At 64.2% G+C, this 41,358-nt stretch carries 38 protein-coding genes and 1 pseudogene; 23 read left to right on the forward strand and 16 right to left on the reverse strand.

Features of this window, described 5'->3' with window-relative positions:
• The 4 genes from B7X49_RS14420 to B7X49_RS14435 form a co-directional block, all read right to left on the reverse strand.
• The coding region (locus tag B7X49_RS14420; protein ID WP_286704963.1) for an outer membrane protein at positions 1–852 on the reverse strand (852 nt) is incomplete at its 3' end.
• 150 nt (positions 853–1,002) lie between these two features.
• On the reverse strand, positions 1,003–1,659 hold the full coding sequence (locus tag B7X49_RS14425; protein WP_051657122.1) for a DUF2155 domain-containing protein: 657 nt from the start codon (positions 1,657–1,659) through the stop codon (positions 1,003–1,005).
• Complete coding sequence (mlaD, locus tag B7X49_RS14430) at positions 1,656–2,207, reverse strand: outer membrane lipid asymmetry maintenance protein MlaD (RefSeq protein ID WP_035227800.1); 552 nt, start codon at positions 2,205–2,207, stop codon at positions 1,656–1,658. The genes B7X49_RS14425 and mlaD overlap by 4 nt, the downstream gene beginning before the upstream one ends.
• 73 nt (positions 2,208–2,280) lie before the next feature.
• Positions 2,281–2,757 carry an NADH:ubiquinone oxidoreductase subunit NDUFA12 gene (locus tag B7X49_RS14435; protein ID WP_324503389.1) on the reverse strand — a complete coding sequence of 159 codons (477 nt, stop codon included), beginning with the start codon at positions 2,755–2,757 and terminating at the stop codon, positions 2,281–2,283.
• A 160-nt stretch (positions 2,758–2,917) separates the two neighbouring features.
• Between B7X49_RS14435 and B7X49_RS14440 the strand changes: the two genes are divergently transcribed.
• The 10 genes from B7X49_RS14440 (at position 2,918) to B7X49_RS14485 (ending at position 12,800) form a co-directional block, all read left to right on the forward strand.
• Complete coding sequence (locus B7X49_RS14440) at positions 2,918–4,039, forward strand: hypothetical protein (RefSeq protein ID WP_286839911.1); 1,122 nt, start codon at positions 2,918–2,920, stop codon at positions 4,037–4,039.
• On the forward strand, positions 3,985–4,407 hold the full coding sequence (locus B7X49_RS14445; protein ID WP_286839914.1) for a hypothetical protein: 423 nt from the start codon (positions 3,985–3,987) through the stop codon (positions 4,405–4,407). Before B7X49_RS14440 ends, B7X49_RS14445 begins: the two co-directional genes overlap by 55 nt.
• 2 nt (positions 4,408–4,409) lie before the next feature.
• Positions 4,410–4,871: a RidA family protein gene (locus tag B7X49_RS14450; protein ID WP_029310552.1), complete on the forward strand. Its 462-nt coding sequence runs from the start codon at positions 4,410–4,412 to the stop codon at positions 4,869–4,871.
• Between the two features lie 86 nt (positions 4,872–4,957).
• Entirely contained in the window at positions 4,958–6,235 is a 1,278-nt protein-coding gene (eno, locus tag B7X49_RS14455; RefSeq protein ID WP_286704965.1) for a phosphopyruvate hydratase, read from the forward strand.
• Positions 6,236–6,354: 119 nt separating this feature from the next.
• Entirely contained in the window at positions 6,355–7,227 is an 873-nt protein-coding gene (locus B7X49_RS14460; RefSeq protein WP_286704966.1) for an ABC transporter ATP-binding protein, read from the forward strand.
• Positions 7,224–8,651, forward strand: a complete 1,428-nt coding sequence (locus tag B7X49_RS14465; RefSeq protein ID WP_286704967.1) for a hypothetical protein — start codon at positions 7,224–7,226, stop codon at positions 8,649–8,651. Before B7X49_RS14460 ends, B7X49_RS14465 begins: the two co-directional genes overlap by 4 nt.
• A gap of 61 nt (positions 8,652–8,712) precedes the next feature.
• Positions 8,713–10,794: a hypothetical protein gene (locus B7X49_RS14470; protein ID WP_286704968.1), complete on the forward strand. Its 2,082-nt coding sequence runs from the start codon at positions 8,713–8,715 to the stop codon at positions 10,792–10,794.
• A 123-nt stretch (positions 10,795–10,917) separates the two neighbouring features.
• Positions 10,918–11,769, forward strand: coding sequence for a class I SAM-dependent methyltransferase (locus B7X49_RS14475; RefSeq protein ID WP_286839919.1), 852 nt, complete (start codon positions 10,918–10,920; stop codon positions 11,767–11,769).
• A 57-nt stretch (positions 11,770–11,826) separates the two neighbouring features.
• Positions 11,827–12,327, forward strand: coding sequence for a hypothetical protein (locus tag B7X49_RS14480; RefSeq protein ID WP_286703908.1), 501 nt, complete (start codon positions 11,827–11,829; stop codon positions 12,325–12,327).
• A 5-nt stretch (positions 12,328–12,332) separates the two neighbouring features.
• A complete protein-coding gene (locus tag B7X49_RS14485) occupies positions 12,333–12,800 on the forward strand; it encodes a glycosyltransferase (protein WP_286703907.1) in 468 nt (155 codons plus the stop codon).
• An 85-nt stretch (positions 12,801–12,885) separates the two neighbouring features.
• On the opposite strand, the gene parE is transcribed toward B7X49_RS14485, so the two are convergent.
• From parE to B7X49_RS14500, 3 genes and pseudogenes are all read right to left on the reverse strand, one after another.
• Complete coding sequence (parE, locus tag B7X49_RS14490; RefSeq protein ID WP_286703906.1) at positions 12,886–14,847, reverse strand: DNA topoisomerase IV subunit B; 1,962 nt, start codon at positions 14,845–14,847, stop codon at positions 12,886–12,888.
• Positions 14,848–14,907: 60 nt separating this feature from the next.
• The gene (locus B7X49_RS14495) at positions 14,908–15,543 is read right to left on the reverse strand and encodes a d(CMP) kinase (protein WP_286703905.1); all 636 of its coding nucleotides are present in this window, start codon (positions 15,541–15,543) and stop codon (positions 14,908–14,910) included.
• A pseudogene (locus B7X49_RS14500) lies at positions 15,540–16,798 on the reverse strand (3-phosphoshikimate 1-carboxyvinyltransferase). The gene B7X49_RS14495 and the pseudogene B7X49_RS14500 overlap by 4 nt, the downstream one beginning before the upstream one ends.
• Before the next feature lie 44 nt (positions 16,799–16,842).
• On the opposite strand from B7X49_RS14500, the gene B7X49_RS14505 reads away from it, so the two are divergent.
• The 11 genes from B7X49_RS14505 (at position 16,843) to B7X49_RS14555 (ending at position 28,712) form a co-directional block, all read left to right on the forward strand.
• Positions 16,843–17,229, forward strand: coding sequence for an FYDLN acid domain-containing protein (locus B7X49_RS14505; RefSeq protein WP_408735569.1), 387 nt, complete (start codon positions 16,843–16,845; stop codon positions 17,227–17,229).
• A gap of 550 nt (positions 17,230–17,779) precedes the next feature.
• Positions 17,780–19,009 (forward strand): CaiB/BaiF CoA-transferase family protein, encoded by a 1,230-nt coding sequence (locus B7X49_RS14510; protein WP_286703903.1) that lies wholly within the window; start codon positions 17,780–17,782, stop codon positions 19,007–19,009.
• Positions 19,010–19,021: 12 nt separating this feature from the next.
• A complete protein-coding gene (locus tag B7X49_RS14515) occupies positions 19,022–19,864 on the forward strand; it encodes an alpha/beta fold hydrolase (protein WP_286703902.1) in 843 nt (280 codons plus the stop codon).
• A complete protein-coding gene (locus B7X49_RS14520; RefSeq protein ID WP_035227794.1) occupies positions 19,861–20,712 on the forward strand; it encodes a YihY/virulence factor BrkB family protein in 852 nt (283 codons plus the stop codon). The genes B7X49_RS14515 and B7X49_RS14520 overlap by 4 nt, the downstream gene beginning before the upstream one ends.
• A gap of 203 nt (positions 20,713–20,915) precedes the next feature.
• Positions 20,916–23,222 carry a ribonuclease R gene (gene rnr / locus B7X49_RS14525; protein ID WP_286703901.1) on the forward strand — a complete coding sequence of 769 codons (2,307 nt, stop codon included), beginning with the start codon at positions 20,916–20,918 and terminating at the stop codon, positions 23,220–23,222.
• On the forward strand, positions 23,219–24,793 hold the full coding sequence (locus B7X49_RS14530; protein WP_286703900.1) for a S41 family peptidase: 1,575 nt from the start codon (positions 23,219–23,221) through the stop codon (positions 24,791–24,793). The genes rnr and B7X49_RS14530 overlap by 4 nt, the downstream gene beginning before the upstream one ends.
• A 45-nt stretch (positions 24,794–24,838) precedes the next feature.
• Positions 24,839–25,006: a 50S ribosomal protein L33 gene (gene rpmG, locus B7X49_RS14535; protein WP_029310534.1), complete on the forward strand. Its 168-nt coding sequence runs from the start codon at positions 24,839–24,841 to the stop codon at positions 25,004–25,006.
• A 34-nt stretch (positions 25,007–25,040) separates the two neighbouring features.
• The gene (locus B7X49_RS14540) at positions 25,041–26,114 is read left to right on the forward strand and encodes a putative zinc-binding metallopeptidase (protein ID WP_286703899.1); all 1,074 of its coding nucleotides are present in this window, start codon (positions 25,041–25,043) and stop codon (positions 26,112–26,114) included.
• A gap of 190 nt (positions 26,115–26,304) precedes the next feature.
• Entirely contained in the window at positions 26,305–26,502 is a 198-nt protein-coding gene (locus tag B7X49_RS14545; protein WP_029310532.1) for a DUF3311 domain-containing protein, read from the forward strand.
• The gene (locus tag B7X49_RS14550) at positions 26,499–27,953 is read left to right on the forward strand and encodes a sodium:solute symporter (protein ID WP_286839926.1); all 1,455 of its coding nucleotides are present in this window, start codon (positions 26,499–26,501) and stop codon (positions 27,951–27,953) included. Before B7X49_RS14545 ends, B7X49_RS14550 begins: the two co-directional genes overlap by 4 nt.
• Positions 27,954–28,016: 63 nt before the next feature.
• The gene (locus tag B7X49_RS14555) at positions 28,017–28,712 is read left to right on the forward strand and encodes a YoaK family protein (RefSeq protein WP_286703897.1); all 696 of its coding nucleotides are present in this window, start codon (positions 28,017–28,019) and stop codon (positions 28,710–28,712) included.
• 43 nt (positions 28,713–28,755) lie between these two features.
• On the opposite strand, the gene B7X49_RS14560 is transcribed toward B7X49_RS14555, so the two are convergent.
• Both B7X49_RS14560 and asnB read right to left on the reverse strand, forming a co-directional pair.
• Positions 28,756–30,285, reverse strand: a complete 1,530-nt coding sequence (locus B7X49_RS14560) for an oligosaccharide flippase family protein (RefSeq protein WP_286703896.1) — start codon at positions 30,283–30,285, stop codon at positions 28,756–28,758.
• Positions 30,286–30,289: 4 nt separating this feature from the next.
• Entirely contained in the window at positions 30,290–32,221 is a 1,932-nt protein-coding gene (asnB, locus tag B7X49_RS14565; protein WP_286703895.1) for an asparagine synthase (glutamine-hydrolyzing), read from the reverse strand.
• A 265-nt stretch (positions 32,222–32,486) separates the two neighbouring features.
• Between asnB and B7X49_RS14570 the strand changes: the two genes are divergently transcribed.
• Positions 32,487–32,744, forward strand: a complete 258-nt coding sequence (locus tag B7X49_RS14570) for a hypothetical protein (protein ID WP_217696437.1) — start codon at positions 32,487–32,489, stop codon at positions 32,742–32,744.
• Here the strand turns inward: B7X49_RS14570 and B7X49_RS14575 are convergent.
• The 5 genes from B7X49_RS14575 to B7X49_RS14595 all read right to left on the reverse strand — a co-directional run bounded on the left by B7X49_RS14575 (position 32,741) and on the right by B7X49_RS14595 (position 38,447).
• On the reverse strand, positions 32,741–33,841 hold the full coding sequence (locus tag B7X49_RS14575) for a glycosyltransferase family 4 protein (protein WP_286703894.1): 1,101 nt from the start codon (positions 33,839–33,841) through the stop codon (positions 32,741–32,743). The genes B7X49_RS14570 and B7X49_RS14575 overlap by 4 nt on opposite strands.
• Positions 33,838–34,950: a glycosyltransferase family 4 protein gene (locus B7X49_RS14580; RefSeq protein WP_286703893.1), complete on the reverse strand. Its 1,113-nt coding sequence runs from the start codon at positions 34,948–34,950 to the stop codon at positions 33,838–33,840. Before B7X49_RS14580 ends, B7X49_RS14575 begins: the two co-directional genes overlap by 4 nt.
• 162 nt (positions 34,951–35,112) lie before the next feature.
• A complete protein-coding gene (locus B7X49_RS14585) occupies positions 35,113–36,156 on the reverse strand; it encodes a GNAT family N-acetyltransferase (RefSeq protein WP_286703892.1) in 1,044 nt (347 codons plus the stop codon).
• A gap of 6 nt (positions 36,157–36,162) precedes the next feature.
• Complete coding sequence (locus tag B7X49_RS14590; RefSeq protein ID WP_286703891.1) at positions 36,163–37,425, reverse strand: glycosyltransferase family 4 protein; 1,263 nt, start codon at positions 37,423–37,425, stop codon at positions 36,163–36,165.
• A complete protein-coding gene (locus B7X49_RS14595) occupies positions 37,422–38,447 on the reverse strand; it encodes a hypothetical protein (RefSeq protein ID WP_286703890.1) in 1,026 nt (341 codons plus the stop codon). Before B7X49_RS14595 ends, B7X49_RS14590 begins: the two co-directional genes overlap by 4 nt.
• Before the next feature lie 33 nt (positions 38,448–38,480).
• On the opposite strand from B7X49_RS14595, the gene B7X49_RS14600 reads away from it, so the two are divergent.
• Positions 38,481–39,602, forward strand: a complete 1,122-nt coding sequence (locus B7X49_RS14600) for a GNAT family N-acetyltransferase (RefSeq protein ID WP_286703889.1) — start codon at positions 38,481–38,483, stop codon at positions 39,600–39,602.
• Here the strand turns inward: B7X49_RS14600 and B7X49_RS14605 are convergent, their stop codons facing one another.
• Together B7X49_RS14605 and B7X49_RS14610 are read right to left on the reverse strand one after the other, a co-directional pair.
• Positions 39,603–40,310 carry a PEP-CTERM sorting domain-containing protein gene (locus B7X49_RS14605; RefSeq protein ID WP_286703888.1) on the reverse strand — a complete coding sequence of 236 codons (708 nt, stop codon included), beginning with the start codon at positions 40,308–40,310 and terminating at the stop codon, positions 39,603–39,605.
• Between the two features lie 223 nt (positions 40,311–40,533).
• Complete coding sequence (locus B7X49_RS14610) at positions 40,534–41,196, reverse strand: PEP-CTERM sorting domain-containing protein (protein WP_286703887.1); 663 nt, start codon at positions 41,194–41,196, stop codon at positions 40,534–40,536.
• Positions 41,197–41,358 lie beyond the last annotated feature (162 nt).

Consider the following 41,358-nt stretch of genomic DNA (forward strand, 5'->3'; position numbering starts at 1 on the left):
CTGAGCGGCCTCGGCCACGATTTGTGTCGCACGCGGCGTCAGGTCGGCCTTGTTCCAGTTGAAGAACACCAGATAGGTCCGTGCCGGGGCCGGGGCCGGGGCTGCAACCGGGGTCGGCGCAGGAGCGGGCGGCGGCGGCGGTGCCGGCGGGAACAGCTCGTAACGGGCACCGAGCAGGATTTCGTGATTGCCCGAGTGACCAACGCCGATGAAGGTGTTCGGCACACCGGTGTCGTTATACTTACGCTGATGCGTCAGCTCAGTGTACTGATACTGCGCTGTCAGAGCAAGGCCGGGAACCTGCGGGATGTTGTACGCAACGCCCGCGCCGACATCGAATGCGAAGCTGCCATAGGTGCCGCTGTAGCTGTCACCATAGGGGGCCGGCACGCCGATGTGCTGGAACTTCTGCCACTCGTAGCCGACACCGCCGCCGACGAAGGGTACGAAATTCGTGCCGGTCGGAATGTCATAATAGCCATTCAGCAAGACGCCGTAGGTGTTGACGCCGCCATGCACGCGGTTGTTGCCGTTGAAATTGTCATCGGCTTTGACGGCGCTGTTGCGGAAGAAATTGCCATCGAGCTCGACGCGAAACCCGTTGCCGAGGCCATAACCCACACCGATCTGGCCGGCGTAGTCGGGGCGGAACACGAAATGACCGGTCTGGCCGCCGTTCGGCTGAGCGTACGTATACTTCTGGGTCTGCATCAGGTTGGTGCCAAGACCAAGGTCCACGTAGGGACCCGTAACCGGCGCCGGGCCGCCTGCCATCTGGGCATGCGCCATCGGCGCAGCCGCGACGATTGCTGCACCGCAGGTTGCGGCAAACAGTATTGAGCGATAATTCATAAAGCCTCCATTCGTTAACATCGTTCGGCAGGAATTTGGAACGTCCAGCGTAGGTTACAATAATCTGATCTACTTCTGATACGCTCTTGTCAATTAAGATCTTGTCACGTCAGCGGTATTTACAATTTGATGCATTCAAGACACCGTCGATCAACCACCGCCGCACCCGATCAACCGGAATGTCACTGCCGCATCACCGACCACCGTGGCACCCGGTTCGGAGCGGATCAGCCATCCGCGAAACAGAGGGGTATCCCCGGTTGACGATGCATTTCCGTCCACAGGTTTCGACGTGACGGTCAGAAACGTTGCAGCATCAGACGTCATGTCCTTCGGCCGGACAACACAGGCGCCCACCTCGATCGACAACCTGCCCTCAGACGTGCTCGAGCCTACCGGCACATTAATCCGGTGAACTGCGCCATCTTCCTTGTCGAGCACGTCGAGCAACGCCGCAGCGCGCTGATCCCAGATCGGTTTTATTTGTGCGGGCGCGCCGCCGGACCCGTTTGGCGAACCGCCCGCCGTGACCGGTAACTGACCCGGTACGGCCGCATCCGGCGGGGGCGCGGTCAGTGTACCAACCGGCAAATTCGGCGCGGGCAGATCGGGGGCGGGTAGTGATTGCGCCTGAGATGGTGCCGGTGATGGCGGCACCGGCGCCGGCAATGGTGCATTCGGCGTTGCGATGATTGAAGGTGACAACGGCACCGGCGCCAGGCTGGCCGGCTGGTTATTCTGCGCCCCTGCCCACGGCATCGCTGCCAGCAGCACCGCCCCCATCCCCAGCGCGGCCTTGTGGATCACGGTGCTTTGGCACCCGGGGTCAACCCGGGCAGGCTCGTCTTCGTGCCAGCCGCAGGCGGGCTCGCGTCTGGCTGGCCAGACTTGCCCTTGGCGGCGGTGCTGGCGAAATTCGCCGCACTGAAGACGAATTTACCAAGTAGGGACTCGATGTTGATCGCCGATTGCGTCACCACAATCGCGCCATCCGGCTTCAGCATCGTATCAGACCCGCCAGGCGCGATCGATAGATAGTCCCCCCCAAGCAACGAAGCGCTTTCGATCGCGGCGCTGCTGTCCTTCGGGATTTTGACGCCGGGATCGATGTCGAAATCGACGATCGCGGCGTAGGTCGCCTTGTTGAGCGTCGTTGCGGCGACCTTGCCGACCGTCACACCCGCAATCTTTACCGGCGAACCGACCTTCAAGGGGCCGATACTGCCGAACTGGGCGTGCAGCATATAGCCATCGCTGGGCTGAGTATGTGTGCGGGAGAAAGCGAAAACCAGGAAGGCGACCACCGCGACAAGAACGGCCAGACCGGCGATTATTTCGGAAAAACGGCTCTGCATCTGCTACTTTCTGTCTAGCGTGCTAACGATGGGGTCTACGGACGAAATCACGGGGAACCCTATGTCTGCTGGTTCAGGCGTCCGGTGTCCATGGTTCATAGTCGGCTGAGACATGGGGGCGTGCCCCGCCGGCATAATCGTGCCCTTTCGGGCGGTACGCGAATGCCGTACCCGTCATGTTCGGCTCATGGGGCCGTTGCCAAGGGCGGCGATTGGCGTCGGACAGCGGCGCATCGGTCGTGAAATGCAGCCAGGCATGCCACTCGGGCGGCACCAGCGAGGCATCGCGCGCGCGACCGGCGTAGAGCACCCAGCGACGGGCGCGGCCATCCGGCCGGGTCGGCCGGCGTTCCTCGAAATACCGGTTGCCGAGCGCGTCCTGGCCGACGGCCCCGCCGTGGCGCAACGTGTTGAGGATGAGGCCGGGGTTGTTGATCAGCGCCCGCCAGCCGCCCAGCGATGCCAAGCTGGGAGCCCCGGGTCGCGACGCCCGGTTTTTGCCATCGTGCCGCGCGTCTTCGCCCGCCACAGTGTCGTCGGTTGCGTTCATGCTCGTCTCTATAAAGGAACTGGTCAGATCGGTCCATCCGTGCCGCACTGCACCAGACAGCACGGTTATCCACAACATTTTGTGGCGGCCGTCATCGATATCCACAACATGACGCGGAATCGCGCTGGAAACGGCGCTGCGAACGGACTAGAGTTGTAGTATGATCAAAGATCACGCCGGTTCGTACCGCTCCCACCCGCCGCTGCCCTGGCGCGGCATTCGCATGCGGCGCCTGGAAATCGGCACCGATCCGGATGCGACGCCGGAAGCGGCGGTCATCCCGGTTGCTTGGCCTGAACAAGCCGCTGCCGGCCTGGTCGCTCTGCGCGCATCGCCCCGCCTGGTCGAGGCACCGGCCGCGGCATCCGCCTGGATCGAGCCGATCGCGGCACGCGCCGCCGCCGCCGGGATCGAGGATGATTTGGCCCACGTGCTGCATCACCTGCTGATCGGCCGGCGTGGCGCGCCCTCCCCCGGCATCTGGCGCGGCGTGCCGGAAGCGATCCCCGGCTTCGTCCTCAACGTGTCGCAGTTTCTCGACGACGCGCAGCAGTTCGACACCGAAGGGTTCGGCGAGGCGGTCCGCACCGCGGTCATCGCACTCAGCCTCAGCAACCCATCGGCTCAGCGCCTCGCGCTCGGGATGGCCGATCTGGCCATGCTGCTGGCCCGGCTCGACCTCGATTACGCCAGCGATGCCGCACGATCGCTGGCGGCGAGCCTCGCCGCCCTGCTCGCGGCGCAGGCCGATATCGCCTCCGCTGGTCTGCTCGCGCGCGGCATGGCGCCAGGTTGCGCGATCACGACCGCGCCGCTGCCCCGCACCTGCCCGATCGAGGCGGTCCGCGCCGCCGCGCTGCGCGCGCAGGCTCAAGCCCAAGCCCTGGGTCTGCGCCAGCACCTCAGCCTGACCGGGTTGTTGCCGCCGGGGCCGGTGGAGGCGTTGCTCGGCGTCGAGACCATCGGCATCGCGGCACCGCTCTCGGCGCTGAACGGCGAGGGTAGGCTGGCCACCTGGTCACGCGCCCGCCTGGCCGCATCGGGCCGCACCGCCGAGGATGCGCTGGCGGCAACCATCGCCGGCGCCGATCCGTTCGGCATCGCACGATTCTGCCGCCGTTGCAGACCAGCCTGCCGGTTCGCACCCCGGCGCGTGGCACCGCGCGCGACAAACTGCCCGCCCGGCGCGGTGGCTATACCCAGAAAGTCACCATCGCCGGCCACAAGGTGTTTCTGCGCACCGGCGAGTATCCGGATGGCCGGCTGGGCGAGATATTCCTGACCTTGCCCCGCGAATCCGCCGCATTTCGCGGGCTGGCCGAGGCGTTTGCCATCGCCGTCAGCCTTGGTTTGCAGCACGGCGTGCCGCTCGATGACTTCGTCGATGAATTCGCGTTCACCCGGTTCGGCAGCGCCGGTGCGGTGGAAGGCGATGCCGAAATTACCCAGGCAAGCTCGCTGATCGACTACGCATTCCGCCATCTGGCCGCCAACTACCTCGACCGGCACGATCTCGCGACCGCCACCAACGACGACGCGACGGCCGCGTCCAGCGAGGCCCCGGCCACACCGTTGCTGCCGCTCGATCTGCCGGCGGCCGAGGGCAGCCGGCCCCGGCGCCAGCGCCCCACCCTGAAACTGGTGAGTTGAGAATGAGTGCCACAGAGCGCCTTGCCGCACTCGGGATCGTGCTTCCGACGCCTGCCAAAGCCGTTGCCAATTATGTACCGGTCGTGATCGCGGGTGGGTTCGCTATTGTCAGCGGCCAGTTGCCCTATGAAAACGGTCAGGTCGCGGTGACCGGCAAACTGGGTCAGGAAGTCGATATCGCCGAGGGCGTCCGCGCGGCCCGGCTCTGCATGATCAACGTGCTCGCCCAACTGCAAGCGAGCCTGCCCGAAGGCCTGGCCTCGGTCGCGCAAGTGGTGCGGCTGGGCGGCTTCATCGCGGCGACGCCATTTTTCACCGACGCCGCCAAGGTGATGAACGGTGCCTCCGACCTCGCAGTCGCGGTGTTCGGCGATGCCGGACGGCACGCCCGCTCGACCATCGGCGTTGCTTCCTTGCCGCTCGATGGTGCGGTCGAGGTCGAGGGAATGTTCTTGCTCCGGTAATTGCGCGCCCTCACCGCTTGTCGTATTTCCCGCACGTCTTGCGCCGGGTGCCGTATCAGCCCGGGCATCAACCAGTGGGAGCCACCATGAGCGCCATCGCCGATATCGTCGCCCGCGAAATTCTGGACAGCCGGGGGAACCCCACGGTCGAAGTCGACGTGATGCTCGATTCGGGTGCCATGGGCCGCGCCGCGGTGCCATCCGGCGCCTCGACCGGCGCGCATGAAGCGGTCGAACTGCGCGATGGCGATAAATCCCGCTACGGCGGCAAGGGCGTCACCAAGGCGGTCGCCGCGGTCGAGCGCGAGATTTTCGATGCGATCGGCGGCATGGATGCGTCCGAGCAGGTCATGATCGACGAGTTGATGATCGAGTTGGACGGCACGCCGAACAAATCCCGCCTGGGTGCCAATGCGATTCTCGGCGTGTCGCTCGCGGTCGCCAAAGCCGCGGCGGATGATCTGGGCGTGCCGCTCTACCGGTATATCGGCGGCAGCTTCGCGCGCACCCTGCCGGTGCCGATGATGAACATCATCAACGGCGGCCAACACGCCGATAACCCGATCGACATTCAGGAGTTCATGATCCAGCCGATTGGTGCCGCGAGCGTGGCCGATGCGGTGCGGATGGGTGCCGAAGTGTTTCACACCTTGAAGAAAATCCTGCACGATGCCGGGCACAACACCAATGTCGGCGATGAGGGCGGCTTCGCCCCCGGCCTGAAATCGGCCGAAGAGGCGCTCGGCTTCATCAGCAAGGCGGTCGAACAGGCCGGCTACAAGCCTGGCGAAGACATCGCTTTCGCGCTCGACTGCGCGGCGACCGAATTTTTCAAAGATGGCAAATACCGCCTGGAAGGCGAGGGCAAAGTGCTCGATGCCGCCGGCATGACCGATTACATCGCGGCTCTCGCCAAAAAATTCCCGATCATCTCAGTCGAGGATCCGCTGGCCGAGGATGATTGGGAAGGCTGGGCGCATTTCACCAGCGTGCTCGGCGGCACCATGCAGGTGGTCGGCGATGATCTGTTCGTCACCAACCCAGCCCGGCTGCGCCGCGGCATCGAGGCGCGATCGGCCAACGCGATCCTGGTGAAGGTCAACCAGATCGGCACGCTGTCCGAAACGCTGGAAGCCATCGAACTCGCGCATCGTGCCGGCATGGCGACCATCATCAGCCACCGTTCGGGCGAGACCGAGGATGCGACGATCGCGGATATCGCGGTTGCGGTGAACGCCGGGCAGATCAAGACCGGCAGCCTCGCCCGCAGCGACCGCACCGCGAAATACAACCAGCTGATGCGGATCGAAGTGGAGCTGGGCACCGCCGGCCGCTTCGCCGGCCACACGATCCTGCGCCGCTGAGCGAAGCCATAATCATCAATTCACGAAAATTTTTTGCTTCTTTTTTATAAAAAAGACGCCTTTTCTTTGACTTACGCGACCTCGATCCCATAGCCTGCGTCAAACGCAGGAGAGGCATAATGTCTGAAGGATACGCCGGACCGTTCATCGCGGCCGAGGCGCTGGGCAAGCAATTCGGCACGCGGATTGCCTTGGCCGACGTGACGTTCACCGTCGGCCCTGGTGAAATCGTCGGCCTGCTCGGCCCGAACGGTGCAGGCAAGACCACGTTGATCGGCTGCCTGCTGGGGTTTCTGCTGCCCTCCGCCGGCTCGATCAGGTTGTTTGGCGAAACGGCAGCCGAATTGTCGCCAGCGCTGCGCGGCCGCACCGGCTTCGTGCCGCAGACCATGAGCGGGTTCGGCTGGTTCCGGGTCGGCGAGCTGATTACTTATCTCGGCAAATTCTATGCGCAGGAACCGGGCGCGCCGCCGGCCTGGCTGCTGGACTGGGCCGGGCTTGACCCGAAGGCGCGGGTCAAATCCCTCTCCGGCGGCCAGAAACAGCGCCTCGCGATCGTGCTGGCGATGCGCCATGCGCCGGATCTGCTGATCCTGGATGAGCCGGTCGCGAGCCTCGACCCGCAGGCGCGCCGTGATTTCATGGCGCTGCTGACCAGGTTCTGCGCGCAGGAGGGGCGGAGCGTGCTGATTTCCTCGCATATTCTCTCCGACCTCGAAAAAATCGCGACCCGCGCGATTTTCATGCGGCACGGCAGCATCATCCACGATACACCGATGGCGCGGTTCCGCAGCTCCGCGCGCTGGGTGGCCGCGCCGCGCGACGCGTTGCCGCAACACGTCTCGTGCCTTGCCGAAGATCGTGACACGGGCGCCTTGCTGGTCGATGGCTGGGACGAGGCGAGCGCCGCCGCGCTGGCCGCAACGCTCGGGGCAGCACCCGACGTGCGCATCCCCGATCTGGAAACGGCATTTCTGGAAATGACGCGATGAAGCCGCGCCTCGCCGCGGCCGCGCTGCGAAACTACGCCTCGCAGGTGTTCGTGCGCGAGAACCCGATGCTGGCCTCCGCCGCCATGATGCTCGTTTTGGACGCGATAAACACGCCGAAGGCTGCGGCGATGGTGGCGACGGGCGGCATTCAGGCGCTGTTCCTGCATCGCTCGATGTTCCTGTTTTTCTGGTGGTATGCCGCGTGCTTCGTGCCGGCCTGTTTTACGATGCATTATTGGCGGCAGGTGCGGTCCAACCTTGCAACCGCCATCCCCGACCTGAAATCGGCCGAACTCAGCGCCGCTGCCATCACCTTGGTGATCCTGACCGCCCTGTTCGCGATCCCTCTGATAGGGTTCGGCGCCCCCATTGCCGGCGCCCTCGCGCTGGCTGCGCTGGCCACGGCGACCGGTGCCGCGTTCAGCAGCGGGGGGGCGACCGGACAGGCCAAGGGGGTCACACGGCTTCGTGGACTCCTGTTTCTACCCGTCATGTTCGTCGGATCACAGCCGCATTATCTCGCATACGTCGTCTTTGCGCCGGCACCGATCGCGTTGTTGATCACCGGTCTTTCGGTTTCACTCGTCGTCTCGGGCCTGCGCTATGTCCCCGCGCGGGCGGCGAGCCAGGACGAAGCGCAAGCGGATCGCGCCGATCGTGCCGCCGCCGCGCCGCGAACCGGCGCTCTGCGCACGATCCTGCGGCCGATCGGCCGGATCATGACCTGGAAACCCGGCTTCATGCCTGCGCAACCGCTGCCTGCCATGCTCGGCATCGCGCTGGGCCCGATCGGCCTGCTGATCGTCACCTGTATGCAGATCGGCGTTCTACTTCTTTACATGCCGGCCTTCGCCTGGATCACCGGCCATGATTTCATCGCCGCGCTGATCGAGCAGGCGCCACAATCGATCGGGTTCGGGGTGGCGCTCGGTTTGTTCGGCAGCGGCCAATGGCTGATCAGCCGTGGTGACTGGCCCGCGCTTTATATGGCGGGGCGCTATGGCGGCCGCAGCGGTTTCGCCGCCGCCATGGTGCGGGCGTTTCGCACCAATATGATCGAAATCAGCCTGATCAACGCGCTCGTGGTCGTCGCCATTGCATTGTCGCTCGGCATCGTTACGCCGATCCAGGCGATACCGGTGGCGCTCTGCACCTTCGGTGCAATGTTCGGTGCCAGCCACGCGCCGGCATTGCCGCTGCTCTGGCGCGAACTTGGCGGCAAGGGCGTCACGCTCATGTTCGCCATGGTGGGCGCGTTTGCGGTAATGGCGCTGCTGGGGTTCGGCGTGCTCGACCACGGCCCGGCGCTCTGGGCGGTCGGCTGCGCGGCGGCATTGTTCGGCCTCGGCATCGTCATGTCGCTGCTCGCACCGGGCCGCCTCGCCGCGATGGACTGGCCGATCGAAACCGGCCCGGCCGGCTAGACGCTCTGGCGCCGCACCGCCAGTTCGGGCACGATAGCGCGGGGACATACACGGAGGTTGCATGAAACGGCATCGGCGGATCAGGGCAGGCATCGCCAGCATATGCCTCGCTTGCAGCGCGGCGCTGGCGCTCAACGGCACCGCTCTCGCCGGGGACCTGATCCGGGCACCCGCCGTGCCGCAACCCACCGCACCGGGCGACCTGGTGGGTGTGGTGTTGGAAAACACCCTGACCCACGCGATTACGCCGCGCTATATCACCTTCGGCACCGTGTTCGCGCGCGGGCAGTTGCCCAAGGGCGAAGCGATCACCGCAATGGTCGGCGGCAAGAGCGAACCCGCGCAGATCGATGTCAAGAACCGCTATCCGGATGGTTCGGTGTTGTTCGGCGTGGTGACGCTGCGCGCGCCGGCGATGGCCAGCGGCGCCGATGCGCCGGTCATGCTGCGCAAGGCCGCGCCGACCCCGGGCACCGTCGCGATCATGCCCGCGCTGGAAAAGCACGACATCACCATCACCCTCGCGCTGAACGACCCCGGCATGCCGACGCGCTACGTTACCGTATACGCCGCCAAGCTGCTCGCCCAAGCCCAGGCCGCCGGGCAGACCTCGCCCTGGCTCGCCGGCCCGCTGGTTTCGGAAACCCGGGTCTCACGGCACATCCAAGGCTCGCTGCGGCTGGTGCTGGATATCCGCGCATACGCGACCGGCAGCGTGGCGGCGGATGTGCAACTGAACAACGACATCGCGATGAGCCCGAAAGGGGGTACCGAAACCTACGGCATCATCATCGCCCAGAACGGCAAGCCGGTGTTCGCAGTGCCGCACATTCACCAATTCCAGTACCAGGACTGGCACACCATCATCCGCTCCGGCGGCCGCGCCCCGATCAACGTGGTGCACGATGTCGCGGCGATGGAGCGGATCGGCATTGTGCCTGCGTATGAGTTGAAAGTGGGGATGCCGCGTGCGGACCTGATCGCCAAATTGAAAGCCATCACCGCCCCCGGCTGGGATGCGCCCTTGGCGGTAGACGGTGTCACGCAGTACATGCCCATGACCGGTGGCCGTGGCAGTATCGGTCCCACCACCGCCGCCAATGCGGTCTGGCTGATCACTCAGAATCCGGTCTCCGCCGAATACGCCCTCGGTCAGGCCGACGCCGCCGGTGCGGTTCCCTGGCATTTCTTCTATGAAAAGACCGACAATTTCGTGACCACCGCAGATTTTCCCAAACTATGGGTCGATGGCCGCGGCGGTCCGGCGTCCTACACCACCGGCCTCACTCAACAGGTGGATGGCAAGACCGGCTGGACGACCGACGTCGCCCACGAGCCCGACCTGTCCTATATTGCCTACCTTCTGACCGGCCGCCGCGACTATCTCGACCAGCAGAACGCCGAGGCTGATTATTCTGAAGTTGGTCAGTGGCCCTCGCCGCAAGCCCGCAACAATGGCGAAGGCATCATCGTCGGCCCCGGCGAACAGGTCCGCGGCGCCGCCTGGAGCCTGCGCGAAGTCGCCGACGCCGCCTATATCGATCCGGATGGCTCACCGATGCGCCAATATTTTCAGCACATGGTGTCCAACAACATGGACTATCTCAAACAGAACATCCCGGTCTGGACAAGGCAGCAGGGCGAACCCTACGGCTACATCGTTGGCACCTACGGCAGCGGCACCGCAGCGATCGCACCCTGGCAGCAGGATTATTTCGCCAGCACCATGGCCACCATGGTGCGCCAGGGCGTTCCCGGCGCGCGCAGCACCATGCTATGGGAAATCCACTTCCTCGCCGGCAGCGTGCTAACCACCACCCCCGGCTACAACCCGCGCGACGGCATCACCTACAACATGTTCGTCGCCAACCCGAAAACCAACCAACGCGCCACCACCTGGGCCGAAATCGAGCAAGACACAAAGGCCGGTGGCCAGGCCAACGGCACAGGCTGGGCGCATAGTGACGGCGATTACGGCATGACCCGCATGGCCGCACTGGCCGGCGCCTACAACGCCACCAACGCAGCCCCCGCCCTGCAAGGCTACGAGTGGGTTCGCCACAGCGGCGCGCCCTACACCAACGTCACCGGCATCCAGACGACCCCACAATTCTGGATCGTGCCCGAAACCAGCAAGCAGTGATGAGCGCTGTGGGCTAACAGCAACACTCGTTATGCACTTGCCAAATCGCATCACACTAATGTAACAGATTGCTTACTAATTATTTATAACTGTCTGTCTCATTATCTGGGCGAACATCAAATTATGCTTGATTCTCAATTATCGGCGACTTTCGAAATCTCAAATGAGGTCAGCGCCGAGATCAAAACTGTTCCACATTTCCGTGACAGCCATTACAGAAACTGGAACCTGTCTAACCTGCTCCGATCCTATAGTTATGGTTACGTCAAACCTCTAGTGAAGCGCCGTCCGTTCAACCGGACAACCCTGATTTCCGATGTTGGTACCGGTTATGGTTGGCTCGCGTTCGCGCTGGCCTTGGAAACGCCAGCAACGATTATCGCAGTGGATTTTGATGAAAAACGCGTCGATGCCGCTAAAGCGATCGGCACTATTCTCGGCCTCAATGATCGGATCGACTGGCGGGTGGGCTCGCTGGGTCGCCTGCCGCTCGGTAATGCGGAAACCGCGATGGCGTGTTGCCTGGAAGTCATCGAGCACGTCGACACCAAGCCCGCGACAGTTCACGACTTATCCCGCACCACCAGTGATATTCTTCTGATCAGCACACCCAACGGCGCACTACCAGTGGTCTTTCACGACACATCGTTACCGGGTTGCCACTTCCTGTCGCCCAGGATGCGGGATTTTTATGCAAAAGCATTGGGTCGCATTCATTTACAGGATAACAATCAGTTCTGGCGACCACGACAATTGGCGCAAGCGCTGCCCGATTTTAATCGAGTATCAAAATTCCTTCAATTTTCCGATTTCGCTGAATGGCATGAGTTGCACACTCAAATGTTGCAAAATCCCATTGGTCATTACGAGCGACCGTACCAACTGCAATCCTCGTATTACCGCTCCGTGGCAAAACTCTCGTCGTGGTCTTATTACTGCCTGCCGAACCTCGCTTCAATCTGGCGGCGGCGTTAGGCGCACACCAAGCAAGATCGATCGCCTCCCCCCACGTGAACGTGCCATACTCTCCTGATGACCGAGCCAATGAAACCCACCGCCCTGATCATCCTGTCCGGCGGCGGTTTCACCTTCGAGACCAAATGCCTGCTCCGGCAGATCGAAGCGGATTTCCGCTTCGTCTATCTCGCGACCAGGTTCGGCGGCGAACCCGGCGAACCTGGCATTCCGGCCGGCAAGCGCTACGAAGTGCCCTCGTTCGCCTCGATGACCCAGCGCTCGTATCGGCGCAGCCTCGATGCGTTCGTCCGTACCTTCACTACGACCACGCGTGTCATCCGCGCCGAAGCGATCGATATGGTGATCACCATCGGCTGCAGCCATGCGGTGCCGATGCTGCTCGCCGGGCGCCTGCTGCGCCGCAAGACCGTCTATATCGAAAGCATCACCCGGGTCGACAAACTCTCCAACACTGGCCGGATCGTCTATCATCTGCGCCTTGCGACCCGCTTTATGGTGCAATGGCCAAGTCTGCAGCGATCCAATCCAGGCAGCGAATTGGGCAGCATCCTATGATCTTCGTGACAATCGGAACCACCATGCCGTTCGACGAACTCCTCACCGAGATCGACCGCCTCGCCGATAACGGGACCATCAACGAAGATCTCATCTGCCAGACCGGCCAATCGCGCTACCGCATGCGCCACGGCGAGCAATTCATCGGCCGCCCCACCATCGCCGATCTGATCGAACAGGCAAGCCTCGTGATCTCCCACGGTGGCGCCACCGTGATACAATTATTGATCGCCCAGAAACAATTCATCGCATTCCCCAATCCCCGCGGCGCCGGCGATCACCAGACCAGTTTCCTGCGCGAAATCGCCCTCGTCTCGGACATCTCCTGGGGTGCCAATGTCACCGATCTCGCACGTCTGATCGATGAGCGCCGGCGCCAGGGACCCGCGATGATCCGCGCGGATTTCCCCCGCGCGGGCGATCTGATCCGCGACATGATCGGCAATCGGCGCGCCTCGAGCATGACCGTTTGAAGTCGATCATGCCCTGGCATTTATTTTGCGAGCAAGTTCATCGCTTTCGGCTGACGCAAACGCGTCAACCTCAAGCGATCTGGCTCTAAACATCCAACTCCCCTGCCCCCGCCGCCCGATCCTGAATGAATCGGAACCGTAACTCCGGCTTGCGTCCCATCAGGCTCTCGACCATCTCCGCAGTCTCCGCCCGCGCCTCCGGCAGCGTCATTACGCGCAGAAGCACCCGCCGCTTCGGGTCCATGGTGGTCTCTTTCAGCATCGCCGGCGGCATTTCGCCGAGGCCCTTGAAGCGGCTGATCTCGACCTTCGCGCTGCCCTTGAATGCGGTTTTCATCAACCGGTCCCGCTCCGCATCGTCCATCGCGTAGACCGATTTGCTGCCCTGGGTCAGGCGGAACAAGGGCGGTTGCGCCAGAAACACATGCCCGGCGCGGATCAACTCCGGCAGTTCGCGGTAAAAGAACGTCATCAACAGCGAAGCGATATGCGCGCCATCGACATCGGCATCCGTCATGATGATAATGCGGCCGTAGCGCAGCTGGTCGAGCCGGAACCGATCGCCCACGCCACAACCCAGCGCCTCGATCAGGTCTTTCAACTCCTGATTCTGCCGCAGTTTTTCGGTCGAAGCCGAAGCGACGTTCAGAATCTTGCCCCGCAGCGGCAGCACCGCCTGGGTCTCCCGGTTGCGCGCCTGCTTGGCGGAGCCGCCGGCGGAATCGCCTTCGACCAGGAAAATCTCGGTATACTCGCGCGATTCCCGCGTGCAATCGGTCAGTTTGCCCGGCAGACGCAACCGCCTGGTCGCCGATTTTCGCGGCGTGTCCTTTGCCTCGCGGCGCCGGATGCGCTCTTCGGCGCGTTCGATCACATAGGCCAGCAGATTGTCAGCACTCGCGGGATCGCCGGCAAGGAAATGTTCGAACCGGTCGCGCAGCGCGGCTTCGGTGACCTTCTGGGCTTCCGGCGAGGTGAGTTTTTCCTTGGTCTGGCCTTGAAACTGCGGATCGCGGATGAACAGCGAAAGCTTGGCCGACAAAGTGCCCGTGACATCCTCGCCGGTGATGACGCTTGTGCGCTTGTTGCCCCGCTGCTCGCCGAAGCCACGCAAACCCTTCAACAGCGCCGCGCGAAACCCCGCCTCATGCGTGCCGCCCTGCGGCGTCGGGATCGTGTTGCAATAGGTGTCGAGCGCGGCATCGCCGTTATCCAGCCAGGCGCACGCCCATTCGATCCGCCCGGCCGCATCCGGCAGGTCCGCCAAGCCGGCCCAGACGGGCACGACCAGTTTTGACGTGCTGCCAAGTTCCTCAGCCAGCGAATCGGCCAGCCCGCCGGGAAAATGCAGCTCGGCCTGGGCCGGGATGTCGCTGCCTGGCGGGATCAGCGCCGGGTCGCACGACCAGCGGATGCGCACGCCGCGGAACAGATAGGCCTTCGAGCGGCATAACCGGTACAGCCGCGTAGCACTCAGCCGCAGCGTGCCGAAAATTTCAGGATCGGGGGTGAAGCGGATCAGCGTACCGCGCCGGTTCGGCATCGGGCCGGCATTGATCAGCGGCGTCAGCGGCTTGCCCCGCGCATAATCCTGCTTCCACAGCACGCGATCGCGCACAACCTCGACTTCCAGCCGCTCGGACAATGCATTGACCACCGAACTGCCGACGCCGTGCAACCCGCCTGATGTCGCGTAGGCCTTGCCGGAGAATTTGGCGCCCGAGTGCAGCGTCGTGAGAATGACTTCGAGCGCCGATTTGTCCTTGAATTTCGGATGCGGATCGATCGGGTAGCCACGCCCGTTGTCGCGCACGCTCAGCCAGTTGCCGGCAGCGAGACTCATTTCGATCATCGAGGCATGCCCCGCGACCGCCTCGTCCATCGCGTTGTCGAGCAGTTCGGCGGCGAGGTGATGCAACGCGCCCTCGTCGGTGCCGCCGATATACATGCCGGGCCGCCGGCGGACCGGTTCCAGACCTTCCAGAACCTCGATATCCTTGGCGGTATACGCCGCCGAAGCGGCGGATTGGTCGAACAGATCAGTCACGTGCCGGCCTCGATTCGTTGGATTGCGAAACCCTTCTGCCACAGAAGCCCAAACAACGGGTTATACTTTCGCCAGCGCCTGGTTGACCCATGCCGCGGCAGCGGCGAAGGCGTGGTCGGCGTCGAGCGCGCTGGTATCGAGCACATGGGCATCATCCGCCGGGCGCAAGGGCGCGGCGGTGCGCGTGCGGTCCGCCTCGTCACGGGCGGCGAGGTCGGCGCGCACCTCATCGAGCGTCGCGGTATGGCCCTGTATTTGGCGTTCGGCGAACCGGCGTTGGGCCCGCACGTCGAGCGAGGCGGTGATGAACAGTTTTACCGCGGCCTGCGGGAACACGATGGTGCCGATATCGCGCCCATCGAGCACGGCGCCGGAACTCGCGGCGAAATTGCGCTGAAAATCGAGCAGGGCGGCGCGCACGGCGGCGATCGAGGCGACCGCACTCGCCGCCAGATCAACCTCGGGCGTGCGCAGATCATCGCGCCCGAGATCGAGTCGGCCGAGCCCGCGCGCCTGAGCCGTGGCAATGGCGGGATCGGTTGGATTGCCGCCGTGGTCGAGCACGCGGCGGGCGACCACGCGGTAGAGCAGGCCGGTATCGAGATAGGGCAGGTTGAAGGCTGCCGCCAGGCGCCGGGCCAGCGTGCCCTTGCCAGACGCCGCCGGACCATCGATGGCGATGACAATCGGTTTCATGCGGCCTCCACTTCAGCCTCGATCGAGGCGCCCAAGCTTTGCATCAAACCCATGAACCCGGGGAAACTGGTGTCGATGAAGCGCGCATCGTCGATCATCACAGGCGCATCAGCCGCCATGCCCAGCACCAGCGCGCTCATCGCGAGCCGATGGTCCATCTGCGTCAGCACGGTGCCGCCGCCCAGCCGGTTAGCACCGCCGGAGATGATCATGTCATCGCCCTCGACCTCTACATGCGCGCCGTTGACCCGCAACATCGCAAGCGTTGCCGCCAGACGGTCGCTTTCCTTGACCCGCAGTTCGCCGAGTCCGCGCAGCCGTGATGGGCCGCGCGCCAGGGCGCCAGATCGCCGACCGGCTCACCACCGGCCTCGCGCTTGTTGGTGATGGTGATATCAGCACCCATTTCAAGCAACGTGGTGAACAGGCCGGTCCGCAACGGGTTCAGGCCGACGCCTGCGATCGTGATGCGCGAGCCCGGCACCAGCAGCGCGGCCACGATCGGGAACGCCGCGGAGGACGGATCGCCCGGTACGATGATATCGGCGGCAATCAGTTCGGGCTGGCCCTGCAGGCGGATCAGCTTGCCCGCGCCGTGCGGCACCACGCTGACCACGGCCCCGAAATGACGCAGCATGTTTTCGGAATGATCACGCGTCGGTTCCGGTTCTTCGACCTCGGTAATGCCGCGCGCGTTCAACCCGGCGAGCAACAGGGCCGATTTCACCTGGGCGGAAGCGACCGGCAGGCGATAGCTCAACGGCCGTGCATCGGCGGCACCGGTTACGGCGAGCGGCAGGCGGCCGCCCTCGCGCGCGGCGAATACCGCACCGCAGGCCGCCAGCGGGTCGATCACGCGGCGCATCGGCCGGCGGCGCAGCGAGGCATCGCCGGTCATCACCGCGAACATGTCATGGCTGGCCAGAACGCCGCAGAGCAGCCGCGCGGCGGTACCGGAATTGCCCATGTCGAGCACGTCATCCGGGCTGTGCAACCCGCCGATGCCGGTACCAGCGACGAGCCAAGCGCCGTCCGAGTCGCGGCGCACGGCGGCGCCGAGGGCACGCATGGCGGCAGCGGTGCGCAGCACGTCCTCGCCTTCCAACAGGCCGGTGATGCGGGTTTCACCGATCGCGAGACCAGCGAACATCAGCGCGCGATGGGAGATCGATTTATCGCCCGGCACGGTGATTGAACCGCTCAGCGGCGTGGCCGGTCGATGGGAACGGTGGGCGTGCGGGGTTTCGGAGCTCATGGCGCGGCGCTTAGCATGATGTGGCGCGTTTGACATAGCGGGCGATGGGTGGCATGGCGCGCGCCCTGAAGCGACCATTTCCTTATTTGTACGAGGGGCTCATGCCGAAGCCGGAACTTGGCGACAAACATACCTGCGTCTCTTGTGGCGCACGGTTTTTCGATCTGGGCAAATCGCCGGCCGTCTGCCCGAAATGCGGCACCGAGCAGCCGATCGAGCAGCCGAAGCTCAAGCGTAACGCGCCGATCCCCGATGATGTCAAAAAATCGCCGAAAGCCGCGCTGGTGCCGGGCGACGACGTTGAAGTTGATGCCGTCGACGATGGCGCCGACGAGGACATACTGGAGGATGCGGACGATCTGGAAGACGATGCGGATGCGATCGAGACCGACATCGAGGTCGAGCGCGACGCCGATGAAAATGAACGCTGAACCGCAACGGAAACTTATTTTCGTCAGTGATCCGTTTTGTTAACCGAAACGTAACTTCGGCGTGGTGAGTTGGGGTCAGCCAAAAAGGCTGGTCTGTCAAAGGAAAAACCCACGATGTCCGATTACGCGACGGCGAAAATCGCCGACCACTATACCCCGATCGTCAGCCCTCTGATCCTGACCGATCGGCTTATATCACTCGCCCAGGACGCCGAACGAGCCGGCTTGCCCATTGTGGCAAGCCGGCTCGTTCGCTTGGCGCTCCGGACATGCGCGCCTTTGCCACGGCACCGTCTACGCGGCTGAAAATGCCGCTGCCGAGGGGCTGGGACGGGGACTGAGGCAAGGGAAGCACTGTTGTTTGACCGGGCGGCTTGGTCGTATTTATCGGCCGGTACCAGAGCAACCAACTTTTTTCGCTGACTTCTATCGAAAAATAATGTGCTTCTCTTGCGCTCGCCCCGCCTGCGCTGCCGTCTGATCACCAAGCCGTTTTGACCTCGAACGAGGCGGTCCGCTATGCCGACACTCCCATTGTCGGAGGTCGTCCATGTCACACGCCAATTCCACCCAGACGCCGCAGCCCTCGGGGCCGCTGGCCGGGCTGACAATCTTCGATCTGACCCGCGTACTGGCCGGGCCGACCTGTGTGCAGATGCTGGCCGATTTAGGCGCTTCGGTCATCAAGATCGAAAAACCCGGCAGCGGTGACGATACCAGGGGGTTTGTGCCGCCGGCGATGCCGGGCACCGATCAGAGCGCCTATTTCGCGGGGGCCAACCGCAACAAGCGATCGGTCACCATCGATATCGCCAAACCTTCTGGCCAGAAGCTGGCGCATGATCTGATCGCGCAATGCGACATTCTGGTCGAAAACTTCAAGGTCGGTACGCTGGCCCGCTACGGGCTTGGCTACGAGCAACTCGGCAAGCTGCATCCCGGGTTGATCTATTGCTCGATCACCGGCTTTGGCCAGACCGGACCCTATGCGGAACGGCCGGGCTATGACAGCCTGATCCAGGCGATGGGCGGGGTGATGTCCCTGACCGGGGAGCCCGATGGGCAGCCTATGAAGGTGGGCGTGCCGGTGGCGGACCTGTTTGCCGGGCTTTATGGTGCCATCGGCGTGCTCGCCGCCTTGCGCCACCGGGAAGCGACCGGTCTGGGCCAGCAGGTCGATATCGGCATGCTCGATACGAACGTGGCGTGGCTCGCCAACCAGGGGATGAACTATCTGGCCTCCGGCCAGAACCCGCCGCGCCTGGGCAATCAGCACCCGAACATCGTGCCCTATCAGGTCTTCGCGACGGCCGATGGCCATATCGTGCTGTCGATCGGCAACGATGCGACCTTTGCGCGCTTCTGCCAGCGATTTGGCCTCGAGCATCTGCTGGTCGATCCCAAATTCGTGACCAACGCGGCGCGCGTGGCCAATCGCGCGTTTGTGACCGAAACCCTGGCCAATGTGCTGGCGGCCCACGGTTCGGCCTGGTGGCTCGCCGAACTGGAGGCGATCAAAGTCGGCTGCGGCCCGATCAACACGCTCGAACAGGTGTTCGCCGACCCGCACGTCATTGCGCGCGGCAATCTGATCGAGATCGCCGGGAAGGACGGCAATCCGGTGAAACTGGTCGCAAATCCGGTCCGTTTATCCGCAACACCGGTGGATTATCGGTTACCGCCCCCCATGTTGGGTGAGCATACCGATGAGGTTTTGACTGATATGCTTGGACTCGATGCATCCGAACGCGCGGCACTGCGCCGCGATCAGATCATTTAACGCTTCGCGCACATGGCACGGCAAGCGGCAATTCCTTACCTTCTGGGCGCTGATTTTCACCGCCTGGCGTTTGTCGAATTCGGCAATCCGGCAGCACCCGCGGTTATGTGTGTGCATGGATTGACGCGGAACGGGCGGGATTTCGATATCCTGGCCGAGGCGCTGGCTAATGATTACCACGTGATCTGCCCCGATCTGCCAGGCCGCGGCCGGTCGGACTGGCTCGCCGATTCGAGCCTGTATCAGCCACCGAGTTATGTCGTGGCGCTGGCGCATCTGCTCGCGTATTTAAACAAGCCGGTCGCCTGGGTTGGCACCTCGCTCGGCGGTATTTGCGGCATGATGGTCGCCGCCGCGCCCCATACCCCGATCACGCGGCTGGTCCTGAACGATATCGGTCCGTTGATCCCGGCGGCAGCGCTGGCGCGGATCCGCGATTACATGACCAAGGCACCTGATACCTTTGCCGATATCGGCGCGCTCGAGGCGCATCTGCGGCTCGTTCACGCGCCGTTTGGCCGGCTGAGCGATGCGCAATGGCGCCATTTAGCGCGCTATTCGGCGCGTCCGGTCGCGGGTGGCGGATTTGCGCTGCACTACGATCCCGCGATCGCCGATCCGATCCGCGCCTCGATCCCGATGGATGCCGACCTGTCCGGGATCTGGCAGGCGATCCGTGTGCCGGTGATGGCGATCAGGGGCGAGGATAGCGATCTGCTCACCGAAGCGACCTTTGCTACCATGGCCACCGCCGGTGCGACGACACTGACCGTGACGCAGGCGGGCCACGCGCCCGCCTTGATGGACACACCGACGATCGATGCGATCCGGGATTTTCTGGCGGGGGGCGCTTGAGCCCGCGAGTGGATGTGACCTTGTGGTGGAGTGGCCTGAAGACCGCCGTGGTCTCGCTGCTGAGCGGCGAGATGTCGCTGGTGGCGGCCGGATGCGCGTTCTATGCGACGCTCGCGCTGTTTCCCGCGATCACGACGTTGATTTCGCTGTACGGGCTGGCGTTCAACCCGATTACGGTCGAGCCGCAACTGCTATATTTGAAGCATCTGATGCCGCCGGCGGCATTTCAGCTGATTGCGGGGCGGATCCAGCAGCTGGTGTCCGGCGGCAAGACCAGCTTGGGCATCGGGCTCGCCATTTCCTTGGTGTTTACCCTGTATTCCACCGCCTCCGGCACCAAGGCGCTGATCTATGCGCTGAACGTGATCCACAAGCGCGAAGAATCGCGCGGCATCATCCGGTTTCAGCTGGTGACACTCGGGATGACGCTGGTTGCGATTATCGGCGCGGTCATCGCGATCGGTGTGCTGGTGGGCTTGCCGCTGCTGTTCACGTTTTTCGGCTTGGGCAAGGAATCCGCTATTCTTGCCATCGTGATCGGGTTTTTGCTGATGATGGCGTTCATGGCCGTCGCCCTCGGGCTGCTGTATCGCTATGGCCCGGCGTTTCGGCGTGACCTCGGCCATACCGTGATCCCGGGCGTCGCCGTCGCGATTCTGCTGTGGCTGATCCTGTCCTACGGGTTTGCCGTCTATGTCGGTCAGTTTGCCGCCTATAGCCACACCTACGGCCCCTTGGCCACGATCATCGGCCTGATGATGTGGTTTTATCTAACGGCCTATACGCTGCTGCTGGGCGCGCTGTTCAACGCTTCGCTCGACCGGCTGATTGTGGCAAGAACACCATAGTCGGAAAACTTGCTGTGTGGTGCCCGGCGAAACGCTGCATCAGCGTTGTCGGCGTGCCACATTGGCGGTATGCGGAACCGATTGAACAGATCAGCTGACGCGTCGGGCGACACTGTGAACCAAGTCCAGAGGCCCTGGTTTCTGGACGGCCCGATCGTCATGCCATCCGTCGATCGGAACCCCAACCAAGGCACGCCGTCGGCATGACACGAAAACCCGCAAAGCCCGGACCCGGCAAGCCTGAGCCAGGCTTGCCCAGCGCTGCCGTGCTGCGCCAGTTTTTGAGCGAGGCGGGCACCCGGCTCGGCAAGAGCGATATCGCCCGCGCCTTCGGCCTGACGCCGGAGCAGAAGCCGGCGTTGCGCGGGTTGCTGCGCGAGCTCGAGCGTGATGGCGCGCTGGTGCGCGCGGGCGGTAAGCAGGTGCGCGAGGCCGAAGTACTGCCCGAACGCTGCGTCGTCGAAATCACCGGCACCGACCGCGATGGCGATCCGCTGGCGCGGCCGGTCGGCTGGGACCAGAAGGGGCGGCCGCCGATCATTTTCATGCAGCCCGAACAGCGCGGCCAACCAGCACTCGCACCCGGCGCGCGCGTGCTGGCGCGGCTGCGGCGGATCGACGGTGATCGGTACGAGGGGCGCACGCTGAAGCGGCTCGATGACGAACCGGCGACGATTATCGGCGTGTTCCGCGCGGCGAAGTCCAACGAGACGCTGGGCGGCTGGATCGAGCCAGTCGAGCGCAAAAGCCGCTCGGAATGGATGGTGCCGGTGGGTGAGACCAACGGCGCGGCCGGCGGCGATGTGGTGCGCGCGACCCCCCTGCCCGCCTTCGGCCATGGCGCCAAGCCGGCTCGGATCATCGAGCATCTCGGCAAGATGGGCGATGCGCGCTCGATCAGCCTGATCGCGATCGCCTCGCTCGGCATTCCGGTCGATTTCCCGCAGGCCGCGCTCGACGAGGCCGAGGCGGCACGGGCAACCCGCCTCGGCAAGCGGACCGATCTGCGGCGCGTGCCGCTGATCACGATCGATGGGGCCGATGCGCGCGATTTCGACGATGCGGTGTTCGCCGAGCCCGCTGGTTCGGGGTTTCGCCTGATCGTCGCGATTGCCGATGTCGCGCATTATGTCCGGCCGGGCAAAGCGCTCGACCGCGAGGCGCGGGTGCGCGGTAATTCCGTGTATTTCCCCGACCGCGTGGTGCCGATGCTGCCGGAGGCGCTGTCGAACGGCTGGTGCAGCCTGCGGCCGAACGAGGATCGCGGGTGCCTGTTCGTCGAAATGACGATCGATGCCGAGGGGCGTAAACAGTCGCACCGGTTCGGCCGCGGCCTGATGCGCAGCTTCGCGCGCATGACCTATGAGGCGGTACAGGCGGCGCATGATGCGGAATCGGGCGCCGATCTGCCCGAGGCCACGCTCGATCACCTGTATGCCGCCTACCGGGCGTTGATCGCGGCGCGTCAGGCGCGTGGCACGCTCGATCTGGATTTGCCGGAACGCCAGATCACCCTGACCGAGGACGGCAAGGTCGCGAGCGTGGTGCCGCGCGCCCGGCTGGACAGCCACCGCTTGATCGAGGAGTTCATGATCCTCGCCAATGTCTCTGCGGCGGAGGAGCTGGAGCGGCTGCGCCAGCCCTGCATGTACCGGATCCACGCGCCGCCCTCGCCCGAAAAACTCGATGCGCTGCGCTCGCTGCTGGCGACGTTCGATATTTCACTCAAGCAGAGCGACCAGCTGATCCCGCGCGATCTGGACCATATCCTCAAGCTGGTCGCCGGGACCGATGCCGCACCGCTGGTCAATGAAACCGTGCTGCGCAGCCAGTCGCAGGCGGAATATTCGCCAGAAAATATCGGGCATTTCGGCCTCGCGCTGAAATCCTACGCACATTTCACCTCGCCGATCCGCCGGTATGCGGATTTGCTGGTGCATCGCGCGCTGATCGCCGGGTTGAAACTCGGCACCGACGGGCTGAGCATCGAGGCGGGTGGCGAGTTTCCCGCGATTGCCCAGGGCATCACGATCACGGAACGCCGCGCGACCGATGCCGAGCGGCAATCGACCGACCGATATCTGGCGGCCTATCTGGCCGAGCGAATCGGCGAGGATTTCGCCGCACGGATCGCCGGCGTGACGCGGTTTGGCCTGTTCGTGACGCTGAACGAGACCGGCGCTTCGGGTTTCATCCCGATGGCGCTGCTGGCGGATGATTTCTGGCATTTCGACGAGGCGAGCAGCACGCTGTCGGGCAAGCGCAGCCGGGTGGTATTTCATTTGTCCGATCCGGTGATGGTCCGCCTGCGCGAGGCCAAGCCGGTGACCGGCGGGTTGCTGTTTTCGATGATCGAGGGCGGCCGGCCGCGCGGCGACCGGCCCGAAGGCGGACGGTTTTCCGGCAAGGGCGATCGAGCACCAGGGCGCGAGGGCGGCAACAACCCCCGCCGCAAGGGAAGCAAATCGCCCGGCCGCGCGCCGAAATCAGGCAAGCGCAAGCAGCGATGAGCCGCCGCCCGGCACGATCGTTCTGGCGGGCAATCACGTTGCTCTGCGTCGTGCTGCCGTTGTGCGGCGCGTATGCGGCGGCACCGGCGTTCGATCAGGCGCGCGCGGGCGCCGTGTGGGGTGCGGCCCTCGCGTTCATCGCGCCGCGCACGCTGGAACCGCTGAGCATTCCGCAAATGGCGGTCTGGGGATTGTCGGGTATCACGGCGCTCGATCCGGACCTGACGGTGCAGGAACAAGCGGGCAAATTGCTGCTCTATGGGCCGAACCGGGTGCTGTTTGCCGCCGCGGCACCGCCGCCCACCGACGCCGCCGCCTGGGGCGATGCCTGTGCCGCTGTGGCGGCGCATGCGTTCACCGCCTCGCCCGCGCTCGCGCGGGCCGGCACCGAGGGCGTGATCCGCAGTTTTTTCGACGAGTTGTTCAATCATTTCGATCCGTATTCGCGCTACGAAGCGCCGCGCGAGGCGGATGAAGACCGGGCGATGCGGCTTGGTCATGCCGGGCTCGGGCTGACGCTGGGGCGCGAGGGCAGCGCGATCCTGATCGCGCGGGTTGCCCCCTCCGGCCCGGCCGACCAGGCGGGGATGGCGCCTGGCATGGCGGTTCTCGCGATCGATGGCACGGCGACGGCGGGGCAGCATCTTGCGGCACTGCAGGAGAGTCTGGCCGGCCGGCTGGGCTCGACGATCAGGATTACCGTGCGCCCGCCCAAGAGCCTGCCCCAGACCATCAGCCTGACGCGCGGCCTGGTGCCGACGCAGAGCGTGTTCGGCGCGATGGACAATGGGATCGGGGTGATCCGGGTGATCGGCTTCGATCACGATACCGGTGAGCAGTTCGCCGGGGCCTTGGGGGCGCTGGTTTCGGCAACACCGGAGCCCAAAGGCATCGTGATCGATCTGCGCGGCAATCGTGGCGGGGTGTTGCGGCAATCGGCGCTCAGCGTCGACACGTTGCTGGGCCATGGCACGATCATCCGCACGATCGGGCGCGATCCGGCGGCGGATAAATTGTTTCATGCCGAGGGTGCGGATATCGCGCATGGTCTGCCGGTGATTATTCTTGTCGATGGGGCCACGGCGAGCGCGGCCGAGGTGTTTTCAGCGGCGCTCGCCGATAATGATCGCGCCGTGGTGGTCGGCAGCGCGACGCTGGGCAAAGGGTTGGTACAGAGCCTGACCACCTTGCCGGGCGGCGGCGAATTATATGTGACGTGGAGCCGGATGATCGCCCCCCGTGGCTGGCCGCTCCAGGGCCTGGGGGTATTTCCGCAGGTCTGCGTCAGCCTGGGCACCAATGTGCTGGACCAGCAGATCGCCGCGCTCAAGTCGGGCGATAACATGCTGGCGAAACCGCTGGCCGAGACGCGCGCCGCCCGGGCGCCGATGCCGCTGGCCGAAGTGCTGGCGTTGCGAGATTCCTGCCCCGCGACGGTGGGTGCCAATGGCTATTTCGCGGCAGCGACCGCCTTGATCGACGATCCAGCCGCGTATCATGCCGCCCTGATCCGGCCGTTGCTGGCGGCATCGGGCAATCCACCACCCAGCCCTTCCGCCAATGGCACTTGACCGGGACGGTCAGCTCCCTCATATCCCCCGCATCGGAGAACACTCATGGCCAAATCAAGCACTGTCCAGATCAAACTGATTTCCACCGCCGACACCGGCTTTTTCTATGTGACTCGCAAGAACGCGAAGGCACAGACGGGTAAGCTCGAGTTCCGGAAATACGACCCGGTGGTGCGCAAGCACGTCGCATTCAAGGAAGCCAAGATCAAGTAATCTTGGCGAAACCGCCCCGTTGGGGGCGTGCGTCATGCGATTATTTCTTTGCCAATTCTGCGGTGCCCGGCTTTACTTCGAAAATCGGTACTGTGAGTCCTGTAACCACTGGCTCGGCTATCTGTCTGATACAGATACGCTGAGTGCATTGGTGTGTCTGGATGATGAGGGGGGCTCGGCCGGTTTGTGGCAACCGATGGCGGCACCTGATCGGCGCGTTCGGTTCTGCGCGAATGCGTTGTATGACGCGTGCAACTGGGTGGTACCGGCCGAGTTGGGCAATGGCGCGGTGTTGTGCGAGGCATGCCGGTTCAACCGGATTGTGCCCGACCTCGATGACACGACCAACCTGGCGCGGTTCCGCCGGATCGAGTTGGCGGAGCATTGGCTGATCTACACGCTGCGACGGCTTGGCTTGCCGATTCCCGACCGCCTTGAAGATCCGGCCCATGGGCTGGAGTTTCATTTCCTCGCGCCCGTCCCCGGCAAGCCGAAGCCGTTGACCGGCCACGACGAAGGCGTGATCGTCCTGAATATCGAGGAGGCGGAAGACGCGATCCGCGAGCGCAACCGGGCCGCGATGGGCGAACCCTACCGGACCCTGTTGGGACATTTCCGGCACGAGATCGGCCATTTCTACTGGGACATCCTGGTGCGTGACGGTGACAAACTCGCCGAATGCCGTGCCTTGTTCGGCGATGAGCGGCAGGATTATGCCGAAGCGCTGAAGCGCCATTACGCCGAAGGGGCACCGCCCGGGTGGCAGGACCATTATATCAGTGCCTACGCCACGGCCCATCCGTGGGAAGATTTCGCAGAGACCTGGGCACAGTATCTCCACATCGTCGATACGATCGAAACCGCAACCGCCTTCGGCTTGCGGGTAAAGCCACCCGGTGAGGCCGGCGGCACCGCACCGCTGGCTGCCGATTTCGACCCGTATCGCGCGAAATCCATCGAGGAGATGGTCGCGATGTGGCTGCCGCTGACGTTTGCCATGAACAGCCTGGCGCGCAGTATGGGGCATGGCGACCTCTATCCATTCATCCTGTCGCCCGCGGTGATCGAAAAACTCGGGTTCATCAACGATCTCGTCCGCCAACGCTGAAGACGCCTGTCTGGTGGTGCAACTCTCCTGGTCCCGATCGGGATTGTGGCGAGCGCGTGCGGGGCCACGCCTGACCCGTTGTTAAAACGCAAATCTGGCCATCTGCCCCTCCACCTCCGCTTGTCAGCAACCCCGTCTCGGCACACAGTGTTGCAAAGAAGCGCTGGGCACACATAACAAGGGGGCAATTATGAAACCATTTCAATGGCTTGCTGTCGTTCCATGCATTCTGATGCTGGCAGGGCCGGTTGTTCACAACCACGTCCACCCGCTCATTCTGGGTATGCCGTTCCCGCTCGGATGGATCTCCGTCTGGATCGTGCTGCTCGCGATCATCATGGGCATCGTCTACGCCATCGATCCCGCTAATCGGGGAGATGCGCGATGACGATCGCCCTGATCCTGCTCGGCCTCACGGCTGTGTTTGCGCTGTTGCTCGGTATCGGCGCGCGGAGCGGCCATACCATGGGGCTCGAAGAATGGACCGTCGGCAATCGTGGTTTCGGCTTCGTTCTGGTATTTCTGCTGCTGGCCGGCGAAATCTACACTACCTTCACCTTCCTCGGCGCTTCGGGCTTCGCCTACGGCCAGGGCGCGCCGGCCTATTACATTCTGGCCTATGGCACGATCGCCTATGTGCTCGGCTATTTCATGCTGCCGAAGGTCTGGAATTACGCCAAGCAGCATCATCTAGTCTCTCAGCCCGATTTTTTTGCGCATAAATACGACAGTCCGGCACTGGGCATCATCGTCGCTTTGGTCGATATCGTCGCTCTGATTCCCTACTTGGTGCTGCAACTCACCGGCCTTGGTATCATCGTCGTCGCTGCCGGTTATGGCGGGATTTCCAACACGGTGGCCGTTCTAATCGGTGCTGTCGTGGTCACCATCTATGTGATCAGCTCCGGAGTGCGCGGCTCGGCGTGGACCGCGGTGGCGAAGGATATCATGATCCTGTCGGTCGTGCTGTTCCTTGGTATCTATCTGCCCATTCATCTCTACGGCGGCGTCGGCGCGATGTTTACGGAAATCGCCAAGGCCAAGCCCGGCTTCCTCACCTTCGCGCCCAAGGGGCAATCGGTCTGGTGGTTCGTCTCGACGGTGCTGCTCACCGCACTCGGCTTCTTCATGTGGCCGCATTCGCTGGCCAGCTGCTACACCGCGCGCGAGGCCAAGGTGTTCCGCAAGAACGCGATGGTGTTGCCGATTTATCAGCTGATCCTGTTGTTCGTCTATTTCGTCGGCTTCGCTGCGGTGCTGAAACTCCCGGCGCTCAAGGCCAGCAATCTCGCGCTGTTCAAGCTGGTGGTGGCGACCTTGCCGCCCTGGGCGGTCGGCATCGTCGGCGCCGCCGGCGTGCTCACCGCCCTCGTCCCCGGGTCGATGATCACGATGACCGCGGCGACCCTGACCGCGCGCAATCTTTACGGTGCCTATAACAAGAACGCGACCGATGATCAGATCGTGTTTCTGGCAAAATGTCTGGTGCCGGTGGTGATGGCGATTGCGGTGTTCTTTACGCTGACCGGCAACTCGACCATCGTGACGCTCCTGCTGGTCGGCTACAGTTTCGTGACACAGATGTTCCCGGCCCTGGTGGCCAGCCTGTTTCCCAACTCCGGCGCGACCCGGCAGGGGGCGATGGCTGGGATTGTGGTCGGTGTCGGCGTTGCGGCATGGCTCACGTTCAGCCATGCCTCGGTCGGCAGCCTGATGCCGTTTCTGCCGCAGGCGATCAAGGATTTGAACGTCGGCATCATCGCGTTGATCGCCAATATCGTGGTGCTTGCCGTGGTCAGTGCCGCAACGCGACGGAGTGCGCTGTTGGCGGCGGAATAAGACGACCCATCCGCGATCGGCGGTGCTGTCCATTCGGCGGGCAATGTGGAATAGACCCGCCGTATGGACCATGCCAACACCCCAACCCTGACGCCAGCGGACCGTATCATCGGTGCGCTGGCGTTTGCCGCCGGCAGCGCCGATGTGTTCGCCTTCCTCAAACTGCACGACGTGTTTACCTCGGCGATGACCGGGAACACGGCGCTGCTGGGTCTGGCTCTCGGCCGGGGGCATCTGCTCGATGCCGCGCGATCGCTGGCAGCGCTCGCGGGCTTTGCGATCGGCAGCGGTGCCGCGACGTTGCTGCATGACAAGACAGCATCACCCGCCATACAGGTTCATCGGTTGCTGCTGGTTGAATCCGTCTGTCTGATCGGCGTCGCGGTGCTGTGGGCGGTGCTGCCGCATCCGGTGTATCATGCGCCGTTATTCGTGCTGATCCTGTTGGCGGCGGGTGCCATGGGTGTTCAAAGCGTGGCGGCGCGCGCGATCGATCTGCCGGGGATTCCGACGGTGGTGTTCACCACCACTTTGACGATGATCATGATGGGCGTGATCCGCGCGCTTCGCCCGGGAACGCCAAGCGGGGGGCTCAAGCCGATCACCTGGCGTCAGATCGGCGCGATGTCGTTATATCTGGTGGGGGCAGCCACGTCGGCCGCTTTGACGAATTGGTGGCCGGCGGTGATTGCGCTGCCACCGATGATCGCGGTGCTGCTTGCATTGCAGACCGCGCGGCTGGTTCGGTCGCGTGCCTGAACATTTGCCGAAAGTGGTTGCATCGAACGCGGAGCCAGTTCGTTCAGCGCTTTAACAGGCGGCGCACCGATAGCAGCAGGTCGGCTTCAGCCCCGTCGGGGCGGCCGCTAATCAGCCAAAGACTGACCACTGTCAGCCCGTAACTCGCGATCCCCAGGGCGATGGCACCCGCCATGTGGGTAGCCAGTATCAGGTTACGTCCCGCCCAGGTGCCCCAGCCGAGATGCGCCGTCAGCAGCACGGCCGTCATCACGCCGGCACCGATCAGCGTGCGCCACACCCGCGCGAAAATGGCGGCGATGCCAACATGCAGGCGCTGTGTCATCACCATGAAATAGACTGCCTGGGCGACGACATCGACGATCGAGACCGCGACCGCCGCGCCGATCAGCCCGTAGCGTGGCACCAGTGCGAGCAGCAGGCCGACGCGCAGGATGGTAAGCCCGATATCGAGCTTCAGGCTGGCCTTGAGCCATGCCTGTACCGCAAACAGGGTGGTTGCGATCGAGCCGAAGATCGTCACGGTCGTGGCAATCCCGAAAATCTCCAGGATCGGCACCGCGCCGAGCCATTTTGCGCCGAAGCCGAGCTTGATGATCGGGTAGGCGATCAGCGACAGGCCGAAACCGGCCGGCACCGTGATCAACGCCATCAGTCCTAGCAGGCGCAGCATCATCACGGCACCGTTGTCGCCGCCCTGCCGCGCCTCGGAAAAGCCGGCGAAAGCGGCGCGGCAGAGCGGGCCGATCAGTTCCGAACTCGGCAGGCCGGAAATTTCCGCACCCACGCCGTAGATCCCGACATCCGCAGTACCGGAAACCCGCCCAATCACGATGTTGCTGGTGGCACTCTGCACGACGCCGACCAGATTGAGCAGCCAGATCATGCTGGAATAGCCCGAGATCCGCCGCCATCCGGACAGGGTGAACTGCGGCCGGTAGGGATGGATCCAGTAGCTGATCGCCACGGTCGCGACCTGATTGATCAGGATCGCGAACACCAATGCCCAGTAATTGCGCAGCCAGAAGGCGAGCGCGATGCCGGAAATCACCGAAATGATCCGCGGCACCAGCTTGTATTGAAACTCCTTGTCGAACGCGATGAATCGGATGAAATCGACCACACCGATGTTTTCGAGCGCGCTGACACAACTGCCGATCGCAACAACGTAGAGCACGTCGACCATGTCCGGATTGTGGAAAAACCCGGCGATCGGGACGGCGAATGCGGCAATGATGATGCCGGTGGCGAAGCCGCGGATCGCGTTGATGGTGAAGCCGGTGTCGTATAATTCGCGATCGGGGCGCTCGTTGCGGATGATCGCGCCCTGGATGCCCACTTCGGACAATTGGGCAAGGCTGAACATCAAATTCATCGAGAGTGCGACGATGCCGAATGCCGAGGGGGCGAGCAGGCGCACCAGGATCAGGGTGCTCATCAGCCCAAGAATGCGGTTGATGAACCGCCAGCCGACGATCCAACCGGCGCCGCGCGCGGTGCGCGAAAGGACGGAGCCCTCACGGGCGAGGCTTTTCAGCCCGGCATCGGCCGGGAGATCGATCGGATCGGCCATGTGCTCAGGCGATCAGGACTGGGGTGGCGGCGGGCATGGCGGCGCCAGCGTGGCGGGCGAGAAACCCTTCCAGCACCAGCAGGTGCCAGAGTTTCCAGCCGTGATCGTGCTGCCCCGATTCGTGCTGGTCGATCATGCGGCCGATCGCCGCACCGTCGAACCAGCCGGTATCGAGCATCGCGGCGCCGAGCAACGTGCCGCGCAGGCGCGGCGCGGCGCGGCGTAACTCGGCGGAAATCGGCGCGACGAACCCCTGTTTCGGCCGATCGAGCACGGCGCGCGGCAGCAGCGGCGCGACGGCTGCGCGCAGGACCGATTTGCCCTGCCCGGCGCGTAGCTTCAGGGCCGGCGGCAGGCCCATGCCCCAGGCGAGCAGCGCGGGATCGAGCAGCGGCGAGCGAACTTCGACGCCGCTGCGCATGCTGGTGCGATCAACCTTGACCAGGATATCGCCAGGCAGATAGGTCGCGAGATCGACCATCTGGGCGGCGCGCAAGGGATCGGCGTCGGTATCGAGGGCGGCGACAATGCCGGCGGCGGGGTCGTGGCCATCGAGCAGGGATCGCAACGCGGGCGACATCAGGCCGCGCCGCTCGGTATCCTGTAGTTTGCAAAGGGTTCGGTAATAGCCATGGGCGGAATCGAGGCTGATTTCGGTGAGGGTGGTTTTCGCGCGCAGCCAGGCGGGCGCGCGGTCGAGCTTGGGATAGGCGGCGGCGATCGGGGCGAGCAAGGCGCGGCGGGCGCGATCGGGCAGCAGCCGGCGGGCCTGATCGGCGATGGCATGCCAGCGATAGCGGCGGTAGCCGCCGAACACCTCATCGCCACCGTCGCCGGACAACGCGACCTTGACGCCGGTGCGTGCCAGCCTGGCGACGGCGAGGCTGGGGACCGAGGAATGATCGCCGAACGGTTCGCCGAACACCTCGGCCTGGTGGCGGGCAGCGTCGATCACGTCGGTCGGTGCAACCACTTCTGACGTATGGAGCGCCCCGCAATGCTCTGCCATGGCGGCGGCGGTGGCGCGTTCATCGGTGGTACCGGGAAAGCCGATGGTGAAGCTTTGCAAGGGCGATCTGGCGTGGCGCGCGGCCAGGGCGACGATGGCGCTGGAATCGACGCCGCCCGAGAGAAACGCGCCGAGCGGCACATCCGCAATCATGCGGGCGGCGACAGCCTTGTCGAGCCTTGTGCGCAAATCGGCGGCGGCCTCTTCGAGGCTCGCTGGCGGGGTGGTGGGTTCCGGCAGGGTCCAGTAGCGGCGGGGCGGCGGCAGCGGTGCGCCGGCCTCGATCAGCATGAAATGCGCGGGCGGTAGTTTGCGGATGCGCTGATAGATCGAGGCCGGGTCCGGGACATAGCCGAACGCCAGATAATCTTCGAGGGCGGCGGGATCGAGCCGTTCGGTCAGGCCGGGAACCGGCGTCAGGGCAGCGAGTTCGGAGCCGAAAGCCAAATTGCCATCGGGGGCGGTGCCGTAATAAAGTGGTTTTTTGCCCAGCCGGTCGCGGGCGAGCAGGAGGGTTGCCTGCTGGCGGTCCCACAGCGCGAAGGCAAAGAAGCCGTCCAGCCGGTCCAGCACGGCGAGGCCCCAGCTTTCCCAGCCGTGAATGATCACCTCGGTGTCGCAATGCGTCGCGAAGACATGGCCGAGGCCGAGCAACTCGTCGCGCAGCGACTGGAAATTATAGATCTCGCCGTTGAAGGCGATGGTGACCGTTCCGTCCTCGTTCGCCATCGGCTGGTGGCCGGCGGCGAGATCGATGATGGCGAGGCGGCGAAACCCGAGGCCGATCCCAGGTTCGGTATGAAATCCCTCGTCGTCGGGACCGCGATGGGCGATTGCCGCAGTCATGCGATGCAGTAGCGCGGTGTCGATGTCACGCGCGTCGCACCGCGCGGTCCGCGGGGCGAATAATCCGGTAAAACCACACATCTACTCAAATCTCCCGATACGTCCGACCGGGACGCGAAATTGACCGGCGCAACCTCACCTACCGATACGCGAACAACGACGGCTGCGGCCGGTCCATTTCCTTTTCTTCTGGACAATTAACCTTGTGTTAACAGCTTTTTAATATGAATGATCAAGACGAAGTTCAAAAATGGTGCGATAGTCATTTTTTGGGAATCAGTTCATGGGTTTCGGCGCTGTCTATCGTTCGAAGGGAGTGCTCATCTATCGTTCCTTGTCGCACATCATGACGAAGCGCCCCAACAGTGCGGGTGGCTTCGACGGACCGGCCGGCCGGCGTGGCTGGGGCTTTGGTCTGCGCAGGCGGACCGTGCTGGTGCGGCCGGACCGGCGCAACTGGGATCAGACCGATGATCAGGTGCAGCCTGGTCTCGGGGCGGGGGATCATGAGCGGCTCAGTCTGCGCATGGCGATTCCGATCATGATCGCACTGGCTTTGATTTGCTGGTGGGCGATCATTGAACTTGGAATGCGGATTTTTTAGGCTGCGTTTGGCGCTGCGCCCGATCCGTCCGGTACCATCAGGGCCTGCCAGCGCGCTGCCATAACGCTGAAATCGAAATGCTGTTCGGCGTGGCGACGGTTCGCAAGACCGATCGAGGTCTGTCGTGCCGGGTCCGCGAGTAATTCACCCATAGCATCGGCCATCGCCTGATCATCGCGCGCGGTCAGGAAATCGAGGTTCTCCGGTGCGACCATGCGGGCGATATCGCCGACGCGCGTGGTGACGACGGGCAGGCCCGACGCCATGGCCTCCATCACCGACAGGGGCATCTGCTCGGTATCCGAACTCAATGCGAAGATGGTGAACTCGCGATATACCGGGGCAGGCTCGGCCAGCGCGCCGAGAAAGCGGACCGGGAGGGACAGGTCGTTTGCCAGGGCTTCGAGGGCGGCGCGATCCGGCCCGTCACCCAGCAGGACCAGATCGAACGCGTGGTGAGGCCGCGCGATTGCGGCGGCGCGGAGCAGGCGGGCCAGATTTTTCTCCGGCCGCAAGGCGGCGACGCAGCCGATCACCGGCGGCCCGTTGCGCGGCGCGGCGGCCGGGGTAAATTTGGCAAGATCGATGCCGTTGGGAATGTAGTGCAGGGCGCGGGGCGGCAGGCGCCAGATGGTGGTCGCGGTGTCCAGCAAGGTCTGCGAGGGGACGATCGTTGTGCTGGATCGGAGGATCAGCCGGCGCGTCCATACCCGGCGCGGCAGTTGGCGGTCGCGCTCGTCACGGCCGAAGCCATCCTCGGTGTGGATGTGGCGGATGCGCGGGCCCAGCCGGTTGGCGATCGCCCATTCGATCGCGCCCCAGTTGCTGGTCATCAGGAGATCCGGCTGGTGGGTGCGCATGGCTGCGGCGATCGTGAGCAGGCGCTGCGGCAGCGGTTGGCGCATGGAAGGTGCTGCTGGAAATGCTACATCCAGCGCCGGGTCGAGCCGATCGCGGCAGGTAGTGTCGTGATCAAGCGCGATGATTGTGTGCGCGAAGCGTGCGCCGAAATGATTGGCGAGTGCAGCCATGCGCATCTGTGCGCCACCGGCGGCGAAGCTCGGGAAGACATGCAGAATGCGCTGCTTGCGGCTCATGACGGCAGCGATGCGATGACCCGGCGCGCGTTGCCGGCCCAGGTGTAGTCGCGGGTGATCACCTCGGCGCGCGCGGCCTGGCCGAGGCGGGCGCGCAGGACGGGATCGGCGGCGAGGCGGGCGATACAGGCCCAGAGCGCGACCCAGTTTTCCGGCTCGAACAGCAGGGCGGTTTCGCCATCGACCAGAATCTCGCGCAGATTGGGTTGATCCGGCGCCACGATGGCGCAGCCGGCGGCCATGTATTCGAACAGTTTGAGCGGCGAGGCGTAGTCGACCGCGCGGGGTTGCAGGGCGATGTCGATACCGGCAAGGAAGCCGGGCACCGCATCGCGCGCGACCAGGCCGGCGAAGCTGACGTGATCGGCGAGGCCGGCCGATGCGACCATGGATTCGAGGATGGGCCGGGCGGGACCTTCGCCGGCAATGACGAAATCGAATTTGTCCGGACTTTCGGCCAGCGCGGTGATTACCGGTTCGATACCGTGCCAGGGGCGGACGAAACCGATGAAGCCGAGCACCGCGCGGCGATCGGTGGTTGGGGGGCGGGGCGCGAAACGGTCGAGATTGATGCCGTTGGGCGTGATGACGAGGTTGGCGGGATCGACGCCGACCGCGGTGACGCGCGCGCCGAGCACCTTGGTGACGGCGAACACGCGGGTGGCGGCGCGCCAGACCGCGCGCTCCGCCAAACGGGCGAGACCGTGCAGTTTCAGCCCGCCATGGGCGATGCGCTCCTCGGCGAGCGGTGAATTGACCTCGACCAGGAAAGGGATTTTGCGCTCGCGGGCGAGCCACATCCCGGCGAGGTAGAACAGATTGTAGCGCTCGTAGATGAAATCGGGGTTAAAACCGGCGGCCGCCTGGCGCAGCCGCCACCAGGCGGGGATATTGTAGGCGAGTTCGGCCAGTTCGCCGATTGCGCCGGGCAGGGCGGCGCGCAGCCTGGCGACCCAGGTGGTTTCGGCGCCGAAGCCGGTCGATTCGTAAAATGAGGGGCCGACCACCAGAACCTCATGGCCGGCGGCACGGAATGCCGCGACGAGGTCTTCGACATGGACGGACTGGCCATCGCGCGACTGGATCCGGTGGCTGTAGAGAATACGCATGCAGAATGGGTCCTGGTTCGGCGGAAAGGGTAGGGAAGTACTGCTTTTTTGGAAAAAAGCAGCAAAAAACTTTTGTTAATCTGGGGCACGGGCGTTGGCACCGGCACAGCCCTAAAGGACCAAAAGTTTTTTGCTTCTTTTTCTCAAAAAAGAAGCGCTTGCTTAAGTGTTGTCCTTCCTTTGTCTGAGCCGACGTCTTAACGCACCAACCTGACCGCGCACCAGTGCGAGCACGCCCGCCGGTCGGCGCGGGTTGATCAGCAGGGCGCCGATCCGTTCGTGCCGCTGGTCGACCCAGAGGCGTTTGTAGGGATCATCGCCGCGGCCGAAATCGAGCCTGGTGGGACGATCCCGGGCCAGAATGGCGGCGAGCATCTGCGCCGTCAGGACGGTACCGGGGGATAGGGCGGTGTGGGCTTCGTCATGCGCGAGTTTCAACAGCATGGCACAGCCGCCGGACACCGCCCAGTATTGCGCAGCGATCGGGCCCGACGCTGTCGCGAGAACGCCGAGACGCAGCAGACCGGCATCGGCGAGGCTGCGCATGCAGGCGGCGTTGAACGCGGCGAAGGGTTCGGGCTGTTTCCAGGAAACGGCGTAGACCTGTTCAAAGGCGCTGATGCCGGCGGCGAGGCCCGCTTCGGAGTCGATGAAGCTGAACGATGTGGCGCCGCGCGCGCGTTTGAGTTTGCGGGTGATGGTGCTGCGCAGGTTGCCGGGGCGGGCGGCGAGCCAGGCATCGAAACGGTCGGTTTCGACCGGGGCTTGCCAGTCGCCGAAATGGCTGAAGCGCTGCACGATGATGCCGCTGGACGTTATCGCATCGAGGAACGGGGCGAGGCCCGGTTGAGCGGGGTCGAGCGCATCGAGCCGGAGTGTGGCGTGGCGGCGGGCGATGCGGGCGAAGGTGCGGCCGGCGGCGGCCGGGGTGGCGCCGAGGCGTGGGGTGAAGGCGAGCGAATAGGGGCTCGACAGGCCGGCGACCACCCTGCCCTGCCGGCACCAGACCGGGATCGCGGCATCGGCGGTAACGACGCAGCCGGCTTTGAGGCCCGGCGGTGCGGCGGTGCGGGCCAGTAGATCGAACCAGAGATGGCTTGCGAACAGATCGGCCGTGGGATGAGCGAAGCGGGCGATGGTCGGCGCGTCGAGCGCTGACCAGGCGAGGAGGCGCGCCGGGCCGGCCGTGGTGTCATCCGCGGTCATGCTGGGTCATGCGGAATTGGGGGTGGGCGTGCGATCGAGGCAGGCGGCGACGAAGTCACGCGCCTTGACCTGCCAATCGGCGGCTTGGGCGCAGGCGAGCCCCTGGGCGGCGATATGGGCGCGCAGGGCTGGGTCGTCGTGCAGGCGGCGCATGGCGGCTTCGATGGCGGGGATCGCGTGGCCATCGACCACCAGGCCGTTGATACCATCGGTCACGGCATCGACGCTGCCGCCATCACGCCCGGCGATGACCGGCAGTCCGGCGGCATTGGCTTCCAGGAAGACCAGGCCGAAGCCTTCGGTATCGCCCGAGGGTAGCGCGCGGTTGGGCATGACGAACACATCGCCCAGCGCGTAATGGTCGGCCAGATCGACATCGGCGACCGCACCGGCGAAAATGACCGCATCGGCCACACCGGATTCGGTTGCGATGGCGCGCAGGGTATCGGCAAAGGGGCCGGCGCCGACGACCAGAAACCGGCATTCGGGGTGATCGGCCCAGACCGAAGCGAAGGCGCGGATGGCGTGATCGATGCCCTTTTTTTCGAGCAGGCGGCAGACCGAGACATAGACGAATTTATCCTCCAGACCGTAATGCGCGATCAGGTCGGGGCGCCGCGCGCTCGATGAGAAGCGGCGGAAATCGACGCCGTTTTCGATCAGGACGATCGGCGGCGCGGACGTGCCGGCAAGCAGGGTGCGGACCGCTTCGGCGGTGAAACGGCTGACCACGATGATGGCATCGGCGGCGGCGAGGCTGCGGCGGCGGCGCGACCAATCGGGGTCGTAATCATCGCGCGTGGTGATTTCCTCGCCGTGGATATAGACGATGCGGCGCACGCCGGGCCAGCGGCGCAGGACGGCGAACAGCCAGCCGGAGGGCACGAGTTCGCCGATGCAGACCGCCCCGATGCGCCCGGAGCCGAGCATGGCGCGCAGGGCGGCGAGGATGCGCAGCCGGATCAGCAGGTCGCGCGCGATGAAGCGCAGCCGACCGATGCCGCCCTGCTGGGGACCACCGATCGGAGTGCGGAGCAGGGCGAGCCGTTTGACGCGGTAACCGGGCGCGCCGGATCGCGGTTGGGCGGCGGCGCGGTCGTGTTCGCGCCAGCCGATCAAAGGCAGACCATCGGTATAGCTGACGCGCGGTGCCAGCACGCTGACCTGCGGGGCGGCCTGGCGGGCGAGCGCGCCGTACACCACCGCCGAGCCGCCTTGCACGGGCGGGAAATTATTCGCGATCAGGATGATGCTGTCGCGCGCGATCACGGCCGGCCGCCTGGGTTGGGAGGCTGATCGAGGAGGGTGAGGATATCGGTGGCGGCGGCAAAGCGGCAGCCGAAATCATCGGACAGGGTGCAGAGAATCGACGAGAGATCGTCATAGAAACGGTGCAGATCGGCACGCGAGCGGACATAGGGGTTGCGGCCGGGGGCCACCGAGGAGCTGTGGAAGCTGAGCGGCAGGATGGTGCGATCGCGGTTGAGCAGGCCTTTGACCAGGCGGATCATTGCCCGCGGGTCGTTGCCTTCCGGTGAGAGGGTGATGCGTTCGGCGCAACCAATACGCGCGAGCAGGCCGGCAAGCGGCGCCCAGGCACCGTTCGAGCGGATCAAGGTCCGGTAGAGCCGGCTGCCGGCACTGCCGCCCCAGCCGACGATGGCGCGGCCGAGCGGCAGTTCGAGGATGGGCCGCCGGGCACCGAACCAGAAGGGGGAAAAGTCGATCCTACTGTAGTCGGGGCCGGCTTCATCGAGCATCGAGGTGCGCGGCGCGATGCTGGTATCGATCAGGATGCCTTCCTGCTCGATCAGGGTCGCGGTCTGGCGGCTGAGGCCGTAGCGGCCGGCGCGAAACACCAGCGGTGCGGTGCCGAAACAGGCGGTGAAGCGGGTGCACAGGGCGGCGAGCTTGCGGGCTTCGACATCCGGCGCGAGATTGCCGCCGAAGGATTGGGCAGCGGTGCCATGACCCTCGAACGGCGGGGTGACCCAGGGGTGGAGCTGGATGCCGAGCGCCGCTTCGCCGCGATCGCGGTAGCGGGCGAACAGGCGCACGAGGTCGGGGTTTTCGAGGATGGGGTAGGTAACCAGATAGGTCGGCACCACGCCATGCGCCGTGAAGATGGGTTGCAGATCGGCGATGCGGGTCAGGTAGGCGGTCGCGTAGTCGGTGCCTTCGGTCGGGTCCGCCCAGTCGAAATCCTCCTCCGTGTCGATCAGCACGGTGGCGACACGGTTGGGTTGGCGCATGCTCACGGCGCGGGGGTTCGGCAGGATATCCGGGAACATTGCGGCTTTCGGCAATTCCAATACGATGGCACGATGACATGGATGGCCGGGTCTAACAAGCGATGGGCGGCCGGCGGGGGATTGGTGGCGGCGCTCCGCCCGGCCCGCGACGCGCAGCAGCTGGGGGATTTGTGGCGGCGGGTCGAGGCCGAGGCGGATGGCTCGGTGTTTCAGTCGTGGTTGTGGCTGGGCTGCCGGTTCGATGAGCGGTTTCGCCGTGCGCTGGTGCTGACGATCGAGGCGGAGGAGCGGATCATTGCGATCGGGCTGCTGGGCTGCGGTGGACGGCGATTCGGGCTGAGCCAGTATTGTCTCGCGGAGACCGGCGTCGCGGATGAGGACAGCGTGTTCATCGAACATAACGGGCCGCTGGTGGTGCGGGACCGGCCGGAGGCGCGGGCGGCATGGTTTGCGGCTGCGCTGCGGCCGCGCGCCGGGTTGGGCTGGATATTGCGCCTGCCGGGTCTTGGCCCGGAGGATGCGGCAGCGGCGCGGTTGGCCGGCGTGACGGATGGCGCGGTGCTGCGCGCGGCACCGTGGCGCGACCTTGGGCGGCTGCGCGCGGCGGGGGCCGATTGCCTCGATGTTATTTCCGCCAATACGCGCCAGCAGATCAACCGTGCGTGGCGGCGGTACGCGGCCAGCGGCCCGATTGCGGTGGCGCGGGCGGCAACGGTGATGGAGGCAGAGGCCTGGCTGGCGGCGCTGGCGGATTTGCACCGGCAGACGTGGGAGACGCGCGGCAAGGCGGGGGCGTTCGCCGCGGCCGGGTTTGAGCGGTTTCATGCGGTGCTGGTGGCGCGCGGTGTGGCGTGCGGTGTGGTGGATGTGTTGCGGGTGGCGGCGGGGGACCGGGTGATCGGGTATTTGTATAATTTCGTGTGGCGCGGCCGGGTCAGCGCGTATCAGAGCGGGTTTGCGTATGATCCGGCGCAACCGCATGAAAAACCCGGCTTGGTGTGCCATGTCGCGGCGATGCGGCATTATCAGGAGCGTGGGCTGAATGGTTACGATTTTCTGGCGGGGGATGATCGGTACAAGACCAGCCTAGCCGATGGCAGCGTGGCGATGCGCTGGATGAGCGCGGCACCGCGCCGGAGTGTGGCCGCGGCGATCCTGGCGACTCGCGCCAGGATCGCGCGGTGGCGCGGTTGATCAGGCGCGGTTGCGGTTGCGGCGGCGCAGGACGAGGCCAAGGCCGAGCAGACCGGTGCCGAGCAGGGCGAGTGAACCGGGTTCCGGAACCGAAACCTGCAGGACCGCAGGCGCACCGTTGGCTTCGACGTAGACGAGTTGGAACGGCGCATCGGTCGCTACGGGCAGGACGCCGGTTGAGGGAATCTGCCCGGTGAATGAACCACTCTGAATGACCGGGATGTTGCCGAGACCGGCGTAGAGCGAGGCGCCGTCATCGTGGCTGATCGTAACATTGGTGCCGGCGGCGGCCGCGTAGGTGCCGGTGATCATCATATAGGTGACGAGTGCGTTGCCGCTCAGACCGTTGTTGCTCAATTGATCTTGTGCGAGGAAATCGGCCAGCGAAGAAAATTGGCCGTTGATGCTTGAAAAATCAGTGATGTTAAGGCCGTAGGTACCGAAAAACGTACTGGCCAGGTTATGACTGGATTGACCGCCGTTATCGACGAAATTGATCGGACCGGTGTAAGTGAAGCTGGCGCTGGGATTGACTAACGGGACATCGCCAGACTGATTGGTGGCGTTCCCGGTAATGCCGAGCGTGTTGTACGAACCGCTCCAGACCTCAAAACTATACACATCCCCGTTTGCTAGGCCAGCCCGAGCGACGCCGCCGAGCCCGATCAGTAGTGCTGTGGTCATGATGACGACTTTAAAGCGTTGCATTTTACAATCTCCGATAATCATGCCTGGACACTACACGTCACCGTTGCAATTTTAGTGCCAAATATAATATCGTTACGAATCAGATAATTAGATAACTGCAATTTGTGAGGTGTAAAATATCCCAGACAATTAGAATGATATCGTTATAATTTTCAGCGTCGCTCCAAACAAAAACGCCTCCGGCGACAAGCCGGAGGCGTCAGGCACGGCGCAGAATGGTTGATCAGCCGCGCTTCTGGCGCTTGCGGATCAGCAGGCCGAGAGCAACAAGGCCGGTGCCCAGCAGTGCGAGCGAACCGGGTTCGGGGACGGAGACCGACGAGTCGATGCTATCATTGGCACCGCCGGACGGCGCCGTAATCGTCAGGATTTCAGTTATTGAATACGGGCCTGTAATATCAAAAGGACTGCTGAAGCTGATCGGCGTTGTGGAGTTGCCCGCGATTGTTTGCGAGCCGATGAGGGAGCCCATGCCGAATGCCGTATTCGTCGCGTCCGCATAAACGCTATACGATATCGACGAGAGCGACGGGCTGAGGGGCGTCTGCGACAAATAACCGGCAATCGTCGTGATGCCGAACGGCTCGGTAAGGTCGTACTCGGTAAGAGCGATAGTCAGTGAACCAGCCGCTGCCGTTCTATCACCTGAGCTCAAATCAATGGCCGGTGAGTACAGTGTTCCAGATGTGAAGGCATTTTCGAAAACGACATTAAAGTTATCGAAAGAACCGTTATATGACAAGGTTCCATTGCTGGAAGTGATCGTCGGCGACGTGTTGCCGCCCGAGGAGAGATATCCCGCAAGCATCGGTGTGGCGTGGGCGGAAATCATGCTGCCCAACAACGGCGCAGCTAGGAAAGTGGTGGCGAGAACGAGACGTTTCATTGAATGATCCTGACAAAGGTTAAGCCTAACCGACACTAAGCAATTTCCATGCCAGAAACTTTGTTGCGTGCCTATCCGGTTGACTCAGACACCCACTAGGGCTAGTGGCCCCCGCCATGGCGGCCATTGACATTCACCAGCGTGACGAACTGGCTTTCCCCC

It is taken from the genome of Acidiphilium sp. 34-64-41 (assembly GCF_002282635.1).
Classification (GTDB): Bacteria; Pseudomonadota; Alphaproteobacteria; order Acetobacterales; family Acetobacteraceae; genus Acidiphilium; species Acidiphilium rubrum.

Coding starts and splice junctions, on each gene's coding strand:
- mlaD (WP_035227800.1), bottom strand. CDS start 2,207: ATGCAGAGCCGTTTTTCCGAAATAATCGCCGGTCTGGCCGTTCTTGTC.
- B7X49_RS14435 (WP_324503389.1), bottom strand. CDS start 2,757: ATGAACGCAACCGACGACACTGTGGCGGGCGAAGACGCGCGGCACGAT.
- B7X49_RS14440 (WP_286839911.1), top strand. CDS start 2,918: ATGATCAAAGATCACGCCGGTTCGTACCGCTCCCACCCGCCGCTGCCC.
- B7X49_RS14450 (WP_029310552.1), top strand. CDS start 4,410: ATGAGTGCCACAGAGCGCCTTGCCGCACTCGGGATCGTGCTTCCGACG.
- eno (WP_286704965.1), top strand. CDS start 4,958: ATGAGCGCCATCGCCGATATCGTCGCCCGCGAAATTCTGGACAGCCGG.
- B7X49_RS14460 (WP_286704966.1), top strand. CDS start 6,355: ATGTCTGAAGGATACGCCGGACCGTTCATCGCGGCCGAGGCGCTGGGC.
- B7X49_RS14465 (WP_286704967.1), top strand. CDS start 7,224: ATGAAGCCGCGCCTCGCCGCGGCCGCGCTGCGAAACTACGCCTCGCAG.
- B7X49_RS14470 (WP_286704968.1), top strand. CDS start 8,713: ATGAAACGGCATCGGCGGATCAGGGCAGGCATCGCCAGCATATGCCTC.
- B7X49_RS14475 (WP_286839919.1), top strand. CDS start 10,918: ATGCTTGATTCTCAATTATCGGCGACTTTCGAAATCTCAAATGAGGTC.
- B7X49_RS14480 (WP_286703908.1), top strand. CDS start 11,827: ATGACCGAGCCAATGAAACCCACCGCCCTGATCATCCTGTCCGGCGGC.
- B7X49_RS14495 (WP_286703905.1), bottom strand. CDS start 15,543: ATGAAACCGATTGTCATCGCCATCGATGGTCCGGCGGCGTCTGGCAAG.
- B7X49_RS14505 (WP_408735569.1), top strand. CDS start 16,843: ATGGGTGGCATGGCGCGCGCCCTGAAGCGACCATTTCCTTATTTGTAC.
- B7X49_RS14510 (WP_286703903.1), top strand. CDS start 17,780: ATGTCACACGCCAATTCCACCCAGACGCCGCAGCCCTCGGGGCCGCTG.
- B7X49_RS14515 (WP_286703902.1), top strand. CDS start 19,022: ATGGCACGGCAAGCGGCAATTCCTTACCTTCTGGGCGCTGATTTTCAC.
- rnr (WP_286703901.1), top strand. CDS start 20,916: ATGACACGAAAACCCGCAAAGCCCGGACCCGGCAAGCCTGAGCCAGGC.
- B7X49_RS14530 (WP_286703900.1), top strand. CDS start 23,219: ATGAGCCGCCGCCCGGCACGATCGTTCTGGCGGGCAATCACGTTGCTC.
- rpmG (WP_029310534.1), top strand. CDS start 24,839: ATGGCCAAATCAAGCACTGTCCAGATCAAACTGATTTCCACCGCCGAC.
- B7X49_RS14540 (WP_286703899.1), top strand. CDS start 25,041: ATGCGATTATTTCTTTGCCAATTCTGCGGTGCCCGGCTTTACTTCGAA.
- B7X49_RS14545 (WP_029310532.1), top strand. CDS start 26,305: ATGAAACCATTTCAATGGCTTGCTGTCGTTCCATGCATTCTGATGCTG.
- B7X49_RS14550 (WP_286839926.1), top strand. CDS start 26,499: ATGACGATCGCCCTGATCCTGCTCGGCCTCACGGCTGTGTTTGCGCTG.
- B7X49_RS14555 (WP_286703897.1), top strand. CDS start 28,017: ATGGACCATGCCAACACCCCAACCCTGACGCCAGCGGACCGTATCATC.
- B7X49_RS14560 (WP_286703896.1), bottom strand. CDS start 30,285: ATGGCCGATCCGATCGATCTCCCGGCCGATGCCGGGCTGAAAAGCCTC.
- asnB (WP_286703895.1), bottom strand. CDS start 32,221: ATGTGTGGTTTTACCGGATTATTCGCCCCGCGGACCGCGCGGTGCGAC.
- B7X49_RS14570 (WP_217696437.1), top strand. CDS start 32,487: ATGACGAAGCGCCCCAACAGTGCGGGTGGCTTCGACGGACCGGCCGGC.
- B7X49_RS14575 (WP_286703894.1), bottom strand. CDS start 33,841: ATGAGCCGCAAGCAGCGCATTCTGCATGTCTTCCCGAGCTTCGCCGCC.
- B7X49_RS14580 (WP_286703893.1), bottom strand. CDS start 34,950: ATGCGTATTCTCTACAGCCACCGGATCCAGTCGCGCGATGGCCAGTCC.
- B7X49_RS14585 (WP_286703892.1), bottom strand. CDS start 36,156: ATGACCGCGGATGACACCACGGCCGGCCCGGCGCGCCTCCTCGCCTGG.
- B7X49_RS14595 (WP_286703890.1), bottom strand. CDS start 38,447: ATGTTCCCGGATATCCTGCCGAACCCCCGCGCCGTGAGCATGCGCCAA.
- B7X49_RS14600 (WP_286703889.1), top strand. CDS start 38,481: ATGACATGGATGGCCGGGTCTAACAAGCGATGGGCGGCCGGCGGGGGA.
- B7X49_RS14605 (WP_286703888.1), bottom strand. CDS start 40,310: ATGCAACGCTTTAAAGTCGTCATCATGACCACAGCACTACTGATCGGG.
- B7X49_RS14610 (WP_286703887.1), bottom strand. CDS start 41,196: ATGAAACGTCTCGTTCTCGCCACCACTTTCCTAGCTGCGCCGTTGTTG.